The sequence below is a fragment of the Flagellimonas sediminis genome (assembly GCF_010500845.1).
GTDB lineage: Bacteria > Bacteroidota > Bacteroidia > Flavobacteriales > Flavobacteriaceae > Flagellimonas > Flagellimonas sediminis.
The window spans coordinates 806,823-864,493 of record NZ_JAAAMI010000001.1 but is presented as its reverse complement, the minus strand read 5'-3'; the positions used below and the strand labels follow the sequence as shown (position 1 = coordinate 864,493).

Sequence of the window (57,671 nt, the reverse complement as noted above, 5' to 3'; positions counted from 1 at the left end):
TTCCAGAGCGGTCTCACTTGCCATGTTCCTTGCTTTTATTTTTTGTTCACGGAACACCACAAAACCTACAATCAATAGTATTGCCAAAAGACCGCCACTGCCCATCAGCATATTGTTTCGCTTTTTTATGGACAATTCGTTTTCTACCAGCTCGTTCTGTTGGCGAAGGATTTCGTTCTCCTTTTGTTCGGTCTCATACTTTTCCTTTAGGTTGAGCATTTCCCGTGCTTTTTCCGAAAAGTAGAGGCTATCCCTTGCCGCTTTGTGCTTTTGATGATACTGATATGCTTTTTTGAAATCTGGCTTTTCTTCATAAATCAACGACAAAGTCTTGGAAAGCACATCTATGCCTGGAAGAAATTCGATTTGCTCCGCTTCTGCATAGGTAGCCAAGGCCAATTCTTCGGCCCTGTTTACTTTACCCTGTTTAAGATATATATTGGCTAAATCATTTTTTAAAGAAATCTGGGCCAAACGCTCCCCCCTTTCCTCTTGAAGGGCTATGGCCTGATTATAATAAAGTTCTGCAGCATCAAAATTTCCAAGGCCCCAACTTGCCAAGGCCATGTTCGTTAACGGATAAGCTTTATCCAACCTTGCGCCGATGGTGTCATAGCCCTCCAACGACTTTTTGGCATAGTCAAATGCCTCATCAAACTGTTTTTTTTCGAGATAAGCCGCAGCCACACTGTTATAGCTCACCGCCACAAAATAATCGTTCCCTATCTTCCTGTACATATCCGATGCCTTCAGGTAGTATTCCAAAGACAGGTCCGGTTCTTGAATCAACTTGTACCTGTTTCCCAGATTCAGATAGGACCCCGCAATCCAAATACTATCCTTTCCCGCAATAAAGTTCTCCAAGGCCTTGAACTGAAATGCTACAGAAGTGTCAAATTCAGTAAGGGCCTCATAAGCATTGGACATGTTGGTATAGAGACTTCCCAATACATAGTATTCTTTTGAATTTTCCAGAATGGGCTTGGCTTTCATATGATACTCCAATGCTTCTTTAGGTCTGCCAGCATCCCATGAAAGAATACCATATACCATCCAGATCCTTGCCCGATAATAATCGTCATCCAATGCATCTGCTTCCTTAAAAGCCAAGTCGACATAATATCTGACACTGTCCACATTTATGGAACGAAACTTCATTCCGACGTCCTTAAGGGCCAACACTTTTTCTCCGCCCTCTTTAATGGCCACAGTGTCCTTGAGCATTTTGAGCTCTTCCTCTAGGGTTTGGGCACTCAATGTGGTATGGAACATCCCTGACAGCACTAATACCGTCAAGGATGTAAGAAGTTGTTTTATCGAAGACATTTTTTAAAAATAGATAAATTTTCGGGCCTTATGACGCTTGTCCTTTCAAAATTAATCGGCCTTGTCCGCCAGTTTTTCCACAACGGCATCCAAATAGGCATCCAACCCTTTTTGGGCACCTTCCAAATATTTCTTCGGATCACACTTTACAATGGAAAAATTGGACTTTTCCTGATGGTCCACACTCCAGACCCTAAGCACTCCCCAATCGGTTCCCAGTTTGTCCCTGTCCGGAGTTTGGGCCACATCAAATTTTTGTCTTTCCATGACCCCAGTGACTTCAACCCCTCCCCGCGGGACAAAATGCCCCATATCAAACATTATACTGCTTTCCTCGCTGATCACAAAAGTGGTCTCCGCCTTTACCCTGGCATTTCCCGCGTGTCGGTTCAAAGTTCTTGAAACCTCGCTTTGGCTATCCTCAAAAACATTGACCACCAAAATAACTTTGTTGAAGATAAAATCGGTTTTCTGGTTCACTACCCGGCTTTCGGTATTCCCAGCATAATCGGCAAAGCCGGCGAGGGGTATTTGATCTTTGCCCATAGTCCTAAACGGTACCACAAACTTCTGGGTGGTGGGCCGTGTGAGAATGATACCGAATTCTTTCCCTTTTTCAGGTCCTTGACCTGCGACCAGTTCCCATCTGCTCTCACGGTTCTTGTCATAGGCCTTGTTGTTCCATAGTTCTTCAATCGGGGCAATCTCAAAGCCCTTTGATTTCAAATCCTCCACATAGTCCTGATAGAGTTGATCTGTCAACTTTTGAAGGTCGTCTGGATTGAGTCCGTCAAGCACCAAGGTAAGGGATGCTTTTGCGTCACCTTTGAGCCCCCCTCTCCATAGCTTGCCCCCTTTTTTGGAATCCTCAAGGTTAAGGGCGGTTTGGTAATTGACCTGAAAATCGGAGATCATCACCTTTTTGGGACTTTTTCTGTAGCTGAGGTTGGCAGGACCAAGCGTTTTGATCTTTACTTCTCCCACAGTTTGGGCGGAAACGGTAAGGATGGCAAATAGGATCAGTGCCATCAAAAAAGCTACTTTTTTCATTTGATTTTAAAGTTTGTATTGTTATATCTCATTAAGACAAACATAGGCCCCAACCCTACGACAATCAATACGGCAATTGACGTAAAGTGCCTTCATACCATCCTTGGTCACAAGTCAAAATAAAAATAGCTGAGGAAGCAAACGCCACATGCGGCCCAAATCAGAATGGCATTGATCCGACGAAGCTTCGGATTCAAGTTCTTGGACATGGTGTACAAGTGCAAACCAATGGACAGCAATAGTACCGGCAAACTGATATACAGGTTAAAGAGATAGAACCACAACCAACCGGTGCAAAACGCCCAAGTGGCCAAAGCGGAGGTCAACGGAGGAATATAACGGTCCATGCGCCCCACCGATTCGTCCGGAAAATGGAAATACAGAAAGGTGGAAAGCAACACCATTGGCCCAATCAATGCAATCAACAAAAAAACAATCCCTATCATAAGTCATCGGTTTGGTGGTATGGCACTATACCAGATAAAATTCCTCTTGGTCCATGGTCAACAAGCTAATGGGCCTGTTTCCATATTGCGTCATAAAAATGGTGATACCGTCCCCTACGGAAAGTTTGTCGTACAACACTGTATTCACTGTGATTGTTCCTTGAGTAGTCCGTATAGCGTTCGAGTTGGACCTTCGGTTGGAGGTGATGGTAAGTTTGTCCATTATCTTCCCTGAGATGCGATGTTTTATCCCGCGCCGTAAATCGATGGCAGTGGTCCCGACCATATACGCGATGATGCCAAAAAAGAACAGGCAAAAACCGATGAACACATACATCACCACCGTATCCCCTGCAAAACTGGTCTTGAAATCCTTGAACACAAAGGAAATGAACAACAGAAACATCCCAATCACCACCACAGGGAACACCAACATGGCGAACAATTGTTGTCTGAGTTTTTTGATATCGGCGGGCTCTAAGGGTAAATGCTCCTTTACTGGCATTGAAAATGTCTTTTTGAGAAGGATATCAATACCCCGTATAGATGAAGGGTGCCCAAAAATACGGATGGGTCTGGTCCCCATATACCCCTGCAATAAAATTACGCTTCACTTGGGCCAAGGCCGTTGGTGTGGCCATACTTTTATTGAACATCCTATCATAGAGTTCCACACTCAAAAACATGGTTCCCGAATCGCTCACACTCCACAGGGAAGTCAAGGTGCTGCTCACCCCCGCATTGAAAAGGGCCTGGTTGAGTCCCTTGATACCATCGCCCGGTGACTCAATGCCCAAGGCGGTCTGGCAGGCGCTAAGCATTACAAAATCGATGGGGAGGTTCAGTTTTTCCACTTCACCCACGACCAACATGCCATCTTCCCCATCCACAGGTTTAGGCTTTACGGTCATGGCGAAGGCGCTCAAATCAAATACATATGGGTGCACACTGGCATGACTGGAAAGATGGAGTGCCCTATACTTGCCCAGTTCGTTGGCCCGGCTCATCCGCTTGAGTTCGTTCTCGGTCATCATCTCATCAAGGCGTGTATCCGTAAGCGGTACCTTTTTCTTGATCAACACCACTTCATGTCTTCCCCCTTCCAAAAAGCCCATGGGCTCATCACTTTGAAACGTGGCAAAGGCATAGTCCAAGGGCAGTCCCTTTTCCAGATCTTCCCGCACCCGGTACCGCAACTTTTCAAGGTCGCCAATGGAGCTTAAAGGGGCCTTGGGAGCTGAATGCAGGGCATAGGTAGCCCCTCCAAAGGCCAAAACATTTTTCTCGAACTTCTTTTTGGGTTGTTTTCTAAGGCTGTACAACAAAGAGGCACTCGGAATGTAACCCATCTCGAACCGCTCGGCCAGATAACGCCCTTGCCAATCCATCAGAGCATCAAAAGGAATGGTCCCTATCAATCCTTCAGGACTTATGGTAAGCTTGGTGACACCCTGCAATTTATCCTCCAACCCGTCGATGAAAGTGATATAAAATCGACGGAGCAGGTCCGGCATCTTCTCCTTTTGATAGAACACATATTGCCCATCGACCACCTTGGCCTCCATATGTTTGCGAAGGTATTGGGTCATCAGTTTGAATTCCCCAAGGGCAAACATACCGTCCTTTCTTGTCTTCTTGCCATTCAGGTAGTCCAGATTGGGTTGGCGAAATTCATTCTTGGCCATTTCCTTTTCCAGTGCGATGAGTTCCTTGTCATTTTCCAACATATCGGCAAAGGCCCCAGCGGATCTATTATACTTTATGGTGACATCATTCTTGCGTACCAAGCACATCAGATAGGTGCCTTCGTAGGTGGTTCCTTTGGAAACATCGATAAAGGACAGATAGGCCTCGTTGGCTCCCAACACGGCCTGAAGTTCTTTCAATGGGAGTTGTTTGAAGGTACTCCTTTTATCGTTCAAAAGGGAATAGGATCGGTTGGATTCGATGACGTCATAGATCTTATCAAACTGCCGGGTCTCATAATAGGAGGCGGCCAAATTACCGTTTATCCGTTGGAACTTGTCCAAATATCCTCTTTGGGCCAAGATGGACAGTCCTTCCAGTATTTTAATTTCCTCTTCTTTCGCTTTTTCAAATTGATGAGCGGCTTCGGTATATTTTTTAAGTCCTACCAATGCTACGCCGTCATTATAGGCATTGCCTGTTAAGGCCACATCTCCTTCACCAAGAATATTTTCCGTAGCGGACAGTCCATCCGTCACAAAAGCAACGTAAGGCTGATCTTGCATCCCAGGAATTTTTAGGAACTCCTGGGCCTTTTGACGTATGGCCTTGCCTTTTTCCACATCTTTGTTGAAGGCGTAGGCACGGATCAACACATAATACGCTTCGGCGATGTATTCAGGCGATTTCAGCTTGGGCAACAGATTGACGTAGCCATCCGCTATTTGGGCTGCCTCGTCATGTTTTTGCTGCCCGGTAAGTGCCAGGACCGTATAGAAATACGTTTTCGCCAGTGTGGCCGTTGAGGGTGCCTTTCCTTTGAGTTGATCGATCATGAAGCTACTGGAGGACAACACCTTATCCCACCGTTTTAAAGCCGTCTGCACCCGTGCCAATCTTAAAAAAGCCCTGTATCTGGAGGGCAAGGAATAGTTTTTCTGGTCAAAAACGATTTTTTCCAAATGCGGCTCCAATTTCTGTCCAAAGGAAAAATTGACCTTTTCCGACAACTGGGCCATATAGGCCAAGGCATCGACATATAGTGCACTCGAGATTTTCCCCTCTTCCACCATTTTTCCGGCATTCACCCAATCGATCAGTATTTTTTCGGCGATCGCATTTTGGGCAATACCTTCATAGGTGGCCCCTAGACTTGAGCCCAGGCTTTCAAAAGTGGCCTTGGCCCTTATCATGCTCTGTTCTTCATAGTTGGAAAGCATTTCCTTGGCCTTTTGAACCGTTCCCGATAAGTGGGGATAATTGGCCAAAGAGTTCACATAACCGCTCAATGCCTGTTTGTCCCGTTGCATGGTCGCCTGATCCTGGCCCACGGCCTGCATGTTCTCCAAAAACAGTTTTGCCTCATTGGGTCTATTAGCAAATACCGCATGGATAAACCCATAATACCCGGTCTCGGGATTGTAACTATCAAAAGCCATGGCCCATTGGGAGAACATTACTGCATCATCGGGTTTGTTGTTGCCGTATAGGGCACTGGCCACCCAACCAAAGGTTTTGGAATTTTCAGGATACGTTTCCAACAGTTCCCCTGCGGTGGACAATCGGGAATTGTTGTTCTTCGATCTGCCCGCTTCCAAAAAAGCGGCATAGCTGGGATGGGACGTGGGATCGTTTGGCGGAATGGTCACTTGTGACCAACAAAGTACATGGGTGAATATGAACGTCAAAAAGATAGAATATCGCATGGTATGTTCTTAGGTTGGAGGACTAGGTTTTGAAAGTCTAAAAGGAAGTTGTTGGTTGGCCATCCCTGTATATGGCGGACTCATGGGTATTGTTCTGGTTCTTTTTTAAGTATTGACCATTTATGGTACCATTTTGCATTTGCATGATCTCCCTGCTTCCATCAAAATGCCATATCATTTGGAGACCATCAACAATACCCTCCGAGAATTCAGAAAAAATGATTTTTCTCTCGGACATCAGAAACTGCATGGTCATGCCATGCATATTCCCATTTTTCCAATTGCTGTAAATGGCATCGTTGCCATTGACCTTGACCCCCTTGCCGTTTTCGCAGTTACCCATCACACATGGCATAGTGCCTGTGGTAACCAACGGACTGTTGCTGACATGCTTGTCATTTTGGTAGTCTTTATACTCATATCCAGCTTTGTTCCTGATGACATGTAATTCCTCTCTTTTCCCATCCACGAACAGGCCGAAGGCATACATGTTCCCTTCGCTCTCATAACTGAAAAGACCGTTTTTCTTTCCATTTTTGAACGTGCCCCAATAGTTACCAAAGTCGCCTGTCTGATTGCCTATACCTGATAGAAGCTGATTCTCGTGGAAGCCGACCTGATAACCAATTTCCTTATTGCCATCTAAAAGTGTTGCGAAGCCATATCCGTTTTGGCAATCGCCTTTGACACATTGTATGCTTTGTTGGGCAGTTGAAGCGAATGTTGCAAGTGCCACAAAAGCCAAAATCAATGTAAATTTTCCCATGGGATTGGTTGTTAAAATGGTTGTTGCACAAACCTAACGGGAAAAACAAATCGGCTCAATACGGCAATTGACCTATTTATGAGAAATGAAAATGTGTGAAACATGGTGCGGTAGGGCAAACAGCATAGCTCTATCAACGATAGAAGGAGTTAGTAAGAGCTTATTGGAAAAGGAAAAAGTAGCCTCGGCAAGAATCGAACTTGCATCTAAAGTTTAGGAAACTTCTATTCTATCCATTGAACTACGAGGCCATTCCTAAAATGGACTGCAAAAATATGCTTTTTTGAACAACTTTGCCCTATTTCATGATATTTTGCCTTAATGAAAAAGCTTTAACTGACCGTTCGTTTTTTTTCTTCTTCCACCAATATCTTTTGCAAATATGCCCTTGATAGTGGCTTGTCCACATAACCCGCAATCAGTTGATGGCGTTTAGCTATGGTTCGGTCGCTGGTATTGGTAAAGGCCGAAAGTACATATATACTGGGCAGTGGGTGATCGTGGAACATATTCTGGAAATTTTCAAGAAAATCCCATCCGTTCATACCATCCATCACCAAATCCAGAAAGATAATATCGGGCAACCTGTTGTGTTCCTCTGCAAAGTCCAAGCATGACTTTAAACCCTCTTCGCCACTGGAACAGGTAATGATATCAAAATCTCCCGGGGATTGTTGGATGCAATAGCGTGTGGCAAACTGCGACACCAGATCATCGTCTATAATGCACGTGGTTAATTTCATTATGGGACATTTAAGTAAGATATGGGACCGACAAAGCTATACGGATGCCCCCAACAAACCTTCCAAAATCGTTGTTCTGACCAAATATCCCGTTGAGAAAACCTTAATGGGGCAATTTATCCCTCAAAATTCCATACACAAAGGCTCCCAGAACCGCACCAAAAAGAACGATGAGAATGGCCCAATATCCAGCACCGGCCAAAATGTAAATGGGTCCCGGGCATGCACCGGCCAAGGCCCATCCCAATCCGAAAAGGGTTCCACCCACAATATATCGAGTGAACGATCTTTCCTTATCCTGAATATGTATAGACTCCCCAAAAAAAGATTTAACCTTGGATCTTTTGATCCACTGCACCAAAACAATCCCAACCGCCAATGCAGAGCCAATAATGCCGTACATGTGGAACGAATCGAACTGGAACATTTCATAAATGCGGAACCAAGAGGCCGCTTCCGACTTGTAAAGGATTACCCCTAAAAAGGTACCTACCATGATGTACAATACACTTTTCATGATCTAAAAATTAAAGGAAACACTATATGGACCATGATGAGACCGCCTATAAAAAAGCCGATTACGGCAATCAGCGAGGGTCGTTGTAGGTTGCTCAATCCTGAAATGGCATGGCCCGAAGTACACCCTCCGGCATACCTTGTACCGAAGCCGACCAAAAAACCGGCCACTAATAGGATAATCCAGACCGAAGGCTTGGACAAGGCTTCCAGACTGAACAATTCGGTTGGCAAATAAGCAGTACCTGCGCTTTCAAAACCGAGTCCGTTCAGTTTGGCAACGGTCTTTTCAGAAATTTGAACGGCAGGATTGGGGGATAACAGATGGGCACCCAAAAAACCCCCAATAACGGAGCCCAATACCACCAAAAGGTTCCATCTTCGGGATTTAAGGTCCACCTTAAAATAATCCACAAACTTGCCCGCGCCACCTATCGTGCAGAACGTCTCCAGGTTGGAGGACATGCCAAAGCGTTTGCCCATGAGGATCAAAACCGTCATGACCAAGGCTATAAGGGGCCCCGCTATGTACCAGGGCCAAGATTGATAAAGCATTTTCTCGGTTTTTAAACAAAAATGGAGAAAATGCTTTGAATTACAAACTTAGTTACCGTTTAACAGCATTTTTTGTCGGAATCGGGAACCCCGAATTTTTTTAGGATGTCTTCCAAAAGACACCATTTGGTCAAGGAAGATTGCAACAAATTGACCCCGACAAAGGCCGTAAACCATAACCAATTGATGTTCACATAAATGGCCAAGGCCAAACTTATCAAGATAAAGGTACCTGCGACCCCTCTTACGATTCTATTTCTCATATGTTTCTCTTAAACAGTTCTTTGTACCGGAAGCTCCACGGCCCTGATCGGGTTGGTGGTTTCACTTCCCTCATTGAATTCTTTTAACAATTTGAAAACCTCGGTGACTTTCTCCTCTTCGCAGAAAGAGAAAAACAGATTGGATGCGGCACCACCCTTTTCACTTGGAAACCAGCTACTGGTATACAACAAGGGGGATGCACTTTTATATCCGTCAATGTCCGAACCACTAAAGCTCTCTATACCGGCTTTCTTAAAAATTTTGAGGACTTCTTTTTTATACTCCTCTACCGTGGTAACAATGATCATTTTCATGGGTTTATTTTTTTTCGATGGTCAAAGGTTTAATGCTAGTTGTAGTTTTTACGTTCAATCATATAATACACCAATGGCACCACCAAAAGGGTCAAAACAGTAGACACAATGGTACCGCCCATAAGTGAAATGGCCAATCCCTGGAAAATAGGATCGAACAAGATCACAAAAGCTCCAATAACGACCGTTCCCGCTGTAAGCAAAATCGGTGTCGTACGGACCGCTCCGGCCTCGATTACCGCTTGTTTCAACGGAATACCGTCATTCAACCTTAGGTTGATGAAGTCGATAAGCAACACCGAGTTCCGCACCATGATTCCCGCCAAGGCAATCATACCGATAAAAGAAGTAGCCGTAAAGAAAGCTCCCAACATCCAGTGGCCCAATACAATCCCAATCAATGAAAGTGGTATGGCCACCATCATCACCATAGGTGCCTTGAAGTTTTGGAACCAACCTACGATCAACATGTAAATGATTACGATGACCCCCAAGAAAGCAATTCCCAAATCCCGGAACACCTCCAAGGTAATCTGCCATTCCCCGTCCCATTTCACGGTATAGTCATCCTCAAACTGGGGTTGTTCCATATAGAGTTCGTTCATGGTATACCCTTTCGGCAATTCCAATTGGTTCAACTTGTCCGTCATTCCCAAAATGGCATACACAGGGCTTTCCAACTCCCCTGCCATATCGGACATTACATATACCACACGTTTCTGGTTTTTCCTATAGATGCTTTTGGCCTTGGTACCCTCGTTGATGGACACCAAATCCCCTACAGAGATCATGTTCCCTTGTTGGGAGGCCACTTTCAATTGTTTGATGGCATCCAAAGTGGATTTATCCTTTTCGCTGATGGAAAGCACAATCCCGATCTGATCAAAGGAATTTTCATCATACACATGAGATACCGGCATTTCCCGGAAAGCCATACCCATCACCTGAACGATCTGTTGGGGGGTAACACCATAAAGCATGGCCTTTTCCTTATCTACAACAAAATCATATTCCACTTGATCATCCTCAACCATCCAATCCACATCCACCACATCAGTAGTGTTGTTCAAAATACCTTTCACTTTATCAGCCACCGCAATCTGTTCATTATAATCCGGGCCATATACTTCGGCCACTATGGTAGACAATACCGGAGGTCCTGGTGGCACCTCCACAATTTTGATATTGGCATTATATTTTTTGCCCAACTCTTGGATTTTCGGTCTGAGCAATTTGGCAATATCGTGGCTTTGCTCGCTGCGATCGTGTTTGTCGGTGAGGTTCACCTGAATATCGGCCATGTTGCTACCTCCCCGAAGATCATAGTGTCTTACCAATCCGTTAAAGGTGATGGGTGCCGATGTACCCACATAACTCTGGTAGTTCATCACCTCTGGTCGGGTTGACAAATAGGCTCCAATTTCCTTGGCTACTGCCGAAGTACGTTCCAAAGTGGAACCTTCAGGAAGGTCGATCACTACCTGAAACTCATTCTTATTGTCAAAAGGCAACATTTTTACGGCCACCGATTTGGTAAAGAACATACCCACGGAACCAAACAACAATACCACAGTGATACCGATGAACAGCCATCTCTTTTTGCGGCTTTCGATCAAAGGTTTTTCAAAACGCTCGTATGCTTTGTAGATAAAGGTGTCCTGAATCTCCGTAGGTTCTTTTTCCTCTTCTTTTTTCTTATCCTTTTCCCTTAGGAAGATGTAGCCCAAATACGGGGTTATGGTCAACGCCACGAACAAGGACAACAACATGGCAATGGATGCACCGATGGGCATTGGGGACATGTAAGGACCCATCAACCCAGATACAAACGCCATTGGCAATACCGATGCAATTACCGTGAAAGTTGCCAAAATGGTCGGGTTACCTACCTCATTTATGGCGTATAAGGCGGCATCTTTGAACGGCAACCGTTTCATCTTAAAGTGGCGGTGCATGTTCTCCGCAATGATGATGGAATCATCTACCACGATACCCGTTACGAACACCAAGGCAAACAAGGTGATACGGTTCAAGGTGTAGTCCAGCATGTAGTAGCTCAACAATGTCAATGCGAAGGTAATCGGCACTGAAAGGAACACCACAAGGCCTCCTCTCCAACCCATGGCCAGCATCACCACAAAGGTCACCGCGATGATGGCACCGATCAAGTGCATCAACAGTTCGGATACTTTTTGCGAAGCGGTCTCCCCATAATTACGGGTCACTTCCACATGAACATCATCCGGGATCAGGTTCTTTTTCAAATGTTCCACTTTCTCCAACACCACATCGGAAATCTTCATGGCATCGGCACCTTTTCTCTTGGCAATGGAAAGGGTAACCGCTGGGTATTCGGATTTGTATTCCGATGATTTCTCGCTGGCAGCACCAAATCCCAGGGAAACATAGTTTTTGGGCAATTCTGGGCCATCCAAAACGGTGGCCACTTGCTTTAAATAAATAGGTTGACCTTGCTTGGTACCTACAATCAGGTTTTCCAAATCCTCTTTGGTTTCCAAGAATCTTCCGGTGGCAATGTGGAACTCGGTGTCGTTGGACAAAAAGTTACCGGAATCCATTTGTTGGTTGTTCGCCTTGATCATTTGGGCAACCGCTAAAAGGTCAATCCCTGATTCAGCCATTTTATCCTTGTCCACCACTATGCGAAGCTGGCGGCTGCGGCCCCCGATCTTTTTGGTGATGGAAACACCATTTACTTTCTCAATCTCGTTGATCAGTTCCCCTGAGATTTCACGCAATTGGAAATCGTTGTACTCATCACTCCATAGGGTGAGTGCCAACATGGGCACATCATCAATGGCACGGGTTTTCACCAAGGGCATGGTCACCCCTTCGGGCATTTGGTCCATGTGCTTGTTGATTTCATCGTACAAGCGTACCAAAGAACGTTCAATATCCTCACCCACATAAAACTGCACAATGGCCATTCCTTGCTCCTGCATGGAAGTGGTGTACACATACTCTACCCCTTTTATGTTGGATATGATCTTTTCAAGCGGTTTGGTGATCCTGGATTCCACCTCGGTTGGGCTGGCCCCGGGATATCCCACAAATATGTCCGCCATGGGCACATCGATCTGCGGCTCCTCTTCCCTTGGAATCAGGAAGGAACTATACACCCCAATGACCATGAACACGATCATCAAGAGTACCGTTAACTTGGAGCTGATGAACCCTCTCGCTATTTTTCCTGCAAGTCCGTCTTTCATTATTCCCTTTTTTAGGTTATTGAATGGTTACTTTAGCTCCATTGTACAGCTTGCCTTCGGCAGAAACGATATAGATTTCCCCTTTGGAAAGACCGGACAATACTTCCACCTCTTCCCCATAAGTTTCGCCCAATCGCAACCAGCGTAATAAGGCCACATTGTCTTGCCCCAAGGTATAGATGCCGCTCAACTGCCCTTTTTGGATCAAGGCTTTGGACGGAACCGTAACCATGGTTTTTTCATTGCTAGCTTTGCCCGTCTCCAGCCTTACGGTTGCATACATACCTGACAAAATTTTGGCATCCGTTTTATCCAATTGTACTTTCATCAAATACTGCCCACCTGTGTTTTGGGCAGAGGCACTTAATTCGGTCACTTTTCCTGTAACGATGGTATCCAAGGCTTTTACTTGAACCAAGGCTTTGGTTCCCACTTGGATCCCGGTGATATTGTTCTCGGCCACTTTGGCCACTACTTCAAAACCTCCAGGAGATTCCACGGAAACCAACGGCACCCCAGGGTTGGCCATATCACCTTCGTCTATGTAGGTATTGGTTACCACCCCACTGAATGGGGCCCGAATGTTGGCGTAGGCAAATTGGGAATTGACCTCGTTCTTCATCTGGTTGGCCGATTCCAATCGGGCCTTGGCCATTTCGTAACGGGCGGTCATATCATCCAATTCCTTTTGGGAAGCACTGCTTTCCCTGAAAAGGTTCTGGAACCTTTCGTAATCTTTCTTGGCATTGTTGAAGGCCACCGTTGCCTCGGTAATAGAGGCTTCCACTTGCGCCTTTTTGGCGCGTAGGTCCACATTATTGATGGAGATTAACAAATCCCCTTTGTTTACTTTTTGGCCAATTTTCACTGGCAAAGATTCCACGTAGCCCATCATTCGGGTACTGAGTGTGGCGTTGTTCAAGGCGGTTATCTGTCCGCTTCCGGCCAAAATGGTGTTACTGTCACCTGTTTCCACTTCAGCAACGGTCACAGAAACGGCTGGTCCGCTGTCCTGCTTTTGCTCCTTGTCACTTCCACAGCTTGCAAGGGTAACACCCAAGGCAAGGGCAATAAAGGCATTTTTATATATTGTAGTGTTTTTCATATCGCAATTATTCTTTAGTTAAAAATGTTAGTAAAGATTGTGCTTGGTTGTACTCGAAAATGGTCTGGTAGTAGGCCAATTGTTTTTCGGCATACATGGACTCTGCCATCAACAGATCCGTTGTTTTTTCCAAGCCTTCCTTAAATCGATTTGTACGTATTCTCAGGGATTCCTCGGATTGGTCCATAGCCAATTTTGAGGTCTGGAGCCTGTTATGCGCATCTTCGACCATCCTTCTGGTGCGTTGTAACTCCATAGAACTTTTGGCAACGTACTGTTCATATTCTTGTTTGGCTTTCTCATAATTTGTTTTGCTCTTGCCCACTTTTGCAAAGCGTTGGGCTCCTTTAAAAACATCCCAGCTTAAACTGGCCCCGATGATATATCCCTTGGCATCTGCACGGAAAACTTGGTCATCGTACATTTCGTAACTGGCAAAGGCATTCAACCTTGGCAAAAAGGTCATGTTCTCTGCCCTCATGTTGGCCTTGTATGCCTCGGAAACCAAGTCCATGGCCCGTACATCGGCACGGTTTTCCAAGGTTGCCTCGGCAGATTCTCCTAAATCATTGGGCATCAATTCTTCGGTAGGTTCATATACCACGTTGCCTTGTTCATTCATCAAAAAGGCCAAATAATCGGATGCATTTTTTACGTTGCTTTTGGCCGAGTTCAGTTGGTTCTCCACCTCGGTTACCCTTACCTTCACTTCCAACAAATCCGCTTTTTGAAGCAGTCCTTGATTATAGCTGTTTTGGGCCGTATTCAAGTTGGCGTTGGCCGCTTCGTAGGCTTTTTCCAATACCTGTACTGCCCTATGGGCCAATTGTAATTGTCCAAACGCCTTTTGCGCTTCAAAATCCAAATAATCCCTAGTGCGCAGTGCCTGAAGGTCTTTGGCCTCCATGGTTGTTTTTGCGGCCTTGCGTTGGAAGAAACCATCCATATTGATCAAGGGCTGCTCCACCGATATTTTGGTGGCGAAGTTTTCTATTTGATCGGGATCGTTCAACAAGGCAGGGTTAAAATCCGCCTGGGTCAATATCTCTTGGTTCAACTTGGAACCAAAGGCCATTAATGGGTTCGTGGTCGTAATCCCTGTGTGGGAAACCGATATTTGGGGTAAAAAGATGGAACTTGAAAATTGGTAATCGTATTTGGCCATCTTCGCCTCCTGTTCGGATACCTTGATACTTGCATTGGATTCCTGGACTCTGGCCAGGACATCCCCCAAGGAAATCTTTACATGGTCTTGTGCCAGCAAAGTTCCCTGTGCGCAAATAAGTGTGATTGCTATAAGTATTCGCTTCATATACTATTTTAATTTGGGTCAAAATTAGACTCGTAAAAAGACACACACAGTAACCTGTGTTACTAAGAAATTTGGGCATAAAAAAGCCCCAATACGAAGAAGTTCCCACAAAGGAAATCCGTATTGGGGTAGTTTACAATGATGAAAGTCAGGGTTTAATAAATCAAAGTTGAGCTCGATTACCGACTTTCAAAACAAACAAATAATGCAATGACTGGTTGAACCTAATGACCGACCATTACTTTTGATCCATTTTAAATACTTCTATTTTTTTCCACTGTTCATCAACGCAAAGACCGCGCCTACCAGAACAATGACCACAAGGGCGAACAAGCCTATCATCCAGATGCCGTTTTCCCAAGATACCAAAGGGATGCTATTGAGAATTTTCACAATGTATTGGTTTTAAAGTTTAATCAAATTTAACGGCAAAACTGATTTCAAAACATGATAATTCTCATGTAGATACCTCCGTAATCCATTGATATTAAACATTTTTACCCTTTAACATCTTGTTCCAATATAAATTGGGCAAGCCGTATTTCTTCAACATCCATAGTCTCCAATGTTCTTTGTCGCTATTGAAAACCAGCATTCGTTTCAACTTTGGATCTGGTATGAAGTTGTTGTTGTAGTCGAACTCCGCCAAGGTCATTTTTCCATAACCCGTTACCAATGGACAGGATGAATAGCCGTTGTAGGATTTGTTATCAGCCGATCTGTTATCCATCAACTTTAGGATATTATCCACTATAACGGGAACCTGTTTCCGCACTGCAGCTCCGGTTTTGGCTGTTGGAAGGGCCGCCACATCCCCTAAACCAAAGATATTGCCATATTTGTGGTGTTGCATGGAATGGTGGTTCACATCCAACCAGCCGGATGCATTGGCCAAAACAGAATCCCTAATAAATTTGGGTGCCGCCTGTGGAGGGGCCAAGTGCAACATATCGAAAGGGACTTGAATGTCCACGTCACCAATCATTACTTCACCCAAATCATTGTCTTCGTTAATGATACACCGATTTTCTTCTGGGGCAGTATGGCTAAAGTGTACAATCTTGTTCTCTACATCGATTTCCTTTGGTGCATAAAACGGCTTAAAATGGATGCCATACCGATCAATGACCTTCATTAGGGTTTCCCGGATTTCTTTTACACCAAAAATTACCGATCCCGGGGTGGCAAAAATCACGTTGGTTTTGTTCTTCAAACCGTTTTTACCGAAATAATCGGCAGCCAAATAGGCAATCTTTTGCGGTGCACCACCACATTTGATAGGGGTTGTAGGTTGGGTAAACAAAGCATTTCCTCCTTTAAAGTTTCGGATGGTTTCCCAAGTAAAATCTGGATCGATGTAATTGCTACAGGCCACCCCTTTTTCGAAAGCTTCCGGCAAGCCTTTGATCATGCTGGGTTCCATGACCAATCCCGGGGCTACCACCAAAAAATCGTAAGTAATGTCACCACTGCTTTCCGTGGATACGGTATTCTGTTCAGGTTGAAAGGCTTTCGCCTTGTCCTTTATCCAATCCACGCCACTGGGCATTACATCTGCCATGGGCTTGGCGGTCTTCTTAAAATCATAGGTGCCAGCCCCAACCAAGGTCCAAGCAGGTTGGTAATAATGCGTTTCAGACGGGTCAATAATGGCAATATCCAGTTTTTTGTTTTTATTGAGCAATTGGGCTGCCGTCATGATTCCCGCCGTTCCTCCCCCAATGATCAATACTTGATAATGTGATTTCATTTTTGTTTGTTCAATTAATTTTCCTGTAAAATATTGAGGAAAGTCATAAAAAAATGTAACCCATGTTACATAATCCTCAAAAAGAGGGTTTATAAATTGAAATCCATCATTTTTATGCCCATAAAAAAAGCCGCTCTTTTAAAAGAACGGCTCTTTTTTATCAACCAACCAAAAAACCTAGTTCTTGACCTTGCAAGTGTTGATCCCAAAAAGGGTGTACAAGGGACAAAAACTAACAAAACTCGTCAAGACAAAGATTGCCGCTAATGCGAGCAACACATATGCCAATGTTCCTGTTATCACATTAAAATAATACAATGCTCCAACTACCAGTGCTAGGATGATTCGGATAACGCGGTCTGCGCCGCCCATGTTTTTTTTCATAATGCTTTGTTTATGATACCTATACAAGTTACCAAAAAATCACGTCATTTTAACTTCTCATTTTTTGATATCCAGAGCGTTATACCAAAAGTAGACAACTCCTTAAAATCTTATAGTAACCTGCGTTACATAGGCTGTATTATTTTTACAGTATATTTAAGTTTGGTGGCTTTAGAGGCCAAAACGTACTTTGGTTGGTAAGGGTTGGGTCGGGTTCCACGACATATAGAACAGGGATTATGCAGGATTATATAAACGCTTTTGTAAACGGGTTGATGGGTACCTTAAACTGGACATGGAAGTCCATTTTGTTCGAAGTGCCTTGGTACACCAATTATTTTTGGGGGCTCATTGTCATTTCCCTTTTGGTATGGGGGTTGGAAATACTGTTCCCATGGCGCAAGGAACAATCCATCATCCGGAAGGATTTTTGGCTTGATGGTTTCTACATGTTCTTCAATTTCTTCATTTTCGCCATAGTGATAAGTGGAGTGTACAAAATGCTGGGTGTTTTGTTTGTTGACTTGGGCATCTCTTCCAAGACTTTGGCCTTGGCGGATATGGGTCACTGGCCCCAATGGGTGCAGCTTTTGGTGTTTTTTATCATTTTGGATTTTGTACAATGGTTCACCCATGTACTCTTGCACAAATACCCGGTGCTCTGGGAATTCCACAAGGTACACCACAGCGTGAAGGAAATGGGATTTGCCGCCCATTTGCGCTACCACTGGATGGAAAATATTTTGTACAAGCCGTTAAAAACATTGGGGGTGATGGTGCTCGGGGGCTTTGAACCCGAACAGGCCTATATTGTGCATTTTGCCGCTATTGCCATTGGACATTTTAACCATTCCAACATTAAATTGACCTATGGCCCCCTGAAATATGTTTTGAACAATCCGGTAATGCACCTGTACCACCATGCCTACACCATTCCCGAAGGTTCGTACGGCGTAAATTTTGGCATCAGTCTGAGTATTTGGGATTACATTTTTAAGACGAACTTTATTCCTGAAGACAGCGGTAAAATTGAACTGGGATTCCCCGGGGACGAAAGATTACCAAAAGGTTTTTGGGGACAATTGGTGTACGGATTCAAAAAGCCGCCAAAGCCATGATCAAACTTATTTGGAGTCTTCCGGAGCATCAAAAACAATGCTCCAAATTCCCCTTACCTCATTTTCATTGTACCCCAAGGCCATGTCGTCAGGATATAATCGGGACAAGTGTTGGGCAACATTTGGCTGAATGGTTTTACCTGGTGTTCCGTGGCAGTTCAAACACATACTGTTGGTGACAATAGGATAGTAGAAATAAACTTTTCCATTTTCTTCTTTCAAGATGGGCTCTACGGAACCGCCTGCGGCCACTTCCTTTTTAAATGTTTCAATATAGGCCAACTCTGATGCATTGGCGGCATTTTTAGGGCTACGAGGCTTGTCGGAGACCCTTTTGATCCGGGCATTGAAATTAGTGGCCATACTATCCGTCAATGGATAGGCCCTTTCGTTACAAAAAGCAACGGCCTCCTCAACACCTTTGTCCTGGATGGTTCCCATGAGGTTCTTGCCCAACACTTTCTGTGTTTCTTGGGCGAATTTCATCCCCATTTCCCTTGAACTTTGTCCCTCTGGAACAACAACCGGTTTTTTACCCTTGTTATAGAGGGAATCCCCTCTTCTATCCATCCAATGTGCCCTGAACCATTCGGGTTCCTCAATTTGATAATCGAAGATGTACTCGGCAATTTTTCGGATTTCATCCTCTGGAAACTGTTGGGAAGGCATTAACCCATATCGGCGCACAGCGCCCCACATCATGGCTTTTTCTTTTGAAGGTGCCTTTACAAATTCCACGATTCCCTTAACGAACGATTCCCTATCCCCGTATGTGTCCAGATAACGTGCTTTTACAGCTATCATGGGTGGGGCAATTCGTTGATTGTTGTCTCCAATGGAAGGATTATGGCATAGATAGCATTTGGTTTCCATCAGTTTTTTACCAACTTCCGAAGATGTTGTCAGTTGTGCTACAGACCCTGGTTCAGCTTCAGTGGTTTTTGGTCCCTGTTTGCAGGAAAACAGCAGTACTACAAACCAAAAAGAAATAAAAAGATATTTCATCACCGTCCCAATTTACCGTTGGCACAACTTACAAAAGATTTTGCTTTGAGAACCATACCGTTCTCATCATCAACCGTGGGATAACCCATTTGTCTAAGGGCTTCTTTAACTAAGGAAGCGCCATCGGCGCCTTGATGATCAAAGCTAACCGATGAGCGTTCCTTCTCCACAATCACATCTTCAATACCGTTCATTTCCGACAATTTGTTGGAAATGGTCCTTGCACAACCACCACATTTAAGGTTCTGTACATGAAATGTTGTTTTCATACCTCCCTATTAATAGGTCCAGGTCCGGTAGCCCCCACGAAGGTCATATACTTCCTGGAATCCCATATCGACCAATATTCTGGCCGCTTTTTGACTCCTGTTCCCGGACTGGCAATAAATATATAGGGGTTTGTCTTTTTTCAATTTGGAAAAGGCGCCCTGAAAGGCGGAACCCTGAAAAAAGTCAATATTGTTCGCTCCCTTGATGTGACCGGCCATAAATTCCGCACGGGTCCTAACATCTACCAATTGTACCTTTCCTTTGGAAATGGCCGTTTTATAATCTTCGCGGTCCAAAATCCGTACCTGATCCGGTAGTGTTTGTCCCTTGAACAAAAAGCTTAGTAACGACATACTTTTTTCTATTTAAGGGCTAAAATACCCCGTATGACCAAAGTGGTCAGTAACGCTGGTTACACAAGAAAAGATTTACTGAAAATGTTCAGGGCTTTCTCCAATCGTCGTAGCCCCCGGAGTAGTCATAGACCTTAGCAAAACCTTTGCTCCTGAGGATCTTGGCTGCATATGCGCTCCTAGATCCGATCATACAGTACACGTATATGGGTCGGTCCTTGTCCAAGGTCTCTATCTGTTTCAAAAAGGCACTTCGATTGCTAAGGTCAAAATTGATGGCGTCATCTATATGGCCGGCATTATACTCTTCTGGGGTGCGTACATCCACAAGCTGTACGTCCTTTCCAATGACTTCCGCCTTGATGGCTTCTTTGTCCACCCGGGTGATGGTACCATCTTGCTGGGATTGGCAAGAAAGGACAGCGGTAAAAACCATCAGATATGGCATCAACCTAAACAAATGTCGCATGGCTTCCCTTTATTTTATGGTCGAAGGACAAACGTAATCCGTAACGGGTATCCCCGCGTTCTTGATTTCGGCAAAACCACCGGATACATCTACCAAGTTATGGATTCCCCTGCTCTTTAAAATGGAGGATGCAATCATACTTCGATATCCTCCGGCACAGTGTATGTAGAAGGTCTCTTTTTCCGGAAATTCGGCCAAGTGGTCGTTCAAATAATCCAATGGGGTCAAATTGGCATTCACCACATGTTCGGCATTATATTCCGATTCCTTTCTCACATCAAAAACAGGAACCCCTTTATCCACCATAGTTTTGAACTGTTCGGCATTTACATTGGGCACCGTATCAAACTCTTTTCCTGCGGCTTTCCAAGCTTCAATCCCTCCTTTTAAATAGCCCAAGGTATGATCAAAACCTACCCTTGAAAGTCGGGTCACGGTTTCCTGTTCCTTGCCCTCGGGTACTACCAAAAGTATGGGTTGTTCCACATCGGCGATCAAGGCCCCTACCCAAGGGGCAAAACTACCATCCAACCCGATGAAGATAGATCTTGGCACATGGCCCTTTGCAAAATCATCTTGGTGGCGTACATCCAACACTACGGCACCTGTTTCGTTGGCCGCCACTTCAAAGGCATCCGGGCTCAAGGCATGTGTTCCTCTTTTCAATACCGTATCGATATCTTCGTACCCTTCTTTGTTCATTTTCACGTTCAAAGGGAAATATTGGGGTGGAGGCAACAATCCTTCGGTCACCTCAGCGATAAATTCGTCCTTGGTCATATTGGCCCGAAGGGCATAGTTCATTTTCTTTTGGTTGCCCAAGGTATCCACTGTTTCCTTCATCATGTTTTTTCCGCAAGCGGAACCAGCACCGTGGGCAGGATATACGATCACATCGTCCGCCAATGGCATGATCTTGTTCCGAAGACTTTCGTATAGCGTTCCAGCCAATTCCTCTTGGGTCATATGGGCGGCTTTTTGGGCCAAGTCGGGCCTGCCTACATCCCCCAAGAACAAGGTATCGCCACTAAAAATAGCATGGTCCTTACCGTTTTCGTCCTTTAATAAAAAAGTGGAGCTCTCCATAGTATGCCCTGGGGTATGCAACACCTTAATGGTCAACTTGCCCAATCGGAACTCCTGTCCATCCGTTGCAATTATGGCATCAAAAGATGGTTTGGCCGTTGGACCGTATATGATTTCCGCACCGGTTTCTTTGGCAAGCGTAACGTGACCGCTCACAAAATCGGCATGAAAGTGGGTCTCAAAAATGTATTTGATCTTTGCCCCATCCTCAGTGGCTTTTTTAATATAAGGCTTCACTTCCCTCAAGGGATCCACAATGGCAGCCTCCCCTTCACTTTCTATATAATAAGCCCCTTGGGCCAAACATCCTGTATAAATCTGTTCAATCTTCATATGACATGGTTTTTACCAAATATAAAATTGTGTGGCGTAACTTTCTGTGACCAAAGTTACAAACTCTTGGACTTGGACTGTAACGATACCTTTTTCTGAATCATACTTCTTTCCTTTTGGTCAAAACAGCCGTCCACTGCTTCAAATGTTTGGACAAAGAGATTTTCTTCACCCAAGATATCGATCAGACCACTGCTGTACAAAATGTCCCTCGTAGGGCCAATGGCCCCTGCAATAAGGAATTTGATTCCTTTTTCGCGCAGGTCCAATATTATGCGCTCTAACATTGCAGTGGCACTGCTATCTATGTAATTGATTGCTTCCGCGTTCAACACAATGGCCTTTAATCCGATTCCCTTTTTTTCTATTTGCTTGTACAATTGTTTTTTGAAATAGTCCTTGTTGCCGAAATACAACTGGGCATCAAACCTTAAGATCAGCTTATCCGAATCAACTTCCACCTCTTCCGAAAAGCGGTCGATGTTCCTGAAATAATTGGTTCCCTTTATCCTTCCCAAAATGGCAATATGTGGGTTGGAAATCCGATAGACCAACAACAGTAAGGAGAGCAATACCCCCAATAGAATGCCTTCTATCAAACCGATGGATAGGGTCATTAAAAAAGTGGCCGTCAACAGTAGAAACTCATCCTTCCTATTTTTCCAAAGCACCAATGGATACTTGATGTCTATCAGCCCAAAAACGGATACGATAATGATAGCCCCCAACACTACTGTGGGCAAATTATGGAACAAGGGTGTCAGAAAAAGCAGGACCCCTGCGACCAATAGCGCACTGAAAATAAGGGACATTCCTGTTTTGGCCCCTGCCTGGTCATTGACCGCAGTCCTGGAAAAACTCCCAGAAACGGAAAAAGAATGGAAAAACGATCCCAATATATTGGAAATTCCCAACGCCCTTAGCTCCTGATTGGCATCCAATTCATACTCCGTGTGTCTTTCTTCCACGGTTTTGGCTATTGAAATGGATTCCATAAACCCGAAAAGGGCCACGGTAATGGCTATAGGGAGCAATTGGCCTATCCTATCCCATAAAATTGGTGGGGACTGGAATGTGGGCAATCCCTTTGGGATATCGCCCACAACACGTATTCCCAATGTTTCCAAATGGAAAATGGAAACGATCAAAATACCCAAGACAACCATCAACAACGGGGTAGGTATCTTTTTACTCACCCTATTCAGTATAATAATGACCAGAGCGGCCAAAATGCCAAATATCAAGGAATTTGGATTGATCTGCCCCAAACTTCCTATTATATTTCCAATAAGTTCATAGATTTTGCTCGATTGTTCAAAATCTGTCCCCAAAATATGTTTTAACTGCCCCAACCCAATAAGTATGGCCGCCGCCGAAGTAAAACCACTGATTACTGGTTTTGACAAAAAATTGACAAAAAAACCCATCTTCAATATTCCCAAAAGAAGTTGGACGCTACCAATGAGTAGGGTTAAAAAGAGTATGGCCGCTATATAATCCTCAATGCCGGCCAAATGTAACGCCCCGATACCTGCCGCAACCAACAAGGAATCCATGGCAACAGGACCAACTGCCAGTTGTCTCGATGTTCCTGTTAAAGCATATATAAAGGGTGGGACCAAAGAAGCATATAGCCCATAAATGGGCGGCATACCAGCAATCATGGCATAGGCCATTCCTTGGGGCACGAGCATGATCCCCACGGTAATCCCTGCAATCAAATCGCCGTACAACAACGAACGATTATAATTTCCTATCCACGATAAAAAAGGAAAATACCTTTTGAGCATCTGATCGGTTTTGCGCAAAAATATAGTGCCTAACGGCAGCCCACAGTAACAAAGGGCACAATTATAAATCTAAGACATGGATATAACTCCTGTGCAATTTCAGCTTTTTCATTTTTTCCAGCTTTTTCAATAATCTGGAAACCACCACCCTTGAAGTGTGCAGATCATAGGCGATTTCTTGGTGGGTGCTCCTGATCTTATTATCGTTGGTCACTTCCACTTTCTTTTTAAGATACTCTACCAGCCTCTGGTCTAAATTCTTAAAGGCAATGCTGTCCACTGTCTGGAGCAATTCATTCAATCGGTTATGGTAGCTATCGAACACATAGTTACGCCAGCCCTGGTACTTGGCCATCCATTCCTCCATCTTCTGAACAGGGACCATGATAACCCGGACTTCGGTTTCGGTAATGGCCCTGATCTCGCTTTTGGTATGCCCCATACAGCAGGCCATGGTCACAGAGCAGGTTTCTCCCTGCTCCAAATAATACAGGAGTAGCTCATCCCCTTCTTCATCTTCCCTCAGCACTTTTATGGCCCCGGATAGAAGCAAGGGCATACTTCGGATGTATTGACCTATATCCATGATGGTTTCGCCCGCGGGTACTTCCATAAGTTTTCCTACCTGTAGGATTTCCTCGATCAGGGGTGGCTCAAAATAATTGCTGAATGTTCCAATAAGATCTTCTTCCATGCTGTTGGTATAGGCCCCCTAAGGTAAATATTTTAAAAATGAAATTCCCGTTTACTTACGGTCCAAATATGAAAAACCCACACTAAAAGTGTGGGTGCATCACAAATAAACGCAAACTAATTAACTGAATTTAAACCTACTTAAACTTAATCTTTCAGGGGTTGACCCATCATTTCCGTGGGTAGGGCAACCTTTAACTTTTTCAAAATGGTTGGTGCAACCTGGTTGGAATAGAGTTGTTCTTCCGTTTTAATTTCACCAGTTGGTTTTATACCCTTTCCAAAAGTGACCATCCAAACTTGGTCCGCTCCCTTTATGTCCGCTCCATGACTTCTCCAGGTATCCAAAGGTTCGGTGCCCCTTCCATGGTCTGTGGTGATGATGAAAACCGTTTGATCTTTATAAAAATCATCCTGTTGGGTGAAATCCCATAGTTCATGGATCATCGAGTCGGTGCGATTAGCTGCTTGTAAATAAAAATCATAGAATCCGCCATGGGCAAAATCATCGGTCTCACCATAAGAGATATACACCATTTTGGGATGGTTTTTTTTCATTTCTTCCAAGGCGTAGTTGTGCGTGAACACATCCAACCTAACGGATTCCCAGATAATAGGGGCTTGTCTCTGAATATCATTGAGCATTTTTTCCCTCTCGGTAAGATCTTCGCCTTTAGCTTTTTCATACCCCGCATTTACGGGAATGCCAGAGCGCTCTTCGTTGATGATATAAGGGAACACATCCCAACTGCCAAAAGCGGCTACCTTCCCTTTCCCTTCTGGTGTGTTATTGTACAACTCCAAAATGGTGGTATTGGGGTTTTCAATCTTATCGTTGCTTCGGATATTTTTATCATCCGCGGTTCCTGTCAAGATTTCGTTGTAACCAGGGTAAGAAAACCACATGGTGTTGGTAAGGTTCACTTTGCTCCCCAAGGTCCTGTTCCCATGCAACTGCCCCATTTTGGAAACTTGGGCCCAGAAAAAGGGCATCAAGGCCTCCCTTCTTTCCTCAGGAGTTTCCCTCCAAAAGGCTTCTTTTAATGCATCCATCTCATGAACATAATCCTTGTTACCGATCAATAAAGGGTCGGCACCCGTAAACAATTCCTGCCAGCGGTACCCATCAAGTGTAATCAAAATGACCTTCGTATCGGAATCCTGTGCACTGATCTTTAGAAAAACTGCCATGGCAGCCATCAAAAGTAACATCTTGTTTTTCATTTTCTATTTGGTTTTAAATGATGCTGTTTCGGACCAATCACTCCAGTTCAGGTTTTGGTCGCGGTAACGGACCCTCCAATAATAGGTGGTTCCGGGTTTCAATCTTTTGGTTCTTTCGTCGGTAAGGTTGTCATCTTTTTGACGGTCTTCCTCATAGTACCAGTTTTCGTATTGTTTCCAACTGTCCAGTGCCAATTTTTCAAAATCCTTGGTTTCAGAAACCTGCCAATGCGCTGCGGCAAGGAAGGCCCCGCTCATCAAACTTGAAAATTCCCCAGCCTTCAATGTGGCAAATTCATCTTCAACTTCCACATTGTTTGTAGGCGAAACTGCTTTGGGCGTTTCAGGTTTCTTTTCCAATCTCCAAATGGTAATACTATCGCGAAGCTCATTGTCCCTAAGCTTGCTTTCGTTGCCACGACTGATTCGCTTAATGGTGAATTTCGGGTCGTTCCGGTTACCGTCCACTTCCACCATCACGAAACCATATTCGTCTTGGGAAACCGTGAACTCGTCATAATCGCGTCCTTCAAACTCCCCCCAATTGTCGATGGCACCACCGGCGGAGGCCACATTGATCCACAAATGTTTGTGGTCTCTGGATTGACCCCTTGAGTAGGCATGGGTATGACCGAAAAAGTGAATACTGGGTTTACCCGTTTTGGTTGAAAACTCCTCCAACATTTTTACCACTTTTCCTGTGGGCTCTTCTTCCCCTGGAATCCAAAGTTCCGATTTATAAGGATGGTGGAGTTGGGCAAAAACAAAGTCGATATTATCATCCTTTTCCGTATCTGTCAAAACCTTTTCCAGCCATTCGTATTGCTCTCTCAAATCCCGATAACCATCATTGGAGTTCAACCCGATCACCCGGGTATTTCCATAATCCTTGTACCACCAATGCTCTGCATAGGCAGGGGTTCCGTTCTCGGGAAGACTGAAATATTTGAAGTAAAAAATGGAGTTTCGCTCATGGTTTCCCAAAACAGGATACACCGGCACTTCGGCAAACAATTTTTGTGCAGGGTCGAAGAAATGTTCCTTCCATTGATAGTATTGGCTGCCGCTCTGAACCAAGTCTCCCGGAATCATGACCATGGCCAGATTATCGGGCAATTTGCCGCCATATTCCTTTTTCAAATATTGAATGATGCCCTCGTTCACCACTTCGGAAAATTTGTTCGGATTTTGGCTATCGTACTGCATGTCGCTCATGGCAACAATATTGAACGATTCCTCATCACTGGCAAAGGGTGGGGTCTTAAATTGATAGATGTCCGATTTGGCCTTACCGGTCTTTACCCGATAGTAGTATTCTGTAAAACGTTCCAAACCTGTCAACTTCACGGTATGTACCCGAAAATCCGAAAAATTGATGTCTTCGGCTTCACCTGCGGCCTTTTTGCCCAGTTTTGGAGTAGTTCCATATTCAACGATGCTTTCCTCGCCATTGGTGGTCTCCCACATAATGGTGATGGAATTGGGTTCGGCATTCTGCAGATAGGGCTGTACCAAGATCTGTGGCTCCGACTGGGCCATCATCGGGGCAATGCCCAAAAACAAAAAGATAAGTAGTTCGTTGATTTTTTTCATTAGGCTATGGCATTTGTTTTTAGGAAGGCGTCGTTCAATATCTCCAAAGCTTTTTCCAGTTCTTCCCGAGAAATGGTCAAGGGAGGTGAGAGTTGCAGGACGTTTCCTTTGGAAACCTTGAAACTCAACCCATTTTTTAAACATTCATACATGATTTCCTCGGCTTCGGCAGTCGCTTTTTCCTTGGTGGTCCGGTTGGTGACCAATTCGATACCCCACAACAGACCTACTCCTCGTACATCACCGATCAGGGAATATTTTCGATGCATTTTGTAAAGGGCCTTTTTCATGAATTCCTCATCTGCCTTTACCTTTTGCAACAATTTTTCTTCTTCAATGATTTCCAAAAGGGTCAATCCGGCTACGGAGCCCAATGGACTTTTTTCGTGGGTATAGTGTCCCAAAGAAATATGACCGAAACGGTTGTACTCTTCACGGGTCACAATGGCAGCTTGGGGAACAATACCTCCACCCAAGCCCTTGCCCAAACAAAGGATATCCGGTTCAATTCCGAACAGTTCGTAGGCAAACATTTTTCCGGTACGACCGAAGGCAATCGGAATTTCATCCAAAATCAACAACACCCCATACTTATCACAAAGTTCACGGGCGCCTTGCCAATATTTTGCGGTTGGAATCTGCACATCGGTATTGCGAATGGTCTCGGCCAAAAAGGCACCGATCTCATCATCCTTGGACAACACATGCTCCAAATACTCCAATGCCTTCTCCTCGTTTCCTTCAAAAATACCGCGATAGGTAATAGGAGGCGGAATGCGTTCCACACCAGGCATCAAAGGGCCCATATGTTCCTGAAAAATGGATTCTCCCCCTACACTGATGGCATCTAAATTGGCCCCATGGAACGAGTCCCAAAAAGAAACTACCTTGTGCTTACCGGTTACCGCGCGGGCCAGTTTCAAGGCTATGCTGATTGCAGAACTTCCGTTTGGGGTAAGCAAAATACGGTTAAGACCTTTTGGAGTGTAGGAAGTCAGTTTCTCCGCAAACTTGATAGCCTTTTCATTGGTATATCTTCGGGTTGAAAACGTAAGTTCCTGCAGTTGGCCCATAAGCGCACTCACCATTTTGGGATGGGAAAACCCTACTTGGTGCACATTGTTACCATGAAAATCCAGATATCTTTTCCCAGAGATACTCTCCAAATAAGAGCCTTCGCAATTTTTTAAAACGTCCAAACACGGGGTGGACATGGATTGGTGCAAAAAGTATTTGGCATCCTTTTCCAACAGCTCCTTGGTCTGGTCGTTCACTTCTTCCTTCAACCATTCTCCTCTGGCAGAGGTAAGGTTGATGTCGCCTTCCACAACAGATTCCCCGTTGTGCCTATCGTGCTTCATATGGTCCATATTTCGCTAGTATTTCCCTTTCTTCCGATGAATCGTTCAACACATAAATATCGTACGAATCCCCGTGATTGTAAACCCGTACTACAATATGTCCCTTTTGGCTTTTGTATTGGTCCAACCTGCCCCCGATCACATCCTTGGTGCCTTGGAGCATAATGGTTGAAAAAATATCGCGTTCGCCAGGGTACAATTGTTTTGATGTCATTCTTCTTAAAACTTCCTCACCAGGGTGGTCAGCTGTCCAATTTTGTTGGATCCAGACACGGGGTCGGATGGTCCGAACATAAAATGGATTCTGTGAATCGCGGTTGCCGTGATGGTTGAGTGTGGCCACATCCACCGGGCCGATTGCCGGGGCCACGTGGGATTCCAAGGCATCCAAATCCGTCTGACCCATGCCGTCTATGCCGGAAATATCACCGCCCGTGTAATAGTTGAACTTGCCGTAATCGATTCGGATACCGTTGCTCAATGGATTCTCCCCGGGATATTGCCCTTGTTGGAACAAAGCGTAAAAGGAATCATCGTAGCCTGTCCAAATGTTTCCGTTGGAGGCAATGTTCTGTATCGAGAATTCCGGATAACCCTTTGGGTTATTTTTCAAAACGATCTGATCCGAACGACCCACCTTCAAGGCTTCATTGATCAATCCAACCTTTTTGGACTGAAAATCGACAAACTTCCAGTACTCCTTCAAGGTCGGTATCATGCCATAGGCATCGCTTGAGAAACGTTCCTCTGCCTGTACTTTGGAATCTTTCAGGTTGATGGGGAATTCAAATCCGCGATCGATCAATTTTTTGATAGGGATAAGGGTTCCCACTTCCATGATTCCGGTCAATTGATACCCTCCCGGAGCTGTTTTTCGCAAGGAATCAATTTCCCCAAAATGATCATCGTGATAATGGGTGATGAGGGCATAATCCAATTTTCGCTCTTGTCTTTTGGGCAGAAACTGGTCGATGTAATCCACGATCCACTGGGGTGCGGTCTTTGACCTGTTCGGAACCAATTCGGCATTTCTGCTAGATGTGGTCCTAGGATGGGTCTCGGACATGTCCCCGGCATCCACCAACATGGTGGTGCCATCAGGAAAAACCACAAAAGCAGCATCGCCCCTACCAGTATTGATGTGGTGGATGTCCAAAAAACCAGGTTGCCAAGCAGGCAATTGCTGCTTTTGGCCTTTTACTATCAAAGCCGTAAAAAACAGAACGGCAAAAAAACCTGATTTTTTGAAGTTGATATGCATGCTATTTTTCTCTGTATAAATGATTGGCGGGAATGATCTGTTTCGGGATGTTGGCTCCTTGGTATTTCACATCCAAGTGGTAGCCTCCCCCTCCGTTAAAAAATTCTACCCTAATCAAATGTTTGCCTTTGGTCAGTTCAATGGCTTCGCCACGTTCCATGACCCCATGGTCCCCATCGTTGTCCACCACCAATTTTCCATCAATGTAGAGTTTACTCCCGTCATCACTATTGGTGAAAAAGCCATATTTCCCATCTTCAGGAATATCCAAATAGCTTTCCAACACCAAGGCCACCTGTTCTTGTTGCACATCTTCCATCAGGGCTTGTTTATGGGAGAATTCCATCGCAAATCCTTCTTTTACAGGCTTCAAGGTAGAAAAATCCGGTAATTTATTCATTCCATCGCCGTAGTAAATGGCATAGGAAACAGGTTCTTCCTTGTTTTCGGGAACCAATCTAAAGTTGGCCTCCGCAATCGTACTCACCAATTGGTCACCCTGAAAAATTCCGGCCTTTACAATCTCGGTTTGTTTCAGGTAAAAAGTATCTTGATACACCTTGCTGTTTTCCATGGTCGGAACAGCATTTCCAATGGTATACCTTATCTCACCCACATTGTTGGGATTCTGCATCACCACGGCAACGGAATCCGCCTTAAAAACTCCTCCTGCAGGCTCAAAATAGCCTGCATCCGGAAGAATCTTTGGTTGGGTTATCTGCTCTTTTCGCCTATAGGTCAAGTTGGGTTTTTCATTACCGATAAAAGCTCCTTTAGTGGGCCTCCCGATCCATGACTGGGGAGTTTGCAATCCCATAGCATAGGCCACCGTGGCTGCATTGTCGTATTGGTATACGGTCTCTTCAATCTGATATCCTTTTTTGATTCCTGCACCATAAAGGATAAAGGGTATTTCCATTTCGGCCAAACTTTCACCCCCGTGCCCAAAACCGATTCCACCGTGATCGGCAGAAACAATGAACAGGGTCTTTTCAAAAATGCCCGCTTCCTTGGTCGCGTTGACAATTTCGGTAATCAAAGAGTCCGCCTTTTCTACGGACTTGTAATATTCTGGGCTCCCATGGCCCAAGGCATGGCCTGCATGATCTACATGATCCAAATGCACAAAGGTGAACTTTGGAGTATGTTCCTTGATGTAGTTTACGGCCTGTTGTGTGGTATTGTCCTCGTGGTCCCCGTCAACATCAAAATCGACATCCTCCTTTTCAAACAAACGTCCAAAGCCATCCCAATCGTAAATAGCACCTACATGGGCTTCGGGCTGTTGGTCATGGAACAAGGTGAAAATGGTTGGGAAGGTTCCATTTTTGGTCGCTACTACGGGTGGCAATTGATGGTCAAACTTTTCCCATCCGTTGGAAGTGACCCCGTGTTGTTCGGTATCGGCCCCCATGATCATACTGGCCCAATTGGGACTGGAACTTGATGGCAATACGGAACGGGCATGCATGGTGGCGGCCCCATTTTGTATCATGGAGTCCATCATGGGCGTATGTGCCCTTTGAATCCCATTGGGACTCATACCGTCCACGCCGATGATCACGATGTGCTCTATACCCTTAGGGGTATCATCCTTTTTGTAAGAACAAGACCACAGGAACAAAATTCCCGTGGTCATGATCATGCTTTTTATAAGCTTACTAAATTTCATTCCTATTAAAAGTTATCGGCCACATCCCACCACAATCGGGTATTTAAATCATCTGCCCCCATGCGCGATACCGCTTCTTGATAGTTGGCACTGTTTGTGGATTTTACAGAGTTTGGATATTGAAAACGTACAGGTACTTTACCGCCATTTACTGCGTCCGGGCCAGGAATCACTTCAGGCATGCCGGTGCGTCTCCAATCGGACCAAGCCTCAAAGCCTGTGTAGAAAAGGGAAATCCATTTTTGCATGGCTATTTTTTCCAATCTCTCCTCAGCTGTACCTGAAAGGGCCACCATTGGTTGGGTAACATAGGCATCAACATCAAATGCCTGCATGTCCGCAGCAATCTCGTTCCAACCTCCGGCAATAACTCTTTCCGTATAATAGGTAAATGAAGCCCTGATACCGTTTTCGTAATATTCAGCAGCATCTCCAACGACGATGAAGTTCCTTTCCCTGGCTTCTGCCAAAATGAACTGTAGTTCAGAGTAGCTCATAATAATGGTCTGTGAAGCGGTTGGCGAGGCCTGTTCTACATTGCAAGCCCTACAGGCCAATAAAATACCTAACCTTGAAATAAAGTTGGAACCTGATTTTTCTGGGTCTCCGGAGGGGCTATAGCCTAAAGCTGCTTCATCATCCAATCCGTTGGGCATACCAACATAATCGTCCAAATTATCGGAGTAAATTCCTTTTCCCGAATCCGTCGTTGGTTGGGCAAAAACAATCAATCTTCTGTCCCCTAAATCCTTCAGTCTCTCCTCCAAGGTCGTGCTTAGACGAACTTCATCGAAACTTCCGGAACGAGTATTGTATTTTGGTTGGGGATTGTCCGAATTCCACTGAAGCAAAGCAGCATCGGCATTGCTTTCAAAAATTGGATAGGTAGTGCTGTTCCCAGCGATTTCCGACATTTCAGAAACGGCCCTTGAATTGTCCACATCACTGATTCGCATGGCCAATCTTAAACGCAGGGAATTGGCAAACTTTCTCCATTTTAAAACATCCCCTCCATACAAAATATCACCAGTGATATTTTCAGTCCCTGTCAATACGGTATTGGCTGTTTTTAAGTCGGACAAGATACCGTCATATATTTCACTTTGAGGGGTAAATGCCGGTGTAATGTTGTCTCCACTGATTCCTTGCGTGGCCTCAGTGTAAGGAACATCCCCATACGCATCTGTCAGGTACGAATAAATCCAAGACTTGATTATCAGTGCCACTCCATAGTAGTTTTGCTGACCCTCATTTTCCTTGGTCTCCCTGATAATATTTTCAACATCGCGCAGTGATGCATATGCATTATCATAGGGATTACCTGTTGGAGACCAGTTATAGGTATCTCCGGAGGTGAACTGCAACCTTGCGGCATATTGTGTTACGGTGAAACCTTCTTCCCATCCTTGATCGCCCCAGTTATATGCCATTTCTCTCATGATTCCTGGCAGCAATAAGCTTGGCTCGGCACTTTCCGGATAGTTGGGGTTGGTGTTTATTTGCTCAAAATCGTCCGTACAGTTGATTATACACAACAAAGAAATTGTCATGAAAATCATTTTTTGAAGGTCCTGTAATTTTTTCATCGGATAGTATAATTAAAAGTCTATTCTTAGGTTAACTGTGTATGTCTTGGTACTAGGGTAAGACATGTTCTCGATACCAGGTTGCAGCGTGCCTCCGGCAACTGAAACGGTTTCGGGATCAAAATGGGGGTTGTCCGTCCATAACAAAAGGTTTCTTCCAGTAATGGAAAGTCTAGCTCCCGTGATCGGCAATTTGTCCACAAACCTTTTTGGCAAGGTATACCCTAGGGTAACTTCCCTTAGTTTGGTATAGGATGCATCATATTTGGCCGCTTCCACGTTATCCCTTTCATAGTATCTGTTGTTCCAAGTCCTGGCATCCACATTTACTGTGTTTGGCGTGTACACTCCTGGTGATGTTTCCACTACTCCTTCACCCACTATTCCGGTTTCCCTGCCTTCTAAAGTTTCCTTTAACTGACCTGATGTGCTACCTATGGTCTTTGTTCTTGAAACCACGATACCTCCCTGTCTGGTATCCAATAGAAAACTTAGGTCAAATGCCTTGTACTTAAAGCTGTTCAACATGCCCAATGTATAATCAGGTGCATAGTCCCCTTGATAGACCAGGTCATCCGTTCTCATCGGAATTCCTTGGTCATTGAAGATTTTTTGACCATAGTAAGGGCTATTTTTATCCTCTACCCTTTGGAAACCCCTACCATAAATGGCACTGATGGAACCTCCTTCACGGGCTTGGATGAATGCCCCGTTGCGTTCAGTCAAGGTATAGTTTACACCTCCCAGGTCGGTCACCTCACTTTTGTTGGTAGAGAAGTTAAATGTTGATCTCCACGTGAAATTGTCAGTTTTGACAGGTATAAAACTGGCAATGGTCTCAAAGCCGTAATTCCTTACCTCACCGGCATTTATCAATTTACTGGTATAACCACTGGCTATATCTGTACTAATGGGTATGATCTGGTTCTTAGTTCTACCATCATAATATGTGGCATCTATGTTCACCCTGCTTTGGAACAAACGAATATCCAATCCAAACTCATAGGAAGAGGTAATCTCTGGCTTAAGTTCTGCATTGGGAATCAGGGAAGACTCTGTTAAGGCCGGATAATCCCCAAATGGTGATTCATTGGTATAAAAACTTTCCAATTTGTAGGGATCCGTATCATTACCTACTTCGGCATAGGCTGCCCTGATTTTCGCAAAAGAAACGAACTCCGGCAACTCAAAAATATCACTGGCAATCGCACTCAAGGTTGCAGAAGGGTAAAAATAGGAGTTGTTATCCGTTGGTAAGGTACTTGACCAATCGTTTCTTCCGGTTAGATCAAGGTACACTTTTTCATCATAGGCAAACCTGGCAAAACCATACAAACTGTTGATCCTTTTCTCCCTGTCGCTTGTGGATACCTCCAAAGGCCTTCTGGTATTGTTAAAGGAATAAACTCCTGGATTTATCAACTGAGGCGCAACGGTCTGGGTATAGTCCTGTTTTTGTCTCAATTGGTTTCCACCTGCAGAAATATTGATATTCCACTTATCATTGAAGGTATTATCATAGGAAATCAAAAAGTCTGTGTTTGACTCTTCAAAGAAAACGTTGTCTTCCCTATAATAACCTAAAGGAAAACGCTGTGTACTAAAAGCTCTTTTCTTGGCCCTTAGGTCCCTGTAGAAATCACGACCTGTACGCACCATTACATTCCAATGGTCATTGATTTTGTAGTTCGCGCTAACATTCCCATAAACCCTGTCCTTATCCTGGGAGTTAGTGTTCTCATAAACATTGAAGAATGGGTTATCATGGTAGTTGTAATTGTAGTTGAACTGTTGCAACCCTTCCATTCCGGGCATCCAATAATCCCTTAGGTTGTTTGTATTGATCTGCCTACCGTACCAAATGAACAAATACATGATACTTTCCGTACCATAGCTCAATGAAGGCCTGTTTCCGCTATCTGTCTTTATATAGTTGATGTTCGCATTTAGAGTCACCTTGTCAGTAAGGTTAAGGGCAGTGTTCAAATTGAAGGAATTCCTTTTTAAATCGGTATTGGGAACAACACCTTCCTGATCCAAGTTTTGATAGGAGAAACGGACATTTCCCATATCACCGGATTTCGATATCGCAATGCTGTTTGTCTTTGTAAAACCTGTTTCAAAGAAATCTTTGGTATTGTTGGGTTGTGATACCCATGGAGTAGGGATTATTGGGGAATCGCTAACCAAATAGTCCCCTCCTCTTGTACCATCCTCTCTTGGGGAATCAAATTGGGGGATCAAAAGACCGGTATCCAACCGTGGACCCCAGCTTTCATCCACTCCGTCCGCAATACCACTTCCGCTACCATCTACAAATGCAAATTGCTGGTTGTTACCTTGTCCATATTCGTTTTGCCAATCGGGCAATAGTAAAATGCTCTCAACAGTAACTCCTGTATTGATAGTAATACCCAATTTTCCACTTTCAGATTTTCCTTTTTTAGTGGTGATGATAATGGCACCGTTGGCCGCTCTGGCACCATAAAGTGCCGCAGCCGCCGGACCTTTCAACACGTTTATGGACTCGATGTCCTGCGGATTGATTTCAGCAGCTCCATTTCCATAATCCACATCCTGTGTACCGGAACCGGAAGAACCAACAATCTCATTACTGATCGGGGTACCATCCACAACAAACAAAGGTGAGTTACCATTAATGTTCAAAGAAGCATCACCCCTTATGCTCACCCTTGCGGATCCTCCCAAACCTGATGGGCTATTGGTGATTTGAAGACCGGCAACCTTTCCTGATATCCCATTCAACAAGTTGGGCTCCCTTGCCGCCGTTACTTCTTCCGAATCCAATTCTTGGGATGCGTAACCCAAGGATTTCTTTTCCCTTTTAATACCAAGGGCGGTTACCACAACCTCGTCCAGTTGTTGGGAGTCGGGCTGCAAAATAATGGTACCTGTTGATTGGCCCGCTGTGGAGAACTCTTTTGCCAAGTAACCTATATAGGTTACCAGCAAGGTTTCATTGGCACTGGGCAACTGAATTTCAAAGTTCCCATCAAAGTCTGTGGCCACACCGGTGGTGCTGCCCTTTACAACAACGGAGGCCCCAGGTAAGGGCATGCTGTTCTCGTCTACTACCTTCCCCGAAAAAGTAATCTGGGAATAGCCGATCATACTTACGGTAAAGGCAAGTAAAAACGCTAGGATTGATTTTTTCATTTGTTGAGTATTTGTAAAATTTGGTTAATTATTTATCAACAAATATCCAACACAAGAGTTAAGGCATGCCCTTAAACAGATTAAAAAAATGATATGGAAAGGTTAAAAGAAACCGCTCAATGTTAGGTAAACATTATTTACAAATATGCACTTTTAAAAGACCTCTTTATTTTATTGAACTTTGAAAAGAATGCATTTTTATAAGGGACTGAAGACTTTTTTTAGTAACTATGAAAACTGACAGAATGTTATAAATATTAAAAACAGCGAGCATACCCCAAAATGGAAGATTATCTAATCGGAATAGGCAAACGGATCAAAGAAATACGAAAGAACAATAAAAAGACCATTAATGATGTTGCAATCAACGCAGGGGTCACGGCCGGATTGATCTCCAGGATAGAAAATGGGAGGACCATACCCTCCTTACCCGTTTTTTTAAAAATTGTTGGAGCATTGGATACCGAACTCACGGATTTTTTTGATGGGATGCCCAAAGTGAACGGCCAGAATTTTTTGGTTTCACGCAAAGATGACCAAACCATTATCGAAAAGGAGGATGAGGCCATCGGTTTTACCTACAACTACATCTTTGGCAAACAACTGAACTCCGTCGGGTTTGAAAGTGTGCTCTTGGAGGTACAACCCAATTCTGAACGGGACAAAGTGGTTACGGATGCCTTTGAATTCAAATACATTTTAACCGGGGAGTGTTCCTATGTAATCGGAGACCAAGAAGTGTTGTTAAAAGAAGGGGACTCCATCTTTTTTGATGGCAGAATCCCCCATGTTCCTATCAACAAGGGCAAAGTGCCCTCCAAAATGTTGGTGGTCTATTTCTTTATCTGATCACGGATACAACACCCCCGCCAAGGCATCCAAAGAAGTAAGGATATAGGTCGGTTCCGCGGTTTCCAATTGCTCGCGGTTCTGGGCCCCTGATAATACCGCCACGGTGATTCCGCAATGGGCATTTTTTCCTTCTTCAATATCGATCACGGAATCGCCAGCTTTTAAAACCGCCTCGGAATGGGTTATACCAAACATCTCCATGGCCTTGTCTATCATTTCCGATGAAGGCCTACCTTTTACCACATCGTCGGCGGTAATCAGTGCATCGATCTGTTTGCCCGGTTCCCATCCCAGTTTGTCCAAAAGGGATTGGGCCGTTTTTCTGTCATATCCCGTGTTCAGGACCACTTTTACCCCGTGGGATTTCAAAGTCTCGAAAAGCTCTTCCACACCTTCATATGGGGTCACCTCCAAATTGGCATAGGCTTCTTTCAACATTCCTTTAAAATCTTCATGCACTGCTTTGGCATCCACTTCTTCTTCCCGACCATTTTTGGTCGCTTCCAAAACATCCACAATGGCCTTGTATTTTTCCTTTCCGGCGCCAAATTCGAGGACCGTTTCCAAGGAAACATCCACCCCCCATTTGGCCAATGCCTGTCTAACTGTTTTATATACCACATTATCTTCGTTCACCGTAGTGCCCGCCATATCAAAAACCGCTAGCTTAATGTTTTTCATAAATTTATTTTCTGCGTATTAAAAATTGTTGCGATGTTCTTTTTGCTGAATCCGGCACTCCCAGTCATTCCCTTCCCTCCAATTCCGGTAACAATGTGAATGTGCCCATCAATGGTCTTTTGGAATATGTCGCTGGTCTTACATTGGGAATACATGCCATACCATCTTCTTTGGATTTCGTAAGTGGGAAGATCCATAATTTTCTTGGCTTCCTCTACCATAAAATGATCGATGTCCATATCCAGATCATACCCTAAATCTTCTATTTTGTTGGCATCGGCATATTGATGGGAATCTCCCAAAATTACGGAACCATCAGTTGCCTGTTTGAACAAAATATGGACCCCCCATTGTTTTTGAAGGCTATCTTCCGGCTCGTTATTTTTAATTGAGGCAAAAGACGGACATTCGTAAAAAGCCTCATACCTTCTGATGGACCACCCCGTTAAAATAGAGCCATTTAATTCGTAGTTGCCTTGGGGTTTGGTCTGCATCATCTGTAGTTTAGAAACCTCAAGATCACTTTCGGCAAATACTTCGGGATACAGGTTTTTAAAATCACTGCCATTGCATATGATTACCTTTTTGGCCCAAAGGGATTCTCCCGTTGCACCATCCACTTTCACCCATTCGCCGTTGCGTTCACACCCGATTACCGGAAAACCCATTTTGATCTCCATTTCTTTACGGGTGGATAAAAATTCCTGTAACCTGTGGATCATGATCCTGGGTTCCACAGTGACTTCTTCCGGGAAAAAGAGCCCTGCCTTTACGTAATCCTTTCTCAATCCTGGGTAACGGTCCAAACACTCATTCTTGGTGAGCATTTTGGAGGTATAATCATTGCTGTTGTTGATAGCCCTGAGTTCCACCAACAACTGTTCCTCCTCTTCGTTGGAGGCCAAATAGACACTTCCGTTCTGCCGAATGCTGATATCGAACTGCGATTGTATCTCTTTATAAATGCGAAGACTTTCCCTTCCGAATTGTTGCCATTTGGAGTTCATTCCCGAAGGAACCACTTGCCCAAAGTTTTGGGTGGTCGCCCCTTTTGGGTAAGCATCCTTTTCCACCAAACAGACCTTTAGGCCCATTTCCATGGCGTGAAAGGCATGAAAAGTCCCCAAAATGCCCCCACCAACTATGACCGCATCGTATCTATTTTCCATAGTCCAATTTTTCTTTTAAATTTTCTGATTTATGTCGTGCCCCAAAATGAAGGAACAAAACCACGGTGACCACAATACCGATAATGGCCACGGCATACGTTCCGTACACAAAGAAATTGAGCCATGAGAGTTTGTTCTGTCCAAAATTCTTGTACAACAACACCAATACACTGCCCACGTAGCCAAAAGCATCCGCTATGTAGATAAGAAACCCAGAGTTGCCCCTTACCTTGAAGGCCGCAATGAACCGATCAAAAAACAGACAGTTGAAGGGCACATAGCAAATGTAAAGCCCGAAACCGGTGGAGACCATCCATACAAAGGGATCTAGCACACCCGTTTGGAACAGGATAGTGGACAAGGCCAACACCACGGTCCCCAACAATAACAGCCCATGATAGGTGAGCAAGGCCTTAAAATTATCCTTGATATAAAAAATGGTTCCAATGATCAGCAGTACCACAATGGCTATAATGATCTCGGATGTGGAAAACACCGAAATATCGCCTTTATAGCCGATACTGTCCCACAATTCGCGGGCAAAATTGTCCCTAAAATCCCTGAAGGCGGTCAAAAAGGTGTAAAAAATGACCACCAACAGCAATGGAAAGAAAAACTGCTTCACCAAATGCCTTCGGTCTTCCTTGGTCATCGGAATCCGTTCCGTCCTGTTTTCTATATCATCGGGAGTGGGCGGTGGTACCTTTTGCAACATATAGGAACATAGGAGCAGCGGAATAAAAAACAATGCCCCGGTAACGAACGGCATCCAAAATTCAGTGACGCCCCAATGGTTCATTACATAAAGCCCCACGGATTTGACCACGCCACTGGAAACAATAAAACTGGCCGAAAGTACCACGCCAAGGATGTCCGTGAAACGTCTCCCTTCAATATAGGAGAACACAATGCCCCAAATCATGCCCAAGGGCAATCCGTTCAAGAACATGAAAACAATATTGTACGGGGCGGGTACCCAGGCGAACAGCAACAATGAAAGTTCCGCCATCACGATCAAGGAGATCAGGTACATCAACCTTCGGTTGGGTTTCAATTCTGAAATTACCTTAATCCCCACAAATTTGGAAAGTGCATACCCTATAACCTGTGCAATGACCAAAAGGATCTTGTAGTTTATCCCAAAATAGGCCAACCCTTCAAAGGTGGCCACTGAAAAGGGTTTTCTAAAGGCATACATGCAAAAGTATGTGCCAAAGGCAGCCAGGGAGGCGTGTAGCACAAAGATTAAACTGGACTGCTTTTTGAACATACCTTATATTATATGTTTACAAATACTAAAATAATGTTTCAAATTACTCAAATTTATAGGAAAGTTCCTCTTCTTTCTAGATTAAAAAATTGTTAGTAAAAAATTACACTTTTTAAGAATAAGGAGATATAATCCAATTTTAAAAAGAGAGTTCATCTATAAATAACTATTTTCATTGAAGAATTCCACTTCAATTTATGTATTGGATAGGTTATGATATTGGCAGTTCCTCCATAAAAGCTGCACTGGTAAATGCCGAAGATGGTAGCGTTAAGGCGCTTGTACAGCAACCCAAGCAAGAAATGCACATTGATTCCCCAAAAAATGGCTGGGCCGAACAGGATGTCAATCTATGGTGGAAGCATACCTGTATTGCCACCCAAGAGCTCATCAAAAAACACAACATTGACAAAAACCAGATCAAGGGAATTGGCATATCCTACCAGATGCATGGACTGGTAGTGGTGGACAAGAACCTGAAACCATTACGGCCTTCCATTATTTGGTGTGATAGTAGGGCGGTGGAAACCGGGGAAGACCTATTCAATAAAGTGGGACACGACAAGTGTGTGGAACATTTGTTGAATTCCCCCGGCAATTTTACCCTTTCCAAGTTGAAATGGGTGAAGGACCATGAACCTGAGATTTTTAAGAACATCCACAAGTTCATGTTGCCCGGAGATTACATTGCGCTAAAACTTTCTGGACAATGTGTGACGACACCTTCTGGACTCTCCGAAGGCATCCTTTGGGATTTTAAGGAAAATACATTGGCCACATGGCTTTTGGAAGAAGCAGGTATCGATTCCTCCCTGGTCTCAGAAATTCGTCCCTCCTTTTCAGAACAGGGAACCGTAAGTCAGCAAGGTGCTTCGGAATCTGGCCTACCGGAAGGCATCCCCATTATGTACCGGGCCGGGGACCAACCCAATAACGCCATTTCCCTGAACGTGATGCAGCCTGGCGAAATTGCCGCCACAGGGGGCACTTCCGGCGTGGTGTATGCCATTTCCGATCATGAGCAAACAAAGGAGCATACCCGAATCAACAGTTTTGCCCATACCAACCATACGGCTGATCATCCCCGAATTGGTAAGTTGCTCTGCATCAACGGAACGGGAATCCAATACAGTTGGATCAAGAACGAACTTACCCAAGGACTTTCTTATAACGAAATGAACCTGAAAGCGGAATCGATACCTATAGGGTCCAATGGACTACAGATCATTCCCTTTGGGAATGGGGCCGAACGCATGCTGGAAAACAGGGACAAGGGATCTCGAATCCTGAATCTCAATTTCAACATTCATAAGGCACCCCATCTTTTTCGGGCAGCTTTGGAGGGCATTGCTTTTTCCTTTGTTTACGGTATGGAAATCCTAAAGCATGATGGGGTACACATTGCCTCCATCAAAGCGGGAAATGACAACCTTTTCCAGGCCAACATTTTTGCCAAGACCATCGCAACCCTCACCAATAGCGAAATCAATATTGTGGAAACCACTGGTGCCGTTGGGGCAGCCCGAGCTGCCGCTCTGGCTTTCGGCGATTTTAAAAACATGACCGAGGCCACGGCCTCCGATGCGATACAACAAACATTTTCGCCAGATACCAATTCCAAGGAATATGAAGAGGCGTATCAAAAATGGAAAAAGGAACTCAACAACTATTTGCACAACTGAACAAATCCATATTATGATCACAACAGGAGACAAGGAATTTTTTAAGGGAATCCCCAAGATACCGTTTGAAGGAAAAGTATCGGACAATCCGCTCGCCTTCAAATATTATGACGAGAACAAGATAGTGGGCGGTAAGACCATGAAGGAACATTTCCGGTTTGCCATTGCCTATTGGCATACCTTTACTGGGGTCGGTTCCGATCCTTTTGGGGCACCCACCCAAACTTTTCCATGGCTAACAAGTTCCGATCCGATCCAACAGGCCAAGGACAAAATGGACGCAGCCTTTGAGTTCATTACCAAAATTGGAGCACCCTACTTTTGCTTTCACGATTTTGATTTGATCGCGGAAGGCGCCACTCTTGCAGAATCCGAAAAACGATTGGACCTCATCACCGATTACGCCCAGGAAAAAATGGCGGCTTCCGGGGTAAAACTACTTTGGGGCACGGCCAATTGCTTCAGTCACCCACGCTATATGAACGGGGCTGCGACCAATCCCGATTTTGATGTGGTGGCCTTTGCCGGGGCACAGATCAAGAATGCCTTGGATGCCACCATTAAACTAGGGGGTGAAAACTATGTTTTTTGGGGTGGTCGAGAAGGATATATGTCATTATTGAATACCGATATGGGCCGGGAATTGGACCACATGGCGCGCTTTCTGCATATGGCCAAGGATTATGCCCGCAAACAGGGATTCAAGGGTACGTTCTTTATCGAACCCAAACCCATGGAGCCGACAAAACATCAATATGATTTTGATGCTGCCACCGTTTTGGGCTTTTTGACCAAATACGACCTTTTGGGTGATTTCAAACTCAATATTGAAGTGAACCACGCCACTTTGGCCCAACATACCTTTGAGCACGAACTGCAGGTGGCCGCCGACAATGGACTTTTGGGAAGTATAGATGCCAACCGCGGCGATTACCAGAACGGATGGGACACAGACCAATTCCCAGTGGATGTCTTTGAACTTACCCAAGCACTACTCGTGATTTTGCAAGCCGGAGGATTTCAGGGAGGCGGTATCAATTTTGATGCAAAGATCAGAAGGAACTCCACGGACTTGGAAGATATATTCTATGCCCACATTGGCGGAATGGATGCATTTTCAAGGGCTTTGCTCGCCGCCAATAGTATTTTGGAAAATTCCGACTATATTAGCAGGAGAAGAGACCGCTATGCCTCTTTTGATTCTGGGACCGGAAAGGCATTTGAAGATGGGAAACTCACCTTGGAAGACCTTTATGTGCATGCCAATGCCCACCAAGATATCAAAAAGCGAAGTGGTCAACAGGAGTTGTTTGAGAACATCATCAACCAATTTATGTAATTAACAAAACAAACTAATCCATTTGGCTTTTGACCAAAGGCCAAGCAATCAAAATGTAAAACATGGCACTTATATCGTTTTTGGGATTTACGCTCTTGGTAGCTTTTATATCCTGGTGGTCCGTTAGAAAAACGGATGAAACATCTTCTGATGGTTATTTTTTGGGTGGGAGGAGCCTAACGGCAGGCGTTATTGCCGGTTCATTGCTGTTGACCAACCTTTCTACGGAACAAATCGTAGGTCTTAACGGTAGCGCGTATAAAGACGGGCTATCCGTAATGGCTTGGGAAACCTTGGCCGCCTTGGCCATTGTAGTTACCGCAATGTTCTTGCTTCCACGCTATTTGAAGGGTGGACTTACCACCGTTCCCCAGTTTTTGGCCAAAAGATTCGACACCACTACCAAAACCATCACTTCGGGATTGTTCTTGACGGGTTATGTGGTGGTACTGCTCCCCGTAATCCTGTATTCCGGTTCCGTGGCCATCAGCGGGATGTTCGATGTGCCCCAAGTACTGGGTGTATCGGACTCCACGGCATTGGTCATCTGCATCTGGGGCATTGGTATCGTAGGTTCGATTTATGCCGTTTTTGGTGGGTTGAAGGCAGTGGCCGTTTCGGACAGTATCAATGCGATCGGACTTATTATCGGAGGGGTGCTCATCCCTGTTTTTGGATTGATGGCCATTGGCGATGGAAGTGTGTTGGGAGGACTCGACACATTGATGGCCGCCAACCCAGAACGTTTTGACTCCACGGGAAATCCCGGTCAAGAAGTACCCTTCTCAACCATATTTACCGGTATGATGTTGGTACAGTTGTTCTACTGGGGAACCAACCAACAGATCATACAAAGGGGATTGGGCGCCAAAAACCTGGCCGAAGGACAAAAAGGGCTTTTACTTGCCGCTTTTTTGAAAATTTTGGGGCCCATCATCCTTGTTTTGCCAGGAATGATCGCCTATTATTATTTTGAAGGTGGGCTGGCCAGTAGTGACCTTGCCTACCCGGAATTGGTAAGGGCCGTATTGCCCAAACCGTTGATGGGCTTTTTTGCCGCCGTACTATTTGGTGCCATCTTGAGTTCCTTCAATAGTGTTTTGAACAGTTCCGTGACCTTGTTCGGTATCGATATCTACAAACAACACATTAACAAGGATGCATCAGAAATGACCATTGTGAAGTATGGAAAAATCTTTGGTATCTGTTTGGCCTTGGCTGCCATGTTCATTGCGCCACTCATTGCCAATGCGGGTAGTCTTTTCAACTATTTACAGGAAATCAATGGTATCTATAGCATCCCCATTTTCACGATTATCGTCATTGGTTATTTGACCAAAAGGGTTCCTGCCATTGCCGCCAAGATCGGTATTCTGTCAGGGTCCATCCTGTACATCATCAGTCAGTTTATTGTGGGACCAAAAATGGTGGCCAACGCACTGGCGGAAGCCAAGGCAAATGGCATAACCGACCCGCAAGAGTTGCATATGGTAGAGGCCGGAGCCTACCCCCATTATCTGCACGTAATGGCCATATTGTTCATTACCAACATCATCATCATGTTGATCATTGGTAAAATCTACCCGAGAAAAGAGGCGTTTGAACTGGAATATACCAAACAGGTATCCATTGAACCTTGGAAACACGTTAAATTGGCGAGTGCTTTTATTTGCGTGGTGGTAATTGCCATCTATGTCTACTTTGCCAAATAAGAAAATAAAATCATTTCCCTATAAATCGAAAAGGCCCGGAACAATATCCCGGGCCTTTTCTTTTTTAGGTTGGTCAATTATTGTAAAACGCTTTTTAGAAAGTGGTCTTTGTACGCACGCCCCAAAGGAATTTTTGCCCCGTTGGCGAGCAATACCTGATTTCCTGAGATACGATCTATTTTTTGGGTGTTGATGATATGGGATTTGTGCACCTGAAAAAACTGATTTATAGGAAGCACATCCAACCAATGTCGCAAAGGTTCATTGGAAAGTATTTTTTTGCCTTTTAGGTGGATCTCGGTATAATCCGAATCCGAAGAAATGGTATAAATGTCGCGGACCGAAACCTTAATGTGCTCATGACTCGATTTCACATAAATCTCACTCACTTGGGCAGTATCGTTCTTTGGGACCTGATGTTCCTGCTTTATGCTGACCTTGTTCACCGCCTGCAAAAAGCGCTGGAACGAAAAGGGTTTTAACAAATAATCCACCACATTGAGGTCATAGCCTTCCAGAGCATACTCGGAGAATGCCGTGGTGAGCACCACATGCGGTGCCTCAGGAATACTCTTCAGAAAATCGAGGCCGTTGATCTTGGGCAAGTGGATATCCAAGAACATCAAGTCCACTGGTCCATTCTTCAAGAACTCCATGGCCTGCAAACCATCTGAAAAGACACCAACAAGCTCCAAGGCAGGTACATCTTGGATGAACTTTTTTAAAATACGCTGTGCAGGGGGTTGGTCTTCAACAATTATGCATCTCATATTTTATACTTTTTCCAGTTCAAGTCTTAGATATACATCATAGCTGTTGGCAGATTCCTTAATTTCAAGCTCGTGCTTTTTAGGATATAGGATTTCCAAACGTTTCCGCACATTTTGAAGCCCAATTCCCTTGGCAATGGTATCCAAACTGGGTACTACCTCAAAATTATTCTTGCAATGGAACTCCAGCAGGTCATTCTCCACTTTGATGGAAACATCGATCTCAATATCCGAAGACTGGCCCGATTGGCTGTGCTTGAAGGCGTTCTCTATAAAAACGATCAAGATCAATGGGGCAATCCTATATTCTTCCTTGATGTCGTCCACATCAAACCGAACAACTCCCCTGTCCTCTATCTGCAACTTGTACAACCTGATAAAATTACCGAGTTGTTCCAACTCTTTTTTTAAAGGTACAAACTGTTCCTTGGACTCGTACAACATATAGCGCAAAACCCCACTCATTTCAAGAATGATCTCCGGGGTCTTGGGTGAATTTTGAAGGGCATAGGAATACAGGTTGTTCAAATTGTTAAACAAAAAATGAGGGTTGATCTGGCTACGCAAAAACTGGATCTCGCTTTCTTGGATAGCACTCTTCAATTCATCTATCTGAGCCTGCTTTTGTAGGGCATCCCAACCAAATTTACAACCTGAAAGGATGAACATGACCGGCAATAATCCCAAAAGGGAAATGTATAGCCCAGGAAAAGTATCCCCTCTTTTGGTATTGGGAAACATAATCGGTTCTATGATCAATTCTTCAATGGAAATCACTGTAGCCACAATGATGGTAAACCCTAGGAAAAATTGCCAATATTTCTTTTTGTACAAAAATTTGGGCATCAGGTAATAGGTTACTACCACGGTGGCCCCACTATAATAGAGAAGAAACAATGCCTTGTTAAAACTAATTGTCTCCTCATTTCTGTCAAAAGAGAAAAACAGGAGCACGATGACGTGCAATATAATTTGAAAAAGAAGTTCCTTTCTAGAAATCAATACTTTGCATTTAAATCAAGGTCAAATCTAGGGATAAAACCCATCTACCAAAAAACAGATTTCCGAACAACCGTATTTGCCCCCCGAACGACATTTTAACCTCCTCTATACAAACCTCTGGTTGATTGGAGGTTAACCTTTGTCGTTTACGGAAAATAGTTGTGGGATGTCAAAAACATTGACCATTTTTGGCATCCCTTGCTTTCTGGGTTTGAAATGGGGACATTTTGCAATTTTTGGTTTACTTTACAAGCTATAAAACCTTAAAAAACTCTACAAACACAAAAAATTAAAAAGATGAAGAAAACACTATTTGCCATTGCATTGTTGACCGGTCTGGTCGTTTCGGCCCAATCGACCTGGAAATCTGACAAATCACATTCCAAAATTGGATTTTCCATTACCCATTTGATGATCTCTGAAGTTGAAGGAAGCTTTGGGGATTTTGACATTACTGCCACGGCCAGCGATACCTTTGAAAATGCCGAGTTCAGTGTGGAAATCCAAACCGCCAGCATTGACACCGATAACGAAAGACGTGACGGCCATTTAAAAAGTGCCGATTTCTTCGATGCCGAAAAATTTCCTGCCATCAGCTTTAAAAGCACAGGTTATGAAAAAACCGGCGACAAGACCTTTACCTTGACGGGAAACCTTACCATGCACGGAGTAACCAAACCCATCACCTTGGAAGGCAAAGTAAACGGAATTATCACCGATCAACGCAGCAACAAATTAAAAGCAGGCCTTAAATTGACCGGAACCGTCAATAGACTTGAATTTGGAGTTGGTGGCGATACCCCAACTTTGGGCGATGATGTGGAAATGACCATCAACCTTGAAATGGCACAACAATAATTACTTAGATCAAGAGAATTAACCATGAAGAAGGGAAGGCCCATACCTCCCTTCTTCTTTATTTTACAGCAACCGAATACCATGGGAAGAAAATCAGAGAATACGTTTAGGGAATTCCACCGTTACTTGGGATTCTTTTTGGCCGGTATTATGGCAGTCTACGCCATCAGTGGCATTGTACTTACGTTCCGTAGCACGGACTTCTTAAAAAGTGAATACGAGGTAAACACTACCTTGGAACCCAACTTACAGGAAGAAGCCTTGGGCACAGCCTTGCGCAAAAGAGGCTTTAAAGTAGACAAGAAGGAAGGTGACCTGGTTTACTTTAGTGGTGGAACTTACAACACGAAAACAGGGGAAGCCTCCTACACCGAAAAACGATTGCCCATGATTTTGGAGAATATGAACAAACTCCACAAAATGCACACTGGCAATCCATTGTTCTGGTTGGGCATTTTCTTTGGGATCGCGCTGCTTTTCTTTGCGGTATCGGCATTTTTTATGTTCAAGCCCAATGCCCCCATCTATAAAAAAGGACTCTATTTTGCAGTGGCAGGTTTTCTTTTGACCATAGTATTGCTCTTGGTATAACGAAAAGTAGTTCCCCACGAAACTGGCAAAGCCACCAACAATGGTGGCTTTTTGCTATCTTAGTCTTACATATTTGTTTTGTGGCCCCAATCGAAGAATTACTATCACATTTTAGGGAAATCATTCAACTATCCTCTTCGGAAGAAAAAATCATTGCCAATTGCTTTAACGAAAGAGCATTTGAAAAAAAGGAAATGTTGCTTTTCCCCGGAGAAGTTTCGGCACATATGCGTTTTGTGGCCAAGGGCTGCCTAAGGGCCTATTATATGGACGAGTCTGCCAAGGAGCATATTGTACAATTCGGAATTGAAGGGTGGTGGGTGAACGATCTGTACAGTTATCTGACCCAAACTCCTGCCAAACAATTTATTCAGGCCCTAGAGCCAACAACAATCCTTCAGATTCACCGAGACTCCCTCAACAGACTTTATAATGCAGTACCTGCCATAGAAAGGTTTTATAGATTGAAATTTGAAAAAGCTTATGTGAGCCTACAAGATCGCAACCTAAATGCCATGAGCAAGTCTGCAGAAGAACGCTATTTGGAGTTCCGTTCTAAATATAGGGGCATAGAACAACGGGTGCCACAATACATGGTTGCCTCCTATTTGGGAATTACCCCAGAATTTTTAAGTACACTACGCAAAAACTTGTAATTGCCTTTCTTAACATTCCTTAAGATTACATACACTACACTGTCATAGTTTTGCGGTATCCAACAATGCCTACAATCCCATGAACCAAAAAATAAAAGAACATCTATTCGATTTTTGGGAAACTATTGGAACTTCTGGCGGGTTCTTAAAAAATGGAAATGGTTACCTATTCACCGGCCCCATCAACAATTCGTGGCCACATAAGACCTTTCGGCTTCAATCCCAATTTATAAATCCCAAAACATTGGCACAAGATTTACAAGAAGGAATGGTGCCCAATTCCATGGTAGCAAGCAAAGATGAACAAGGGGATTTGATCAAGGCTCTTAAACTATCTTTAACATCATCCTTGAGTGCCATGGCGATGGACACCTCTGGAAAGGCACCATTACCCTTAGAGAAGGTACTATTTGAAAGAGTATCCACAAAAAGTCAGGCCTCCATTTTTGCCGACATCGCGTCAAGAGCGTTTGGTTATGCCGTGCTTACCCAAGTTTTGGACCCGCTGATCAAAAACCAAAACTTTAAATTGTTCCTAGGCAAACATGATGAATCTTTTGCCTGTTGCGGCATGATCTATTTGGACAGGGAGGGGAACCATGGGCTGCACATGATCGGCACCTTACCCAATTTTAGGGGACTGGGCCTAGGAAAAGAAATGACAAAGTTTTTGTTGAACCAAGCCATCATGGACAATAGCGGTCCGGTTTACTTGATTGCTTCCGTGGCAGGTGAAAAAATATATACCAAATTGGGATTCAAGACCTATGGTACATTGGAAACCTATACCTTGGCCGAATAAAAAAATTTTATGGGAAAGTTCATCGTAATTTATAAGTTTCAAGTAAAAAAGGGTCTAGAGAAGGACTTTGAAAAGGATTGGGAGAAGCTTACCCACGCCTTTGTCAACTACAGCAGGGGACTTGGCTCCCGATTGCACATGGACCCAAGTGGCATTTACATAGCCTATGCCCAATGGCCCGACCAATCAACTTGGACAACAGCCGGCTCTAGGCTGCCCGAACATGCCAAAGCCCTTGCGGACACCATGAGGGCCAAATGTGAAAATGTTGAGGTATTGTTCACTTTGGATGAAATAAAAAATCTTTTAAAAACCGATGGCCCAAATCAATAACAACAATTTTTGAATTCCTTACCAGTACTCATAAATCCTGCAAATCTTGCCGTTTCTGAACTCAAAGAAGGTCATTTGTAGTTCGCCGTCCATCTCTTTGTCGTTTTCCTTCTTTACGAATCTTCTGCTGACGGCCACGGCATCCAGCCCTACTATTTTGTTCTCCACCTTTACATCAACGATGCTTCCGTCATATCCTCCATTTTCTTGGTTGCGCTCATAACCATTGTAAAGGTCTTCCCTGGAATAAACCCCTCCATATTGGGGATGGACATAGGTAAAATCATCTGTGAAAAGCTCAAATATCCTATCAATATCCCCTTTGGTGGATTTAGACTGGAAAACAACAATATTCAATTCATAGTATCTTTCCACTAGCAAATCAAGGGAATCACTTGCTTTAGCCTGCTCTATTTGAGACCACATTTTTGAAACAAAACAGGTAAAAAAAAGTATGGCCCATAGGATGTTAGGTAGTTTTTTCTTCATTATTGACATTATTCGTGGTTTTTTGATTTCAATATATCCCTTGCTTTTTCAACTTTCTTTATAAGTTTCCCCGAGTTGGGGTGTTTGCTTAACAAAAGTTCATAGAGTCTTACAGCATCATTATATTTATGGTTCCTTTTGTAAAAGTCGGCCATTGTGGAGACTGCATGATCCATATTGCCCTTTAACAGTTCATTCATGAACTGGTCTTTGCCCAACGCATTGAACAGGGATTCAAAGTAATAAAAATCATTGGCTCTCCATGCGCTCCGGATAATGGTATATTTGGACCATAGGGACAGTTCAGATGAAAACCCATACCGTCTTGCTCTCTCTTTGGCATGATTGCGGGCATGATCCATTCCTCCTTCGGCAAGAAAGTTTTTCAAACTGTTCGTTTCAAATTCTTGATAGTATTTAAAATAATTCCTTAACCCATGATAAAGAGTAGGATAGCCTGTGGATCGGTGTTCTTCCAAATCAAACTCAAAATATTTCCAATCAAGACCTTTGACGTGACCATCGGTTAATTTTTGATTTAATTTTTCCGTGCCGTGTCTTACTTCGTATTCATCCGGACTTGTTGCAAAATAAAGTTGTACCTCACCACAAGCAGTGGGATCAAATTCATCAATTGCATCAAAAATAGGATAGGGACTCGCGGCAATATAGGCATCAAAGTGGTGGGATCCATTCAAGAAGGTGTGAAACACAAAGCTACCACCATATTCCCAACCGAAAAGCAAGTCCTCTCCCTTGGTCCTAAAATGAGTATTCACATATGGCATTAACTCGTTTTCCAAAAATTCCAAAAAGTTTTCCTTTCCCTCATTCAATTCTTGAAACCGTTTTGGGTAAGTTTGGTATATGCCCACTATTATAAACTCGGGTGACAACTTAAACTGTTGAAAGGTTTGGGAAAGACTCACCGAGTAAAGGAAAAATCGCTGCCCGTCCAAAAGATAGACCACTGGATAATGTTCGCCCGAACCCTCATAGGTTGGTGGCAAATAAATCTGGATTTCCCTGTTCCCCTTCAACACACTTGAACCAATAGTATGGTTTTTCCCTACTATGTTTGGAGTACTGTACGACTGGGCGCGCATCCCAAAAATGACCATGAGTACCACAATGGTTACAATGAATTTTTTCATGATTTTTTTTATTTCTGTTTGAAGAAACAAGGCTAAGCTCTTTCAATGGCCATGCTCAACAAAACCATTATTGATCCTTAGACAACAAAGCTAGAGTTCCCATTGCTCCCCTTTCTTAAGGTACCTTAATATTCCAAAGTCTCCCATGCCCTAGTTTTGTCTTTCAAAATCAAATCATTATGAATCAGCATTACCATATAACACTGGCTTTTATGGGAGGCGTTTTTTTGGCCGTACAGGGAGGATTGAATGCGCAATTGGGGGTTCAGCTAAAAAATCCTTTGCTTGCCTCTCTGGTAGCCTTCTGTTTCAGTGCCTTATTTTCCTTTCTCATTGTTGTGGTCAGCCTTAAGGAAATTCCCCAGTTCAATATACTGGTTGGTATTCCCAAATACTTATGGTTTACCGGGGCTTTATTCAGTGTCTTGGGCATTTGTCTGTACTACTATACCATTCCAAAACTGGGAATTGCCACCATGATGTCCTTTGGGTTGTTCGGTCAATTGATCTTTTCAGCCATTGCCGGCCATTTTGGGTGGTTCGGCTTTTCCCAAGAGCCGTTTGGAGTTAAAAGAGCACTGGGTTTCCTGGCCATGTGCATTGGAATTTTCATGGTCAACAAAAATTAATAAACCATTTAAAAACAATAATTATATCCATCATGAAACTGATTGAAAACTTGGAATGGCGCTACGCCACCAAAAAATTCGACCCACTGGTAAAAATTGGGACATCTGATATTGAAAAACTGAAAAAAGCGGTGCAACTCTCTGTGTCATCTTACGGCCTTCAACTATACAAGGTATTGATTATAGAGGACCAGGAACTTAAACAGGAACTCCGGAAGGCCTCTTGGGATCAATCCCAAATCACCGATGCCTCCCACCTATTTGTGTTCTGCAATTATACGGATAGGGATGACAGGCACATTGACAACTATATCCAATCTGTTGCGGACATACAGGGAACAACGGTGGAAGCCCTTTCAGGATACGGAACCTTCATAAAACAGAGTTTGGCCGCCAAAACCAATACAGAATGGAACCACTGGGCGGAAAGACAAACCTATCTGGCGCTTTCCAATTTATTGGCAGCCTGTGCTGAGCTTCAGATTGATGCCTGCCCCATGGAGGGTTTTGAATCTGAGAGATACAATGAAATACTTGGCTTGTCATCCAAAGGACTGAATGCTGCCGTTATTGCTCCTGTGGGGTATCGAGCAACAGACGATCACACACAATTCCGAAAAAAGGTAAGGAAACCACATGAGGAGTTATTCGAGATGATTTAATGGACATTTAACACAAAGTGTTGGGTAGGCAATCGTTCAAACTAGTTGGAGGATCTTGCAATACAAACAATTGATGGGGATATGCTACACGTCCTAACCAGGTCCCTATTTGGGTCCTCATTATTCTTTTTCCCCAAAAGGATAGCAATTATACCCCAGGGATTGACCCTGTCTAAAAAAAATGAGTACAATTGGGTATTTTATTGTAAGGAACCTATCCTAAACTGCGACTGTTGCCATAAGGATGCATTTAAGGCATCCGCAACCGAAAACTTTTCAAGCTAAATACAACTCATGAAAACAAACAACATCCTTCTTGCGTTGGCCTTTACTGTAATGGCCATCACCAACATCACAGCCCAAAACCTGACCGATATGATTGCAGATTGGGAACGGGCCAAAGCCTATACCTTGGAGTATATGGAAACTATGCCGGACGATAAGTTCGACTTTAAGGCCACCCCAGAGGTGCGTTCCTTTGCACAGCAATTGTTGCACATTACCGATGCCAATTATGGTTTCATGGCCGCCATTACAGGTGCTGAAAGTCCAGTAGCTTTCGGGGAATCCGAGAAAACCGAAGACACATCAAAAGCACATGTGATCGAATTGGTAAATGCCGGGTACGATTATGTGATCGACGGATTGAAGAACCTATCCGATGACCAATTGGCAGAGTCCATCACCCTTTTTGGTCAGTTTGAAATGACCAAGGCCAAGGCGTTGGACAAAATGTTCGAGCACCAAACACATCATAGGGGGCAGGCCACCATTTATATACGATTGGCCGGGGTTAAACCACCCAATGAAAAGCTTTTCTAACCTCAACTAAACGCAAAAGCCATCAATTTAGGTGGCTTTTGCATTATTATCCTTTCAATTTCTCCGCCACCTGATCGTAATATGCCTGGGAAAGCACTTCGGTCCAAACGGTGGGTTCGGTTCCTCCATAAATGGCCAAATAGGTAACATTGCTATCCTTTGTTGCCGTGTGCCAATGTTCCACACCCTTGTCACATTTGATCACATCCCCAGCTTTAAGAATGATGGGTTCTTTTCCTCTTTCCTGATAGTACCCTTCGCCTTCTACAATGATGAGCACCTGTGGGGTAGGATGTTTGTGCCAATCCAAGGTGGAATTGGCCCTAAAGGTTGCCTTGGTAATGTTATAATCCAGATCGGTATCGGCATGAAGTATGGGGTTTAACCATGCCTCCCCGATATAATGGGTATTGGGAGCCTTCACCCCCTCAATCTTATAACTGGTAATGGTGTAATCGGAAGTTTGGGAAAACCCTAGAAAGGGTGCTACGACCAACAATAACAATGCAAAATGTTTCATCTTATTCCTTTTCAGTAAAGTAAGGAAAAAAACGATTGTCTGGAATGGGGTATTTTTTCATTGGGTCATTGTTGTTGGGCTCCCTTCGGCTGCGCTCAGGATAAACTTCTCGCCACAACAGGGCAAAAACAAAAAGAGCCACGGAATTATCCGGCTTCAGTATTTTTATGATTATTCCACTACACTGAACACCGTCCATGCCCAGTCTGAAAAAATATTATTTTCATCAGAATAACGGATACGATAATAATATTCTGTGTTCAGTGTGAAGGGTGACACTATTTGATATTGGGATTCACCAATGTTTTCGACATCAAGTATAATACTGTTAAAATTAATATCGGTTGCCACTTGAAGTTGATAACTAACAGATTCAGGTGCATAATTTGGATTTGGAAAATAGGCATCGCTCCAATCAAATAAGGGGGTGCTATCCAAGATATACCCAGTAGGATATATTGCAGCTGTATCTACTGGAATAAAAATAAACTTAAAGTTTAAGGGAACGCTCCACTCGGATAAGGCTCCGTTTCCATCCTTCAATCTCAATCGATAGTAATACGTGATATTATAATCCAACGGCTCATTTACCTGATAGAAGGTTTGTGTAATGGAACCCACATCCAATTTAATATTGTTGAAATCAATATCTGTGGAAACTTGAATTTCATAGGTAAAGTCCTCGGGGGGTTGATTGATAAAATATGGTTCTTCCCATCGAATAATTGGTGTACTATCACCAATTTCTTCTGGCATCCCAGTCAACAATATGGGCAATTCAAATTGAAAACTTTCGGTTTCCCACTCTGAAAGCACTCCATTGGAGTCCATTGCCCTGACACGCCAGAAATAGGTTACATTGTCCTCCAAAATTGTAGATGCCACATATTGATTTGTTTCTAATCCGGAATCTACATTCTCAACTAAATTTAAAAACCCGGAATCAGTGGACAACTGAAATTGAAAAGAGAGGCTTTCCGCCATATCATGTTCCCAACTAAAAATGGGCTTACTGTTGCCCATCTCCCCTCCTCCACCAGGTGATAAATTATTAATTTCAATAGTTTTGATATCGAATGTACTTTGCTTCCATTCACCCACAACATTCTCTTCTTTAAGTCTCACCCGCCAATAATAGGTCCTTCCTCTTTCCAAAACCTCTATGTTTGATATTTGGCTACCTACCACGTTATTGGCGTCAATCAACAAATTTTCAAAATTTGAAGTATCCGACAACTGAACATCATACATTACGGTTTCCCTTATACTAGGAACCCAGTTTATGGTAGGTTTTGTTTCTTCAATAAGACCACTTGGGTAAGCAGGAGTCACATCATATCCATTTATTCTTCCATTTCCATCGGAATCCACATAAAGTTCAAAGTTGGGCAGACTATACTCCACCCCTAGACTTTCAAATCTTTGGGTGAGATTATTTTTTATGGAATTCGGATTTACCTGAAAACCACCTTCCCTAATCTTATTGACAACAAAATCAGTTTCAATTATACCATCAGATTCCAAATCGTTGGCAAACTTAGTAACCAACTCAGAAAGTTCACCATCGCCATTGTTCCCCTGCAACACACAAGAAACAGCAAGAAGTATGGCATTACCCGTACCCTCCTGACTTATATCCATATTCTGAAAAGGACCAAGATCATCAATAATGTCCTCTGGAATATTAAATGCCCGCAACACTTCCTTCTCTGCCCGTGTTTTGGCTTCTTCGTAAGACATATTTTCATTGAGCATCAGATGTTTTATACGCTGTCTTGACAACGTTGTCAATATGTTTATGTTTGACTTATTTTGTTCGGAAACTTGAATAAAACTTCTCAGTGTAATTTGACCATTGGAAAGCTCACCAGTAATTTCATTGAAATAAAACCCTGTGGCCTCTACATCCAACTTATTGGAATTTATAGAACCATTAAAATCGAATGAACCAAAATCATCAAAGGTTTCTGTACTATAAGAGATACTAGTGGATTCTAGATCATCGTTAAGTTCAATAATCAAGATTCCTGATCCAGCAACAAAAGGCCCTTTTTGGACCAAGCTATTATTTAATCTTACTGGGTTGCCCTGTTGTTCTGGTTCGCTATCGCTTCCTTCATTATCAGAAGAACATCCTAGAAGCATGAATACAACTAAAAAGAAAAATATTTTGTGCATACCTATTGATTTACATACCAAACGTTTAAAATTCCTACTTATTCTTTATGGCATATTTGGATGTTTGAGATAATCATTGGTTAGAGTATTTGTTTTAGTGGTTCCCCTTCTTGGGCTCCCTTCGGCTACGCTCAGGATAAACCTCTGGCCACAACAGGGCAAAAATAAAAAGAGCCACACTTTCGTGCAGCTCTTTCATTTTTGCTCCCCCTCTTGGGCTCGAACCAAGGACCCTCTGATTAACAGCGTCGCCGAAAGGGGTACAAGTAAATTTCAAAAATCACATATTTTATTGAATATCAGTATTTTAATAAATTTTGTTGTCAAACAAAATCAATTGAAACCAACTTTTTGCGTGCAAATTGCGTGCAAATTTTTTTATAACTTATGTTCATGAACACGAGTATAAAGCTAAGTTTGGACACCCGCAGAATGACCCAAAATGGATGTTTTCCCATCATTTTGAGGCTGACCCATTTTAGAAAAACCACTTCGATAAAAACAGGCCATTATGTACCAGAAGAATACTGGGATCATCACAGGTGCAAAGTAAAGAGAAATTTTCAAGATGTTGATTCGGTTCACTTAATGAACACCCTTTTATTAAAAAAACAACTTAAGGCACAAGAAGTAATCAATAGACTGGCCGACAATGATCAATTGGATAGGCTAACAGCAAAGGACATTGCCGATAAAATTGTAAATAGAAAACGGTTAAACTCATTCTATGAGTTCGGTCTTCAAAAAGCAGAAGAGCTTATTAGGGAAAAACGGATAGGCACTGCAAGAAACTATTCCGGAATAATAGGAAGGCTAAAAGTATTTACAAGCAATAGGGATTTAAAATTCAATGAACTCAATCTTGAGTTCTTAAAACGGTTTGAAAGGCACCATTTATCAAAGCCAGGCAATACCATCAATGGAATTGCATCTTACATGAGAACGATAAAGGCCATCTACAATAAAGGAATCAAGGAGGGCATGGTGGATGAAACTCTATACCCTTTTAAATACTATACCATCAAAACCAAGCCGACAGAAAAAAGAGCCATTAAGATTGAAAGCATTAAGAAAATCCTTGAAATGAAAACCAAGATTGGTTCCAATCATTTTCACTATCGCAATTATTTTATTCTTTCCTATCTAATGTTGGGCATGTCCTTTATTGATATGGCATTTCTGAAAAGGGATAATATCATCGATGGTCGTGTTAAATTTCAAAGGCGAAAAACAGGAAAACGCTATGATATAATTATAACCGATCAGATTAAACCTATTATTCAGTATTATCTGGACAATCCTAACCCATCTGGTTTTTTGTTGCCCATAATCTATCGGGACACTTTGGAACTGCAG

Annotated in this window: 54 protein-coding genes and 1 tRNA gene (2 of these 55 cut by a window edge); 14 read left to right on the top strand and 41 right to left on the bottom strand. The window is 43.6% G+C overall.

Features of this window, described 5'->3' with window-relative positions:
• The 18 genes from GTK07_RS03850 to GTK07_RS03770 form a co-directional block, all read right to left on the bottom strand.
• Positions 1-1,296, bottom strand: partial view of a tetratricopeptide repeat-containing sensor histidine kinase gene (locus GTK07_RS03850; RefSeq protein ID WP_163633159.1) — the 5' portion only. It extends 639 nt beyond the left edge of the window; the window shows 1,296 of its 1,935 coding nt (coding positions 1-1,296); it begins with the start codon at positions 1,294-1,296; its stop codon lies beyond the left edge, outside the window.
• 81 nt (positions 1,297-1,377) lie between these two features.
• A complete protein-coding gene (locus tag GTK07_RS03845) occupies positions 1,378-2,376 on the bottom strand; it encodes a hypothetical protein (RefSeq protein ID WP_163633157.1) in 999 nt (332 codons plus the stop codon).
• Positions 2,377-2,483: 107 nt separating this feature from the next.
• On the bottom strand, positions 2,484-2,822 hold the full coding sequence (locus tag GTK07_RS03840; protein ID WP_163633155.1) for a hypothetical protein: 339 nt from the start codon (positions 2,820-2,822) through the stop codon (positions 2,484-2,486).
• Between the two features lie 25 nt (positions 2,823-2,847).
• The gene (locus GTK07_RS03835; RefSeq protein WP_163633153.1) at positions 2,848-3,327 is read right to left on the bottom strand and encodes a hypothetical protein; all 480 of its coding nucleotides are present in this window, start codon (positions 3,325-3,327) and stop codon (positions 2,848-2,850) included.
• A gap of 25 nt (positions 3,328-3,352) precedes the next feature.
• On the bottom strand, positions 3,353-6,214 hold the full coding sequence (locus GTK07_RS03830; protein ID WP_163633151.1) for a CHAT domain-containing protein: 2,862 nt from the start codon (positions 6,212-6,214) through the stop codon (positions 3,353-3,355).
• A gap of 37 nt (positions 6,215-6,251) precedes the next feature.
• On the bottom strand, positions 6,252-6,980 hold the full coding sequence (locus tag GTK07_RS03825; RefSeq protein ID WP_163633149.1) for an MORN repeat-containing protein: 729 nt from the start codon (positions 6,978-6,980) through the stop codon (positions 6,252-6,254).
• 179 nt (positions 6,981-7,159) lie between these two features.
• Positions 7,160-7,231 (bottom strand) — tRNA-Arg (locus GTK07_RS03820).
• Between the two features lie 81 nt (positions 7,232-7,312).
• Positions 7,313-7,723 carry a response regulator gene (locus GTK07_RS03815; protein WP_163633147.1) on the bottom strand — a complete coding sequence of 137 codons (411 nt, stop codon included), beginning with the start codon at positions 7,721-7,723 and terminating at the stop codon, positions 7,313-7,315.
• Positions 7,724-7,826: 103 nt separating this feature from the next.
• The gene (locus GTK07_RS03810; protein ID WP_163633145.1) at positions 7,827-8,240 is read right to left on the bottom strand and encodes a DUF6691 family protein; all 414 of its coding nucleotides are present in this window, start codon (positions 8,238-8,240) and stop codon (positions 7,827-7,829) included.
• The gene (locus GTK07_RS03805; RefSeq protein ID WP_163633143.1) at positions 8,237-8,794 is read right to left on the bottom strand and encodes a YeeE/YedE family protein; all 558 of its coding nucleotides are present in this window, start codon (positions 8,792-8,794) and stop codon (positions 8,237-8,239) included. Before GTK07_RS03805 ends, GTK07_RS03810 begins: the two co-directional genes overlap by 4 nt.
• Before the next feature lie 59 nt (positions 8,795-8,853).
• Positions 8,854-9,057: a YgaP family membrane protein gene (locus GTK07_RS03800; protein WP_163633141.1), complete on the bottom strand. Its 204-nt coding sequence runs from the start codon at positions 9,055-9,057 to the stop codon at positions 8,854-8,856.
• Positions 9,058-9,066: 9 nt separating this feature from the next.
• Complete coding sequence (locus tag GTK07_RS03795; protein WP_163633139.1) at positions 9,067-9,372, bottom strand: hypothetical protein; 306 nt, start codon at positions 9,370-9,372, stop codon at positions 9,067-9,069.
• A gap of 35 nt (positions 9,373-9,407) precedes the next feature.
• Positions 9,408-12,602, bottom strand: coding sequence for an efflux RND transporter permease subunit (locus GTK07_RS03790; protein WP_163633137.1), 3,195 nt, complete (start codon positions 12,600-12,602; stop codon positions 9,408-9,410).
• A 16-nt stretch (positions 12,603-12,618) separates the two neighbouring features.
• Complete coding sequence (locus GTK07_RS03785; RefSeq protein ID WP_163633135.1) at positions 12,619-13,707, bottom strand: efflux RND transporter periplasmic adaptor subunit; 1,089 nt, start codon at positions 13,705-13,707, stop codon at positions 12,619-12,621.
• A 7-nt stretch (positions 13,708-13,714) separates the two neighbouring features.
• Positions 13,715-15,019 carry a TolC family protein gene (locus tag GTK07_RS03780; protein ID WP_163633133.1) on the bottom strand — a complete coding sequence of 435 codons (1,305 nt, stop codon included), beginning with the start codon at positions 15,017-15,019 and terminating at the stop codon, positions 13,715-13,717.
• Between the two features lie 264 nt (positions 15,020-15,283).
• Complete coding sequence (locus GTK07_RS19310) at positions 15,284-15,412, bottom strand: hypothetical protein (protein ID WP_262887562.1); 129 nt, start codon at positions 15,410-15,412, stop codon at positions 15,284-15,286.
• 94 nt (positions 15,413-15,506) lie between these two features.
• Entirely contained in the window at positions 15,507-16,769 is a 1,263-nt protein-coding gene (locus tag GTK07_RS03775; RefSeq protein WP_163633131.1) for an NAD(P)/FAD-dependent oxidoreductase, read from the bottom strand.
• A 177-nt stretch (positions 16,770-16,946) separates the two neighbouring features.
• The gene (locus GTK07_RS03770; RefSeq protein ID WP_119638916.1) at positions 16,947-17,153 is read right to left on the bottom strand and encodes a YgaP family membrane protein; all 207 of its coding nucleotides are present in this window, start codon (positions 17,151-17,153) and stop codon (positions 16,947-16,949) included.
• A gap of 239 nt (positions 17,154-17,392) precedes the next feature.
• Between GTK07_RS03770 and GTK07_RS03765 the strand changes: the two genes are divergently transcribed.
• Complete coding sequence (locus tag GTK07_RS03765; protein ID WP_163633129.1) at positions 17,393-18,271, top strand: sterol desaturase family protein; 879 nt, start codon at positions 17,393-17,395, stop codon at positions 18,269-18,271.
• 6 nt (positions 18,272-18,277) lie between these two features.
• Here the strand turns inward: GTK07_RS03765 and GTK07_RS03760 are convergent, their stop codons facing one another.
• From GTK07_RS03760 to GTK07_RS03695, 14 genes are all read right to left on the bottom strand, one after another.
• Complete coding sequence (locus GTK07_RS03760) at positions 18,278-19,276, bottom strand: c-type heme family protein (RefSeq protein WP_163633127.1); 999 nt, start codon at positions 19,274-19,276, stop codon at positions 18,278-18,280.
• Complete coding sequence (locus tag GTK07_RS03755; protein ID WP_163633125.1) at positions 19,276-19,545, bottom strand: heavy-metal-associated domain-containing protein; 270 nt, start codon at positions 19,543-19,545, stop codon at positions 19,276-19,278. The genes GTK07_RS03760 and GTK07_RS03755 overlap by 1 nt, the downstream gene beginning before the upstream one ends.
• 9 nt (positions 19,546-19,554) lie before the next feature.
• A complete protein-coding gene (locus GTK07_RS03750; RefSeq protein ID WP_163633123.1) occupies positions 19,555-19,899 on the bottom strand; it encodes a rhodanese-like domain-containing protein in 345 nt (114 codons plus the stop codon).
• 88 nt (positions 19,900-19,987) lie between these two features.
• Complete coding sequence (locus tag GTK07_RS03745; protein ID WP_235932420.1) at positions 19,988-20,368, bottom strand: rhodanese-like domain-containing protein; 381 nt, start codon at positions 20,366-20,368, stop codon at positions 19,988-19,990.
• A 9-nt stretch (positions 20,369-20,377) separates the two neighbouring features.
• On the bottom strand, positions 20,378-21,787 hold the full coding sequence (locus GTK07_RS03740; RefSeq protein WP_163633121.1) for an MBL fold metallo-hydrolase: 1,410 nt from the start codon (positions 21,785-21,787) through the stop codon (positions 20,378-20,380).
• A 56-nt stretch (positions 21,788-21,843) separates the two neighbouring features.
• A complete protein-coding gene (locus tag GTK07_RS03735) occupies positions 21,844-23,577 on the bottom strand; it encodes a SulP family inorganic anion transporter (protein WP_163633119.1) in 1,734 nt (577 codons plus the stop codon).
• Between the two features lie 61 nt (positions 23,578-23,638).
• Positions 23,639-24,271 carry a Crp/Fnr family transcriptional regulator gene (locus GTK07_RS03730; protein WP_163633117.1) on the bottom strand — a complete coding sequence of 211 codons (633 nt, stop codon included), beginning with the start codon at positions 24,269-24,271 and terminating at the stop codon, positions 23,639-23,641.
• A 146-nt stretch (positions 24,272-24,417) separates the two neighbouring features.
• Complete coding sequence (locus tag GTK07_RS03725) at positions 24,418-25,494, bottom strand: alkaline phosphatase family protein (protein ID WP_163633115.1); 1,077 nt, start codon at positions 25,492-25,494, stop codon at positions 24,418-24,420.
• A 3-nt stretch (positions 25,495-25,497) separates the two neighbouring features.
• Positions 25,498-27,087, bottom strand: a complete 1,590-nt coding sequence (locus tag GTK07_RS03720; RefSeq protein WP_163633113.1) for a fibronectin type III domain-containing protein — start codon at positions 27,085-27,087, stop codon at positions 25,498-25,500.
• Positions 27,087-28,448 (bottom strand): (R)-1-hydroxy-2-aminoethylphosphonate ammonia-lyase, encoded by a 1,362-nt coding sequence (gene pbfA, locus GTK07_RS03715; protein WP_235932419.1) that lies wholly within the window; start codon positions 28,446-28,448, stop codon positions 27,087-27,089. The genes GTK07_RS03720 and pbfA overlap by 1 nt, the downstream gene beginning before the upstream one ends.
• Positions 28,435-29,709: a ComEC/Rec2 family competence protein gene (locus GTK07_RS03710; protein ID WP_163633109.1), complete on the bottom strand. Its 1,275-nt coding sequence runs from the start codon at positions 29,707-29,709 to the stop codon at positions 28,435-28,437. The genes pbfA and GTK07_RS03710 overlap by 14 nt, the downstream gene beginning before the upstream one ends.
• 1 nt (position 29,710) lies before the next feature.
• The gene (locus tag GTK07_RS03705; protein WP_235932418.1) at positions 29,711-31,348 is read right to left on the bottom strand and encodes an alkaline phosphatase family protein; all 1,638 of its coding nucleotides are present in this window, start codon (positions 31,346-31,348) and stop codon (positions 29,711-29,713) included.
• Positions 31,349-31,386: 38 nt separating this feature from the next.
• Positions 31,387-32,931: a SusD/RagB family nutrient-binding outer membrane lipoprotein gene (locus tag GTK07_RS03700; RefSeq protein ID WP_203583710.1), complete on the bottom strand. Its 1,545-nt coding sequence runs from the start codon at positions 32,929-32,931 to the stop codon at positions 31,387-31,389.
• Positions 32,932-32,979: 48 nt separating this feature from the next.
• A complete protein-coding gene (locus tag GTK07_RS03695) occupies positions 32,980-36,144 on the bottom strand; it encodes a SusC/RagA family TonB-linked outer membrane protein (RefSeq protein ID WP_163633104.1) in 3,165 nt (1,054 codons plus the stop codon).
• Positions 36,145-36,426: 282 nt separating this feature from the next.
• On the opposite strand from GTK07_RS03695, the gene GTK07_RS03690 reads away from it, so the two are divergent.
• Positions 36,427-36,993 carry a helix-turn-helix domain-containing protein gene (locus GTK07_RS03690; protein WP_163633102.1) on the top strand — a complete coding sequence of 189 codons (567 nt, stop codon included), beginning with the start codon at positions 36,427-36,429 and terminating at the stop codon, positions 36,991-36,993.
• Here GTK07_RS03690 and GTK07_RS03685 read toward each other — a convergent pair whose 3' ends face one another.
• From GTK07_RS03685 to GTK07_RS03675, 3 genes are read right to left on the bottom strand one after another with little or no spacing between them, the layout of a single operon-like run.
• A complete protein-coding gene (locus GTK07_RS03685) occupies positions 36,994-37,677 on the bottom strand; it encodes a phosphonatase-like hydrolase (RefSeq protein ID WP_163633100.1) in 684 nt (227 codons plus the stop codon).
• Positions 37,674-38,846, bottom strand: coding sequence for a TIGR03364 family FAD-dependent oxidoreductase (locus GTK07_RS03680; RefSeq protein ID WP_163633098.1), 1,173 nt, complete (start codon positions 38,844-38,846; stop codon positions 37,674-37,676). Before GTK07_RS03680 ends, GTK07_RS03685 begins: the two co-directional genes overlap by 4 nt.
• Positions 38,836-40,116, bottom strand: coding sequence for a DUF5690 family protein (locus GTK07_RS03675; protein ID WP_163633096.1), 1,281 nt, complete (start codon positions 40,114-40,116; stop codon positions 38,836-38,838). The genes GTK07_RS03680 and GTK07_RS03675 overlap by 11 nt, the downstream gene beginning before the upstream one ends.
• A gap of 197 nt (positions 40,117-40,313) precedes the next feature.
• On the opposite strand from GTK07_RS03675, the gene GTK07_RS03670 reads away from it, so the two are divergent.
• The 3 genes from GTK07_RS03670 to GTK07_RS03660 all read left to right on the top strand — a co-directional run bounded on the left by GTK07_RS03670 (position 40,314) and on the right by GTK07_RS03660 (position 44,849).
• Complete coding sequence (locus GTK07_RS03670; RefSeq protein WP_163633094.1) at positions 40,314-41,798, top strand: xylulokinase; 1,485 nt, start codon at positions 40,314-40,316, stop codon at positions 41,796-41,798.
• A gap of 13 nt (positions 41,799-41,811) precedes the next feature.
• On the top strand, positions 41,812-43,137 hold the full coding sequence (gene xylA, locus GTK07_RS03665) for a xylose isomerase (RefSeq protein WP_163633092.1): 1,326 nt from the start codon (positions 41,812-41,814) through the stop codon (positions 43,135-43,137).
• A gap of 62 nt (positions 43,138-43,199) precedes the next feature.
• Positions 43,200-44,849, top strand: a complete 1,650-nt coding sequence (locus tag GTK07_RS03660; protein WP_163633090.1) for a solute:sodium symporter family transporter — start codon at positions 43,200-43,202, stop codon at positions 44,847-44,849.
• A gap of 77 nt (positions 44,850-44,926) precedes the next feature.
• Here GTK07_RS03660 and GTK07_RS03655 read toward each other — a convergent pair whose 3' ends face one another.
• Both GTK07_RS03655 and GTK07_RS03650 read right to left on the bottom strand, forming a co-directional pair.
• On the bottom strand, positions 44,927-45,619 hold the full coding sequence (locus GTK07_RS03655; RefSeq protein ID WP_163633088.1) for a LytR/AlgR family response regulator transcription factor: 693 nt from the start codon (positions 45,617-45,619) through the stop codon (positions 44,927-44,929).
• A 3-nt stretch (positions 45,620-45,622) separates the two neighbouring features.
• On the bottom strand, positions 45,623-46,621 hold the full coding sequence (locus GTK07_RS03650) for a sensor histidine kinase (protein ID WP_163633086.1): 999 nt from the start codon (positions 46,619-46,621) through the stop codon (positions 45,623-45,625).
• Positions 46,622-46,918: 297 nt separating this feature from the next.
• On the opposite strand from GTK07_RS03650, the gene GTK07_RS03645 reads away from it, so the two are divergent.
• The 5 genes from GTK07_RS03645 to GTK07_RS03625 all read left to right on the top strand — a co-directional run bounded on the left by GTK07_RS03645 (position 46,919) and on the right by GTK07_RS03625 (position 49,861).
• Positions 46,919-47,479 carry a YceI family protein gene (locus tag GTK07_RS03645; RefSeq protein ID WP_163633084.1) on the top strand — a complete coding sequence of 187 codons (561 nt, stop codon included), beginning with the start codon at positions 46,919-46,921 and terminating at the stop codon, positions 47,477-47,479.
• 24 nt (positions 47,480-47,503) lie between these two features.
• On the top strand, positions 47,504-48,070 hold the full coding sequence (locus GTK07_RS03640) for a PepSY domain-containing protein (RefSeq protein WP_235932417.1): 567 nt from the start codon (positions 47,504-47,506) through the stop codon (positions 48,068-48,070).
• 80 nt (positions 48,071-48,150) lie between these two features.
• Entirely contained in the window at positions 48,151-48,726 is a 576-nt protein-coding gene (locus tag GTK07_RS03635) for a Crp/Fnr family transcriptional regulator (RefSeq protein WP_163633082.1), read from the top strand.
• A 79-nt stretch (positions 48,727-48,805) separates the two neighbouring features.
• Entirely contained in the window at positions 48,806-49,528 is a 723-nt protein-coding gene (locus GTK07_RS03630) for a GNAT family N-acetyltransferase (RefSeq protein ID WP_163633080.1), read from the top strand.
• 9 nt (positions 49,529-49,537) lie between these two features.
• Entirely contained in the window at positions 49,538-49,861 is a 324-nt protein-coding gene (locus GTK07_RS03625; protein WP_163633078.1) for an antibiotic biosynthesis monooxygenase family protein, read from the top strand.
• Between the two features lie 18 nt (positions 49,862-49,879).
• Here GTK07_RS03625 and GTK07_RS03620 read toward each other — a convergent pair whose 3' ends face one another.
• Together GTK07_RS03620 and GTK07_RS03615 are read right to left on the bottom strand one after the other, a co-directional pair.
• Complete coding sequence (locus GTK07_RS03620) at positions 49,880-50,350, bottom strand: nuclear transport factor 2 family protein (protein ID WP_163633075.1); 471 nt, start codon at positions 50,348-50,350, stop codon at positions 49,880-49,882.
• 8 nt (positions 50,351-50,358) lie between these two features.
• Positions 50,359-51,504 carry an alpha/beta hydrolase gene (locus GTK07_RS03615; RefSeq protein WP_163633073.1) on the bottom strand — a complete coding sequence of 382 codons (1,146 nt, stop codon included), beginning with the start codon at positions 51,502-51,504 and terminating at the stop codon, positions 50,359-50,361.
• Between the two features lie 179 nt (positions 51,505-51,683).
• On the opposite strand from GTK07_RS03615, the gene GTK07_RS03610 reads away from it, so the two are divergent.
• From GTK07_RS03610 to GTK07_RS03600, 3 genes are all read left to right on the top strand, one after another.
• The gene (locus tag GTK07_RS03610; RefSeq protein WP_163633071.1) at positions 51,684-52,133 is read left to right on the top strand and encodes a DMT family transporter; all 450 of its coding nucleotides are present in this window, start codon (positions 51,684-51,686) and stop codon (positions 52,131-52,133) included.
• 32 nt (positions 52,134-52,165) lie between these two features.
• Positions 52,166-52,795: an NAD(P)H-dependent oxidoreductase gene (locus tag GTK07_RS03605; RefSeq protein ID WP_163633069.1), complete on the top strand. Its 630-nt coding sequence runs from the start codon at positions 52,166-52,168 to the stop codon at positions 52,793-52,795.
• 294 nt (positions 52,796-53,089) lie between these two features.
• On the top strand, positions 53,090-53,617 hold the full coding sequence (locus GTK07_RS03600; protein ID WP_163633067.1) for a DinB family protein: 528 nt from the start codon (positions 53,090-53,092) through the stop codon (positions 53,615-53,617).
• 46 nt (positions 53,618-53,663) lie between these two features.
• Here the strand turns inward: GTK07_RS03600 and GTK07_RS03595 are convergent, their stop codons facing one another.
• Together GTK07_RS03595 and GTK07_RS03590 are read right to left on the bottom strand one after the other, a co-directional pair.
• Complete coding sequence (locus GTK07_RS03595) at positions 53,664-54,137, bottom strand: cupin domain-containing protein (RefSeq protein ID WP_163633066.1); 474 nt, start codon at positions 54,135-54,137, stop codon at positions 53,664-53,666.
• 171 nt (positions 54,138-54,308) lie between these two features.
• Positions 54,309-56,315: a fibronectin type III domain-containing protein gene (locus tag GTK07_RS03590; protein WP_163633064.1), complete on the bottom strand. Its 2,007-nt coding sequence runs from the start codon at positions 56,313-56,315 to the stop codon at positions 54,309-54,311.
• Between the two features lie 393 nt (positions 56,316-56,708).
• Here GTK07_RS03590 and GTK07_RS03585 point away from each other — a divergent pair, with 393 nt between their 5' ends.
• Positions 56,709-57,671 carry the 5' portion of a site-specific integrase gene (locus GTK07_RS03585; RefSeq protein ID WP_163633062.1) on the top strand. It continues 258 nt past the right edge of the window, so 963 of the gene's 1,221 nt are visible here — the first part of the coding sequence; the start codon lies at positions 56,709-56,711; the stop codon falls past the right edge of the window.

What these genes read in the sequence shown, in the direction of transcription:
- GTK07_RS03845 (WP_163633157.1), bottom strand. Translation starts at nt 2,376, where the DNA reads ATGAAAAAAGTAGCTTTTTTGATGGCACTGATCCTATTTGCCATCCTT.
- GTK07_RS03840 (WP_163633155.1), bottom strand. Translation starts at nt 2,822, where the DNA reads ATGATAGGGATTGTTTTTTTGTTGATTGCATTGATTGGGCCAATGGTG.
- GTK07_RS03835 (WP_163633153.1), bottom strand. Translation starts at nt 3,327, where the DNA reads ATGCCAGTAAAGGAGCATTTACCCTTAGAGCCCGCCGATATCAAAAAA.
- GTK07_RS03830 (WP_163633151.1), bottom strand. Translation starts at nt 6,214, where the DNA reads ATGCGATATTCTATCTTTTTGACGTTCATATTCACCCATGTACTTTGT.
- GTK07_RS03825 (WP_163633149.1), bottom strand. Translation starts at nt 6,980, where the DNA reads ATGGGAAAATTTACATTGATTTTGGCTTTTGTGGCACTTGCAACATTC.
- GTK07_RS03815 (WP_163633147.1), bottom strand. Translation starts at nt 7,723, where the DNA reads ATGAAATTAACCACGTGCATTATAGACGATGATCTGGTGTCGCAGTTT.
- GTK07_RS03810 (WP_163633145.1), bottom strand. Translation starts at nt 8,240, where the DNA reads ATGAAAAGTGTATTGTACATCATGGTAGGTACCTTTTTAGGGGTAATC.
- GTK07_RS03805 (WP_163633143.1), bottom strand. Translation starts at nt 8,794, where the DNA reads ATGCTTTATCAATCTTGGCCCTGGTACATAGCGGGGCCCCTTATAGCC.
- GTK07_RS03800 (WP_163633141.1), bottom strand. Translation starts at nt 9,057, where the DNA reads ATGAGAAATAGAATCGTAAGAGGGGTCGCAGGTACCTTTATCTTGATA.
- GTK07_RS03795 (WP_163633139.1), bottom strand. Translation starts at nt 9,372, where the DNA reads ATGAAAATGATCATTGTTACCACGGTAGAGGAGTATAAAAAAGAAGTC.
- GTK07_RS03790 (WP_163633137.1), bottom strand. Translation starts at nt 12,602, where the DNA reads ATGAAAGACGGACTTGCAGGAAAAATAGCGAGAGGGTTCATCAGCTCC.
- GTK07_RS03785 (WP_163633135.1), bottom strand. Translation starts at nt 13,707, where the DNA reads ATGAAAAACACTACAATATATAAAAATGCCTTTATTGCCCTTGCCTTG.
- GTK07_RS03780 (WP_163633133.1), bottom strand. Translation starts at nt 15,019, where the DNA reads ATGAAGCGAATACTTATAGCAATCACACTTATTTGCGCACAGGGAACT.
- GTK07_RS03775 (WP_163633131.1), bottom strand. Translation starts at nt 16,769, where the DNA reads ATGAAATCACATTATCAAGTATTGATCATTGGGGGAGGAACGGCGGGA.
- GTK07_RS03770 (WP_119638916.1), bottom strand. Translation starts at nt 17,153, where the DNA reads ATGAAAAAAAACATGGGCGGCGCAGACCGCGTTATCCGAATCATCCTA.
- GTK07_RS03765 (WP_163633129.1), top strand. Translation starts at nt 17,393, where the DNA reads ATGCAGGATTATATAAACGCTTTTGTAAACGGGTTGATGGGTACCTTA.
- GTK07_RS03760 (WP_163633127.1), bottom strand. Translation starts at nt 19,276, where the DNA reads ATGAAATATCTTTTTATTTCTTTTTGGTTTGTAGTACTGCTGTTTTCC.
- GTK07_RS03755 (WP_163633125.1), bottom strand. Translation starts at nt 19,545, where the DNA reads ATGAAAACAACATTTCATGTACAGAACCTTAAATGTGGTGGTTGTGCA.
- GTK07_RS03750 (WP_163633123.1), bottom strand. Translation starts at nt 19,899, where the DNA reads ATGTCGTTACTAAGCTTTTTGTTCAAGGGACAAACACTACCGGATCAG.
- GTK07_RS03745 (WP_235932420.1), bottom strand. Translation starts at nt 20,368, where the DNA reads ATGCGACATTTGTTTAGGTTGATGCCATATCTGATGGTTTTTACCGCT.
- GTK07_RS03740 (WP_163633121.1), bottom strand. Translation starts at nt 21,787, where the DNA reads ATGAAGATTGAACAGATTTATACAGGATGTTTGGCCCAAGGGGCTTAT.
- GTK07_RS03735 (WP_163633119.1), bottom strand. Translation starts at nt 23,577, where the DNA reads ATGCTCAAAAGGTATTTTCCTTTTTTATCGTGGATAGGAAATTATAAT.
- GTK07_RS03730 (WP_163633117.1), bottom strand. Translation starts at nt 24,271, where the DNA reads ATGGAAGAAGATCTTATTGGAACATTCAGCAATTATTTTGAGCCACCC.
- GTK07_RS03725 (WP_163633115.1), bottom strand. Translation starts at nt 25,494, where the DNA reads ATGAAAAACAAGATGTTACTTTTGATGGCTGCCATGGCAGTTTTTCTA.
- GTK07_RS03720 (WP_163633113.1), bottom strand. Translation starts at nt 27,087, where the DNA reads ATGAAAAAAATCAACGAACTACTTATCTTTTTGTTTTTGGGCATTGCC.
- pbfA (WP_235932419.1), bottom strand. Translation starts at nt 28,448, where the DNA reads ATGAAGCACGATAGGCACAACGGGGAATCTGTTGTGGAAGGCGACATC.
- GTK07_RS03710 (WP_163633109.1), bottom strand. Translation starts at nt 29,709, where the DNA reads ATGCATATCAACTTCAAAAAATCAGGTTTTTTTGCCGTTCTGTTTTTT.
- GTK07_RS03705 (WP_235932418.1), bottom strand. Translation starts at nt 31,348, where the DNA reads ATGACCACGGGAATTTTGTTCCTGTGGTCTTGTTCTTACAAAAAGGAT.
- GTK07_RS03700 (WP_203583710.1), bottom strand. Translation starts at nt 32,931, where the DNA reads ATGACAATTTCTTTGTTGTGTATAATCAACTGTACGGACGATTTTGAG.
- GTK07_RS03695 (WP_163633104.1), bottom strand. Translation starts at nt 36,144, where the DNA reads ATGAAAAAATCAATCCTAGCGTTTTTACTTGCCTTTACCGTAAGTATG.
- GTK07_RS03690 (WP_163633102.1), top strand. Translation starts at nt 36,427, where the DNA reads ATGGAAGATTATCTAATCGGAATAGGCAAACGGATCAAAGAAATACGA.
- GTK07_RS03685 (WP_163633100.1), bottom strand. Translation starts at nt 37,677, where the DNA reads ATGAAAAACATTAAGCTAGCGGTTTTTGATATGGCGGGCACTACGGTG.
- GTK07_RS03680 (WP_163633098.1), bottom strand. Translation starts at nt 38,846, where the DNA reads ATGGAAAATAGATACGATGCGGTCATAGTTGGTGGGGGCATTTTGGGG.
- GTK07_RS03675 (WP_163633096.1), bottom strand. Translation starts at nt 40,116, where the DNA reads ATGTTCAAAAAGCAGTCCAGTTTAATCTTTGTGCTACACGCCTCCCTG.
- GTK07_RS03670 (WP_163633094.1), top strand. Translation starts at nt 40,314, where the DNA reads ATGTATTGGATAGGTTATGATATTGGCAGTTCCTCCATAAAAGCTGCA.
- xylA (WP_163633092.1), top strand. Translation starts at nt 41,812, where the DNA reads ATGATCACAACAGGAGACAAGGAATTTTTTAAGGGAATCCCCAAGATA.
- GTK07_RS03660 (WP_163633090.1), top strand. Translation starts at nt 43,200, where the DNA reads ATGGCACTTATATCGTTTTTGGGATTTACGCTCTTGGTAGCTTTTATA.
- GTK07_RS03655 (WP_163633088.1), bottom strand. Translation starts at nt 45,619, where the DNA reads ATGAGATGCATAATTGTTGAAGACCAACCCCCTGCACAGCGTATTTTA.
- GTK07_RS03645 (WP_163633084.1), top strand. Translation starts at nt 46,919, where the DNA reads ATGAAGAAAACACTATTTGCCATTGCATTGTTGACCGGTCTGGTCGTT.
- GTK07_RS03640 (WP_235932417.1), top strand. Translation starts at nt 47,504, where the DNA reads ATGAAGAAGGGAAGGCCCATACCTCCCTTCTTCTTTATTTTACAGCAA.
- GTK07_RS03630 (WP_163633080.1), top strand. Translation starts at nt 48,806, where the DNA reads ATGAACCAAAAAATAAAAGAACATCTATTCGATTTTTGGGAAACTATT.
- GTK07_RS03625 (WP_163633078.1), top strand. Translation starts at nt 49,538, where the DNA reads ATGGGAAAGTTCATCGTAATTTATAAGTTTCAAGTAAAAAAGGGTCTA.
- GTK07_RS03620 (WP_163633075.1), bottom strand. Translation starts at nt 50,350, where the DNA reads ATGAAGAAAAAACTACCTAACATCCTATGGGCCATACTTTTTTTTACC.
- GTK07_RS03615 (WP_163633073.1), bottom strand. Translation starts at nt 51,504, where the DNA reads ATGAAAAAATTCATTGTAACCATTGTGGTACTCATGGTCATTTTTGGG.
- GTK07_RS03610 (WP_163633071.1), top strand. Translation starts at nt 51,684, where the DNA reads ATGAATCAGCATTACCATATAACACTGGCTTTTATGGGAGGCGTTTTT.
- GTK07_RS03605 (WP_163633069.1), top strand. Translation starts at nt 52,166, where the DNA reads ATGAAACTGATTGAAAACTTGGAATGGCGCTACGCCACCAAAAAATTC.
- GTK07_RS03600 (WP_163633067.1), top strand. Translation starts at nt 53,090, where the DNA reads ATGAAAACAAACAACATCCTTCTTGCGTTGGCCTTTACTGTAATGGCC.
- GTK07_RS03595 (WP_163633066.1), bottom strand. Translation starts at nt 54,137, where the DNA reads ATGAAACATTTTGCATTGTTATTGTTGGTCGTAGCACCCTTTCTAGGG.
- GTK07_RS03590 (WP_163633064.1), bottom strand. Translation starts at nt 56,315, where the DNA reads ATGCACAAAATATTTTTCTTTTTAGTTGTATTCATGCTTCTAGGATGT.